Origin of the sequence: Amycolatopsis sp. NBC_00345, assembly GCF_036116635.1 — a bacterium.
Lineage (GTDB): Bacteria > Actinomycetota > Actinomycetes > Mycobacteriales > Pseudonocardiaceae > Amycolatopsis.
On record NZ_CP107995.1, the window covers coordinates 10,042,576 to 10,099,126 of the forward strand.

The following is a 56,551-nucleotide window of genomic DNA, read 5'->3' on the forward strand; positions in this document are numbered from 1 at the left end:
CTTCGAGGGCGAAATGGGCCAGCGCCTGGCAAGCGGCATCGCCTTCGGGCAGCCCGGTGTCGGCGGCGATCGCCGCGGCCAAGGCGTTCTCGTGGCGCAGCCACATGCGGCGAAAGTGCTCGCGCAGCGCGGGAGTGGTGTCGATCAGGCGGAGGAAGTCGGCGAGGCGCGGGTCGGTGCGGACCTGCCTGGAGCGCTCGTCGCGCAGCAGCTGGCGCAGCGCCTGAGGGATGGATTGTCCGGTGGGGCGGTCGCGGACAGCGGTGACGAGCGCGGCCTCGTGGTCGGCGTCCTGGTCGAAGACCAGTGCCTCCTTCCCGTCGGGGAAGTGCTTGAACAGGGTGGCCACCGAGACGTCGGCGGTGTCGGCGATCTCCCGTACGCCGACCGCGTCGTAGCCCCGCTCCAGGAACAGTTCCAGAGCGGCGTCGGCCAAGGCCTGGTGGGTGGCGGCCTTCTTGCGCTCGCGGCGCCCTGTCTCGGTCATGTCTCCACCCTAACCTCTGCGTTGAACAGACTCAAACATAGAACCGTTTTACTTTTTGAACAGTTCTACGTATGGTGTGAGGAGCCGGGCCGCCTGGCTCCGCACCCGTCGGCGACGAACACGCCGCCGCAGCACTCGTGGAAAGGACTCACCTCATGACGAACCCACCCCGTATCGCCATCGTCGGCGGCGGCCCCGCCGGCTTGATGTGCGCCCGCGTCCTGCAGGGACACGGCTTCCAGCCAGCGGTATACGACGCGGACACCGCCGTGGACTCCCGAGACCCGGGAGGAACGCTCGACCTGCACGCCGACGCCGGCCAGATCGCGTTGGAGGACGCCGGGCTGATGGACGCCTTCCGGGCTTTGGCCCGGGTGGAGGGCCAGGCCAAGAGCCGCCGCGACCAGCACGGCGCCGTCCTGGCCGAGTTCACCCCCGCCGAGGGTGACGAGGCCGCTCCCGAGATCGACCGCGGCCAGCTGCGGACCATGCTCCACGAGCACCTGAAGCCCGGCACCGTCCACTGGGGACACAAACTGGTGCGCGTGACCCCGCTCGGAGGCGGGGTGCACCGACTGGAGTTCGCCAACGGCGCCAGCGCGGAAGCCGACCTCGTCATCGGCGCCGATGGCGCGTGGTCGCCGGTTCGCCGACTGCTCACCGACGCGGTGCCGCAGTACCTCGGCGTCCACTTCCTCGACGCCCGATTCGACGACGTGGACACCCGGCACCCCGAGGTCGCCGCGATCGTGGGGGATGGTCACATGTTCTCCGCCGACGGCGACGGCCGCGCGGTGATCGTCCAGCGCAACAGCAACGGTGTGGTCCGCGGCTACGTAGCCTTCCGCGCCGAGCTCGACTGGCATGTCGCGGCCGGTGTGGACCTCACCGACCGCGAGGCCGTCCGGTCACATCTGCTGCGGGAGTTCAGCGGATGGTCCGCGGTCATGCGCCCGCTGATCACCGACAATGACGGCGACTACGTGCAGCGTAGCTTCTGGGCGCTGCCCGCTCCGCTGACCTGGGACCACGTCCCCGGTGTCACCCTGATCGGCGACGCCGCCCACCTGATGGCGCCCTTCGGTGGCCATGGCACGAATCTCGCGTTGCTCGATGGCGCGGAACTCGCGCACGCCATCAAGAAGGAGAGCAGTCTCGACGACGCGGTCGCGCGCTACGAGACAGAGATGTTCCCGCGCTCCGGTGAACTCGCCGTAAGCTCGAACACCGCGCTCACTCGGTTCTTCGCCACGACGTCCCCGGACGCGCCACACCTTCCCCCGGACCACGAGCGGGAACACCAGAACTACCAGACCAGGGCGGCGGAATACCGACGCCGGCAAGCCGAAGACGAGCAGTAGAAGACAAGCACCGCAAGCCGTAGCCAGGCCCCGGCGAAGGACCGGGCCTTCGGCGAACGACCGGTAAGCGGCAGATGAGGATGTTTCGGGACAAGGCCGGTGCTACGCGGTGGGTGGCGCGGAGTCCGTTATCCATCGCCGGCCCGCGGTCAGCATGATCACGATGGTGACCAGGGATGCCAGAACGACGTAGGACGAGAACGCGAGCGAGGAGCCAAAGGCCTCGTTGAGTGCGACCGCGACGAGCGGCGCCGTGCCGCCGAGTCCCGACGCTGCGAGGTTGTAGGACAGGCCGCCGGCACTGACGCGGAAGCGCGTGGGGAAGATCTGGCTGACCGCGAGCAGTGAGGGCACTGCCAGCACGCCCTTGGCCGCGCCCAGCAGGATCGTGCCGAGGTAGGCGCCGATCGGATTTGTGCCGGCGAGCAGGAAACCGGGCACGATCGCCACGGCCGCGAAGACGGCGGCGACGATGGTGGCGCGAGACAACCCCAGCCGGTCCACGAACGGCGCGAAGGCCAGAACGAACACCACCGCTACGGCGGCGGCTGTCGTGTTGGCGCCGTAGGCCTGGGCTTGTGAGAGTGCGTGGTTCTGTTCGAGGAAGGTCGCCAGGTAGGACGTCATGATGGCCGAGATGATCGACCACGTGCCGAGGAAGGCGACGAACAAGAGGATCTTGCGCCACGAGGTGCGGATCGCCTCGAGGACAGGTGAGGAGCGCAGCGTGGCCTTCTTCCGTTGTTGCTGTTTCAGCTGACGGAATTCCTCGCCGTCTTGAGTGTTCCGACGTACGTAGAGCCCGATCAGGCCCATCGGCAGCGACAGCCAGAACAGGATCCGCCAACCCCAGGCAGCCCAAGCGCCCGCCGGCATCACGGCCGACAGCCCGGTGGCCAGCAGCGTTCCGGACAGGAGACCGGCGAGAGTCAGTGCGCTCAGCATGCCGACCGCCTTGGCCTTCCCCCCGCGGGGAGCGTGCTCGTAGACGAAGGCGACGGCCGTGGCGTGTTCCCCACCAGTGCCGAGGGACTGGATCAGCCGGCAGAGCAGAAGAAGCAGTGGCGCGGCTGCGCCGATCGACGCGTAGGTCGGGATGAATCCGATCAACGCGGTCGCCGTGCAGGTGAGGACGATCGTGAACGTCAGGGACTTCGTCCGGCCGAGGCTGTCGGCGATGTGTCCGAAGACCACAGTCCCGAAAGGGCGGGTCAGATACGCGATCGCGAAGATCGCGTAGGTGCCGACGAGCGCCAAGGCACTGTCGCCCGCCGGAAAGAACTGTCGGGCGATCATAGTGGCGACCACGCCGTAGACGCCCCAGTCGTACCATTCCGCGAAATTGCCCACCGAGGCCGCGAAAATCATTCGCCGGCGTTCCCGGCCGCTGCGCACGGCCGGCGGATTCTCACCCGAGGGCTGCGTCCGTTCCGTGCGCGCGGCGGTGTCCATCGGCTGCTCCCTGATCGTCGTTGAGGGGAAGGGGGGCGGCGAGCCCGAGCTCGTCCGCGAGAGACTGAAGGTCGTGCGCGGTTCCCGGGGGGAGGGGGACACCGAATTCGGTCGCCTTGGCGAACCGCGCCCGTTCGGGATCGCCCGGTGCGAGAACCCGGTCGACATCGCGTGCGGGCTCGCTGCGGCGCACGTGTTCCGCGATGTCGGTGGCACGGCGCCGTACCGCGGTGGAGTCGCCGAACACTGCCGCGTCGAGGACCAGAAAGGCGTTGCCGACTGTGACGTCGGCATCGAAGTCGGGAGTGCCTGCCGAGGTGAACCCGGCGTGCCGGATATCGCGGGTCAGATGCGCGCCGGTCAGCCCGGAAGCCAGCATTTCGACCACCAGCGACAACGCCGCGCCTTTGTGCCCGCCGCTGGGCAGCACCCCACCGGCCAGCGCTGCCGTGGGGTCCTGGGTGGGCAGACCGTCGCGATCTACAGCCCACCCCACGGGCAGCTTCCGCCCTTCGGTCGCGAAGACCTTGATCCGCCCGCGCGAGCTGACCGACTGCGCCATGTCCATGACCAGCTCGGGCTCCTCGACCCCGGGGGCGGCGAAGGACATCGGGCTGTTGCCGATCCTCGGCCCGCGCCCGCCGAAGGGCACCACCGATGGTGACGTGCTGCTCATCGCGAAGGCCACGAAGCCGTGCTGGGCGGCGCGCCGGGTGAAGAACGCCGCCGCCCCGAAGTGCGCCACACGCGTCACACCGCCGAAGGCGACCCCTGTCTCCCGAGCTTTGGCCATGAGCCGGTCGATCATGCGGACACCGACGGGAACCCCGAACCCCCGGTCCGCGTCGACGAGCACCGCCGACTGCGTCTCCGAGAGAATTTCCTCCTGCGGCACGGGATTGACCTGCCCGGCTCTGAGCTGGGCGACGTAGGCCGACAGGCGCGTCAGCCCGTGCGTGGCCACCCCCGTCGCGTCGGCCTCGACGAGTGAACGGGCCAAGAGCCGTGCGTCATCCGGTCGCATCCTCGTGGTCTGGAGGACGTCGCGGGCAAAGTCGCTCAGCACGCCGAGGTCGTAACGAGGCACTTCCGAAGTGCCGACCGTCGCGTTCATGAGCGCCTCTTGCAGAACAGCCGCTGCCCGGCGTCGAGCAGTTGCACGTCGGAGTCGGCGAAGTCCGCGTAGTGCACGATGATCGCCTCTTGCGTTTGCGGGATCACCGACGAGTGCGGTGTGTGCGCGATGACCGCGTGGACGAGGTCCTCGTCCATCCCGGCTTCGAGCATCCAATGTGCTCCCAGGAAGCCGTGCTGGAATCGCTTCCCCGTCGTGGACCACCGCCCGCCCCCCTCGGGGGCCGGCTCGAATTCGTAGATCTTGCAGACGTCGTGCAGGAGCGCGATCGCCAGTACCGCGTCACGGTCCACCGATACGCCGTGCAACTCCGTGACCGTGTCGGCCATCTGCGCCGACATCCTGGCCACCGCCCGGGAGTGCACGGTCAGGGTCCGGTGGCTCGGCAGGTCGACCGATTTCGGCACGTCGGACAGCCGCTCCCAGGCGCTGGAGCGCCAGGCCCGCGTCCAGATTCCCAGGACGCTGTCGCGAAGGTCCTCCCTGGCGATCTCGTCGACTTCGGGAAGCAGCTCGCGGACGAGGTCCGCGGTGATGTGAGCTTGAGACATGAGCACCAATCTGTCGCCACTTTGCGAGTTCGAGGCGACAATATGCCGACCTAAGCGCTGTTGGCAAGCAATCTGGCGACAGATTGTGGTTTGGTGGCGCGCTGCCAGGTCGCCGAAGAACGGGATACAGTGCGGTCATGCACGCGCAGGAACCGGCTGGGCCGGGCACCCCGGCGGGGATCACCGAGGCGCTGGCGCGCTCGCACAGCCTCGCCGGGCACGGTGAGCTGGTCCGGGACATGGCGACCGCGCTGGCCAGGGAAATCATCGAGGGCCGGCTGCCCAGCGGGTACCAGCTGACCTCGGCCGAACTTGGCAGGCGATTCGGCACGAGCCGAACCCCCGTGCGGGAAGCGCTCGGGGTGCTGCAACGCGAGGGCCTCGTGGAGATCGAGCCCCGGCGTCGCCCCCGAGTGGCGACACTTTCCCTGACCGAGGTCCGCGATCTCTACGAGATCCGCGCGGGCCTCTACGCCCTGATCGCCGGTGCGGTGGCCGAACGGGCGGCCGAGGACGAGATCTTGCTGCTGGACCAGCCGCTGGCCCGGCTGCGGGAAGCCCGGGATACCGGCGAGGTTCAGGCGTACTTCTACGCCACCGTGGACTTCCGCCGGGTCGAGGCCGCCATCTGCCCCAATCGCCGGGTCGGTCTCCTCATGGACTCCCTCGGACTGCGGATCTACCGCTTGCGCAGCTTCGGCCTGTCGCTCCCGGGCCGGTTGGAAGTCTCGTGCCGAGACTACAGCTACCTCGTCGACGCCTACCGGGCACGAGACCGCGACCTCGCCGAAGCAGTGACCCGCTCGTTGATGTCGAAGGCACTCGCCGCGATCGAGAAACACTGGAGCCGCCTCACCGAACCATTGCCCGCCACAGGCCTCCGTCCAGTATCGGTTTCCCCGGCTTGAGCATGGCTCCCATCCGGTCATCGGCAGTAGCGGATGTTCACGTGACCGGGATTGGGCCGAATATCTTCGGGTCTTGTCTTAAGGCGCGTGGGACAGGGAGATCGGTTCCTACGAGGTGGGGCGTGCAAGAAGGTGGTCGCTGAGTTCGATCGTTGCCAGGTACCACCAGAAATCCAGTCCAGGAAGACTGGGTCGTAGTCGCGTTGCTGCTTCAGGTCTTGGTGCCGTAGGGCGAAGTTGTTGGCGATGTCGAAGAGTGCGCCTTCGTCTTTCTTGACGAGATTGTCCTTCAGGAGTTGGCGGCGCTCCTCGATGATCCCGGCCAGTACGAGGATGGCGGACCGCTTGTCGTGCTCGGTCGATCCGCGCGCACGGTACAAGGCGATGCCGTGACGAACCCGGTCGGATGTGCGACCGGGCGGCTGGTTCGCAAGACGCGTGACAAGATCGGCCCGGGCGTCGTCGGTAACGGCGACGAGCCGTCCGATGTCCTCGCCGTCGTCGGCCAGCCTCAAGCCCAGGTCGCTACGGGCGAGAAGCTGGTTAACCCGCCACCTGTAGAGCGCTCTGCCCGGTTCAAACGCGAACTGCGAGTAGTGCCAGCCACAGCCGCCGTAGCTGTGAAACGAGATAGACGAGTTCTTCACGACCTGGCAGTCGAAGCCGGACCGACGCCGATAAGCCGTTTGAATCAGCTGTCATGTTGCTCCCTGCCGCAGGTGAGCTGCCCGACGACCTTCAGAGCTACACCTCAGCGTCAACTCGCTTGCTCATTGACGGCGCGTCGCGGACTCCCACTCGAACGACCCAACGGGCGTGGAAGAATGGTCAATCCCAGTTTTCGTGGCACTAGTGCCATTTCAGTGCCAATATCTTTGGGAAAGTGTCATCGATTTTGGGACCCTACAGGAATGGTGATCCAGAGTTTCCGCAGCACTTGAGCAAATGCTCACGCAGTGCTCAAGTGTATGCGGAAATGCTCAAATCGACGCGGAAACTACAGGGGTTACGCGGTCGGCCGTCCTGCGCCCGCGTAGTCGTCGCCCGGCTTGCGGTACGGGTGGACCTGCACGGCCTGGCCCGTCTGCGGCGCGTCGATCATCTGCTGGTTGCCGATGTAGAGGCCGACGTGGTGGATCTTCGTGGCGGGCTCGCCGTAGAAGATCAGGTCGCCCAGCTGCGGTTCGTTCACGTGCGGGACGCTGCGGAACTGCGTGTCGGCCGTGCGCATGAGCTTGACGCCCGCGCTGCTGTACGCGGCCGTGGTCAGGCCGGAACAGTCGAAGCCCGGGTCGGCGTCGCCGGTGCCGTTGCCGCCCCAGACGTAGGGCAGGCCGATCTGGTCGATGGCGAAGTCGACCGCGCTCAGCACCGCGGGGTTGGGGGCCTGGCTGCCCTGCCCGACGGTGCCGTAGACGTTTGTCGTCGCCAGCGTGCGGTGCAGGAAGAGCGGCGCCGTCTGCAGGGAGCTGACGGCGTTCCACCAGTCCTTCGACAGGTCGCGCCCGTCGGCGCAGAGGGCTCGCCCGGTGGTGAGGGCGGCGTCGTCGACGTTCTGCAGGTCGGGCTTGCCGCCGGACGTGCTGCGCTGCCACTTCGCCCAGATCGCCGGCGACAGCTGCATCGGGCCGGACGCGTTCGCCGTCGAGACGACGCGGTTGTAGAAGTCGCGGACCTCGACGGTGCCCAGGGGGTTCGCGAGGGTGCCGTCGGGGCTGAGGTGGTCACCTTGCGCGCGGCCGTGGTCACTGGTCACCTTGCCGACGGCGGCGAGGGTGATCCACGAAAGGTGGCAACCGGGCTGTTCCTTGCTCAGCGTGACGGTCGCTTCCGCGTAGCCGGTCATCGCCCGCAACGGAATGTCGAGCCACTGGCTGGTCCGCGAAGCCCACGCGTCGAACTCGCTCGCCTTCGGCACATTCGGCTGCGTGGGCACGCTGCTGCTCGACGGCGGCGCGGTCGCCAACGGCGGAGGCGACGTCGGCGCCGTAGGGGCGACGGCCGCGGTATTGGCCGTCTGCTGGCTGCCGGGCGCGAACTGCACCGCAACGACCAGCGCCGCGACGGCCACGACAACCGCCGCGAGGACGACCACGGTGCGCCGATGCCTCGGGCGTCGCACGCCAGTGACTTCGCCGTCGCCACCAACCGGCGAAGGCTCCTGTGCAGCCGGCTGACCAGCGGACGCCTCGCCCCACGACGGCGATCCCCCCAGCGCCGCGGGCGGCCCCGGCTGCGAGGGCGGCGCCGAACCGAACAAGGGCGCCGCGCCGGGGTGAATGTCAGGTTCCTGACTTGACGCTGGCAATGCGGGCGTGGCGACAGATTGTGCGTCAGGTTCCTGACTCGACGCTGGCGGCGATGTGAGTGCGGCAGCAGCCTGTATGTCAGGTTCCTGACTTGGTGTGGTCGGCGATGAGGGGATGACCGCGGGCTCTGTGTCAGGTTCCTGACTTGGCCGCGCGACCCCGGCGCCCGGCTGGGTGCCAGCCCCTGGCTCTGCCGCCTTCGCCGAGTGGACGGCTTCCGAAGCGGCTCCCGTTGGCTCGGCTTTCGCCGAGATGGCGTCGCCTGAACGAGCCTCCGCCGAGCCGGTTCCCGCCGATTCAGCCTCCGCCGAGCCGGTGTCCGTTGATCCGGTGTCCGCCGGACCAGCGTCCGTCGGGCCAGCGTTCGCTGATCCAGTGCCCGCCGATCCAGTGACCGCCGAACCAAAGTCCGTCGAATCAGCGCCCGCTGGACCAGCCTCCGTCGATCCAGCGTCCGTCGACCCAGCCTCGTCCTCCGGCGACGAGCCCGGCGCCGCTCCCGTAGCCATCAACGGGCCCCGGCGAGTCTCGACAGGACGAACTCGCGCAGGCCGTCCAGGTCAGTGTCCGTGGCGACCTCGATCCGGCGCCCCGGTGCCGACTCGGGGTCGGCGAGGGCGGGGCGGCGGTCGACCAGGGTCATGCCGCGGGCGGGGCCCGCGCTGATGTCGACGTTCACCGAGTACGTCTCCGTCCGGAGGATGCCCGGGCTGATGGCTTCGGCGACGGCGACGGCGTCGTGCATCACGATCCCGTCGTAGCCCAGCACGCGGCGGTAGTAGGCGAGGTAGTCGGGCGTGAAGGCCTCCAGCGCCTGACCGAGCGGCCCCGAAGCCGCGAGCTTCGCCAGCCACGCGCTGTCGACGGCGCACCGGTGCGTGAGGTCGAGCGGGACCACGACGCACGGCACGTCGTCCTCGGCGAGGACGCGCCGCGCCGCCTCCGGGTCGGCCCAGATGTTGAACTCGGCCGCGGCCGTGACGTTGCCGCGGTCCATCCCGCCGCCCATCAGCACGATGCGCGCGATCTTGTCGCGGACCCCCGGATGCGCGGCCAGCAGCGCGGCGATGTTCGTGAGCGGCCCGATCGGCGCGATCGTCACCGGCTCGTCCGCCGCCTCCAGCAGCGAGACCATCAGGCTGACAGCGTCCTGCGACTCCAGCGGTCGCGTCGCCTCGGGCAGCGAGCCGGCGCGCCCGGACAGTCCGTCGGCGCCGTGGACGTTGCCGTTGCGCTCGTTGCGGTAGACGAACGGCCGCGACGCGCCGGCCGCGACCGGGACGTCCGGGCGGTCGCACAGCTGCAGGAGACGGCGGGCGTTGACGGTGGTCATGGCCAGCGGGACGTTGCCGAAGACGGTCGTCACCCCCAGCAGGTCGACGTCGGCGGAGACCGCCGCCAGCGCGATCGCGAAAGCGTCGTCGACACCCGGGTCGGTGTCGATGATCAGCTTGGTCCCCATCCGTGCTCCCCTTGCCTGTGGCGGGCGTCCACACACAGGTTACGGTCAATGGCATGACGTCGATGTGGGGTGCGCCCGCGCTGTCCCGCGTGCGCGCCTGGCGGCGGGCCCGGCGCGACCCGCACCAGGCGAAGTTCGTGACGGCCGACTCGCTGCGCTGGATCGTGCGCAACCGCGCGTACACGCCGTGGTACCTGGTGCGGTACTACCGGCTCCTGAAGTTCCGCCTGGCCAACCCGCACATCATCCTGCGCGGCATGGTGTTCCTGGGCAAGGACGTCGAGATCCACTGCCGCCCCGGCTACGGCCGGCTGGAGATCGGCCGCTGGGTGCACATCGGCGACGGGAACGCGATCCGCTGTCACGAGGGGTCCCTTCGCATCGGCGACAAGTCGGTGTTCGGCAGGCAGAACGTGATCAACTGCTACCTGGACATCGAGCTCGGCGCGGCCACGCTCGTCGCCGACTGGGTGTACATCTGCGACTTCGACCACGTCACCGCCGACATCCACGTGCCGATCAAGGACCAGGGCATCGTCAAGTCGCCGGTGCGCATCGGGCCGGACACCTGGCTCGGCACGAAGGTGAGCGTGCTCAAGGGCACGCGCATCGGCCGCGGCTGTGTGATGGGCGCGCACGCCGTGGTCCGCGGCGACATCCCGGAGTACTCGATCGCGGTCGGCTCGCCGGCCCGCGTGGTGCGTAACCGCCAGGACGACTACGCCGCCGACGCCGCCCGCCGCGAGGCCGTCGCCGACATGGCCCGCAAGGCGAACAAGGCCTTGCAGAAGACCCTCGGCGAGAACTGACGGGCGTTGTCGCCGCCCACCGGCGAGAGCTTGGTGGGCACTATTGCCGCTCAGCGGCGAGAGCTGGTGGACGGTGTTGCCACCGGACGTTGTCGCCGCCCAGTGGCTAGTAGCTGGCGGGCACCGTTGCCGCTCAGCGGCCAGAGCTGGCGGGCACCGTTGCCGCTCAGCGGCCAGAGCTGACGGACGTCGTTGCCGTCCAGCGGCGAAAGCCGCTGAACAGCATTGCCGCTCAGCGGCGAAAACCAGCATGCCCCGTCGCCGCTCAGTGGCGAATCCATGTCTGCACTGGTCAGACCACCCGTGCCGCCGACCGGGGATGGGCGCCGGCGGCACGGGGACAGGTCACTCCTCGAACGTGATCTCCGGCGGCGGCCGGCGGAACCCGTGGGTCAGGAACGTCAGGTAGACGATCCCGATCGCCAGCCACACCAGGCCGAACACCAGCGCGATGCCGTCGAGGTTGATCAGTAGCCACAGGTCGACGATGGCGCCGATCGCGGGGGCGACCAGCCACGTCAGCACGTTGCGCCGCGTCGTGTTCCGGTCGCGGATCCACGTGGCGATCACGCTGACATTGACCATCGTGAAGGCCGTGAACGCGCCGAAGTTGATGAAGGACGTCGACGTGGTCACGTCCAGTGCCAGCGCGATCAGCCCCACCAGCCCGGTCAGCCCGATGGCGAACGCGGGGGTGTGCAGCTTCGGCTGGAGCCGGCCGAAGATCCGCGGCAGCACCCCGTCGCGGCCCATCGCGAACATCAGCCGCGACGCGCTGGCCTGCGCGGCGATGCCGGACGCGAACTGCGCGACGACGAGGCCGGCCAGGAAGAAACTGGCGAAGAGGTTGCCGCCGATGTGCGTCGCGATCTCGAACGCCGCGGACGACTCGTCGTTGAACGTGCTGCCCGGGTGCACCAGCTGGGTGAAGTAGGCGAGCACGACGAAGATGCCGCCGCCGATCAGCGCGGTCAGCAGGATCGCGCGCGGGATGGTGCGCCGCGGCTCGATGGTCTCCTCGGTGAGCGTCGTGACGGCGTCGAAGCCGAGGAACGAGTACGTCGCCAGCGCGGCGCCGCCCGAAATCGTCGCGAACGTGCTGCCCGGGTGGAAGAACGGGTCGCCGCTGGCGAGCGAATGCCCGTCGGAGACCACCTGCGAGATCGAGAGCACCACGAAGAACGCGATCACCAGGATCTGGAACGCCATCAGGACGAAGTTGGCCTTCTCGGCGATCTTGATGCCGAGCACGTTCAGCACGGTGGTGAGCACGATGAACGCGATCAGCCACAGCCAGCTGGGCACGGCCGGGAACTGCGCGGACAGGTACGCGCCGCCGATCAGCCAGATCACCATCGGCAGGAAGAAGTAGTCGAGCAGCACCGCCCAGCCCACGAGGAAGCCGAGCCGGGAATCGATGGCCTTGCGCACGTACGTGTAAGCGGACCCGGCGACCGGATGGGTGGCGGCCATCTTGCCGTAGCTCGCCGCGGTGAAGAGCATCGCGACCAGCGCCAGGATGTACGCCGAGGGGACCGTGCCCCCGGTCGTCGTCGCGACGACGCCGAACGTGCCGAGCACGATCAGCGGCGCCATGTACGCGAGTCCGAAGAGGACGACGCCGGGCAGTCCCAGCCGTCGTTCCAAAGTGGCCCTGGGGGCCGTGCTCGCCGTGCTCATCGGGCTCCTTCTTGTCGCGGACGCCACCGGTCCGGCTCGATCCGGCCTTGGTAGAGCGGCAGTTCCAGCGGCGCGTCGGCCGCCGTGAACTGGTCCCACATCCGGTTGACGCCCGCCGTGCCCTCTCGCCGGACGCGGGCGACCTCGTCCAGGTCGATCGTGCGCGCGAGCACGCCGGACTCGTCGCCCGGCAGCTCGTCGAGCACGATGCCCTCGGGGTCGACCAGGATGCTGTCTCCTACCCCGACGGGACCGGCGGTATTCACACTCGCGACGAAGACCTGGTTGGTGATCGCGTTCGCGCGCGCGAGCACGAGTTCCTGCACGCGGTCGCGCGTCGTGGTCTGCACGGGGTTGAGCACGAGCTCCGCGCCGAGCCACGCGAGGTGGCGGGCGACCTCGGGGAACCAGGCGTCGTAACAGATGGAGAAGCCCAGACGGCCGACGCCGGCGAGGTCGGCGACCACGAAGCGGTCACCCGGGTCGTACGGCTCGTACGGCCGCCACGGGAAGATCTTGCGGTAGCTGCCGGCCAGCTCGCCGCCGGGGGAGAAGACGAGTGCGGTGTTGAAGAGCTCACCGTTGCCGCCGCGTTCGCAGACGCTGCCCGGGGCGAGCCAGACGCCGAGGTCGCCGGCCAGCTGCGCCAGCTCACGGGTGCGTGGTCCGTCCAACGGCTGCGCGGCGGCGTTCAGCTGCTCCGTGCGTTCTTCGGCCGTGCCCTCGACGCCGCAGAGGTGCAGTTCCGGAAACGCGACCAGACGGGTTTCGGGGTGATCGGCCAGCAGGGCGCGAACCTCGCCTGCGTACGCCTGCACGGTGTCGGTGTACGGGCGCGGCGGCAGCTGGGCGAGCGCGATCGGCAGCGGGCGGGACATGGGCGAAAAGTAGTCCATCTCGCACACTCAAACAAGAGTGTTCATTTTGAGCAGTTTTGTGCGCTATCGTCGACTCATGGCTGCCGACCTGCGCGCGCCCGCGTTGACGGGCATCCGGCGCCTGTCCGCGCTCGACACCGTCCGGGCCCGCATCGCGCTCGCGATCGAGCTCGGCCTGCTCGGACCGGGGGAGCGGTTGCCCCCGAACGGCGAGATCGCGCGGGCGCTGGGCGTCGGCGCCATCACCGTGCGGCGGGCGCTGGTGTCGCTGTGCGAGGACGGGGTGCTCGAACGCCGTCGCGGCCGTAACGGCGGCACCCTCGTCGCCGTTGACGCGCCCTCGGGCCGGGTCGGCGAGATCAAGGCGTACGAGGAGTCGACGGCCGAGGTGCGGGAGCTGATCGACCACCGCCTGGTGCTGGAGTCGGGTCTGGCCCAGCTGGTGGCCATGCGTCGCCCGGACGAGTCGATCGACCGGCTCCGCGACCTCGTCCACCGCATGGACGCCGCGACGGGCTGGGCCGAGTTCCACGACCTCGACGCCGAGTTCCACCTGGCCGTGGCCGCCGCGGGTGCGCCGGCGCCGGCGGTGAAGCAGTACGGACAGGTGCTGCGCGAGCTGTACCGCTTCTACCTGCCCTATCCGATGCAGGCGTTGCGGATGTCCAACCGGGAGCACGAACTGCTCCTCCAGGCCCTCGCCGACGGTGAGCCGGAGACCGCCGCGCTCGTGACGCGCGCGCACGTGGGCGAACTCCACCGGACGATGTTCGTCGGGCTGGGTCGCTGAAACCGGTGGTGTGTCAGGTTCCTGTCACACGAGTTCGCCGGAGCCCGATCCTGCGGCTTCGCTCGTGGTGTCAGGCCCGTGAGCCGTGAGCCGGCGGCTTGACTCGTGGGCGTCCGGTTCGGGTTTCGGGTTGGTGAGTCCGAGGCTCACGGCGCGGTCAGACTGTCGTCGTCGGTCTCCAGATTCCGGACGATGGCCCGGAGCGCGCCCCTTGTCAGGATCCTGACAAGAGTTGCCCGCGATGCTGCTTTGCCCCCCGCGATATTTCCCCGCGACACCGGCGGGTTCGGCTCTTCGGCGGTGACCATCAGCCGATCGGCTGATCTCCCCGCACACCGGTGATCACGAAGCTGGGCCTTATGTTGAAGTGCCGTATGCCGAAGTTCCGCTATCTCGCTCCGTTCGTCGCGGCTGCGGCGATGGTCCCCCTCGCGCCGGCGGTGGCCGCGGCCGAAGGGCTGGACTGGAAGCCGTGCGCCTCCGTGGCGAAGGATTGGGACGCGAGTGACCAGCGCACGGAGTGCGCGATGGTTCCCGTCCCGCTCGACTACGCCGATCCCGGTGGCCGGACGATCGACATCGCCGTCAGCCGGATCCGCGCGACCGGCGAGCGCACCGGCGCGATCCTGATCAACCCCGGCGGGCCCGGCCAGTCCGGCATGGCCATGCCGCGCGACCTCGCCGGGAGCAAGGCCGCCGGGCTGCTCGTCCACCACGACCTCATCGGCTTCGACCCGCGCGGCGTCGACTACAGCGCGAGCCTCCCGTGCCCCGGCGACGAGACCCAGCCCGGCCCGTCGTTGCCCGAAAAGGACCAGGCCCGGTTCATCGCCGAGCGGGACGCCAAGGCCAACGCGCGGTGCATCGCGCAGGACCCGGCGCTCGTCCACTCGTTCACGACGCCGGACATCGCCCGAGACATGGACCGGATCCGCGAGGCGCTGGGCGAGCAGAAGATCGGCTACTACGGCATTTCCTGGGGCACCGCGCTGGGCGCGCAGTACCGGACCCTCTTCGACGGGCACGTCGACAAGATGCTGCTCGACTCCGTCATGCCGCCGGACCTCAACGTCACCGCCATGGACGACGGCCAGGCGACCGCGGGCGAGAACACCTTCCACGAGTTCTCCGCCTGGATCGCGCGCTACGACGCCGTCTACCACTTCGGCCCCGACGAGGCCACGGTGGCGAAGGCCCTGCTCGACCTGCGTGCGGAGCTCACCGCGCACCCGCGCACGGCCGCCGACGGTTCGCCGATCAACGGCGACACCGTCAACGCCATGTACGCCGACCCTCGTCGCCAGTGGGCGGACCTCGCCGCGCAGCTCGTGACCATCCGGGACGGCGGCACCCCGGCGGCGCCGTCGTCCGCGGCGAAAACGGGCGCGCTCGGCTGGGACACCACGCCGACCGGCTTCGACCACTTCCAGCAGACGGCCCTGCTCTGCAACGAGTCCCCGAGCCCGCGCGACTTCGACACCGTCTGGCAGCACCGCCTCGACCGCATGCGGCGCAACCCGGTCGCCGGCGGGCACGGGCTGTACGAGCAGCTGTGCGTGGGCTGGCCGGAGGCCGCGCGGCCGTGGCAGCTGGGCCCCGGCACCAGCCCGTTGCAGCTCGTCGGCCACACCTACGAGCCGGTGACGCCGATCGGCTGGGCCGTCGCCATGCAGCGGCGAATCGGCGGCGCGCTGATGACGATCGAAGACGACGCGCACGGCTCGCTGTCGTCACTGCCCTGCGCCGAAGCCGCCGTGACGTTTTTCGACACCGGCCGCACGACCACGCAGTCGTGCCCCGGCGCGCCGATCCCGGCCCCGCGGACGTGACGGGAAATCGGCTCGACGCCGTCGCTACGTTCGCGAGATGAGCGAAGCACTGCGACGGCACGTCGACGCCTTCAACGCCCGTGACCTGGACGCGCTCCTCGCCGGCTTCACCGAGGACGCCGTCTGGGTCACGGGCACCACGGTCGTCCGCGGGATCGACGAGCTGACCGACCTCTTCGCCGACGCGATGACCCAGCTCCTCCCGACCTTGACGATCCAGGACGTCCTCACCGACGGCGACCGCGTGGCCGCCCAGCTGACCGAAACGCTCACCCACGACGGCCAGGAGCGCACCTTCGCCATCGCGGGCTTTTACCGGCTCCGCGACGGCCGCATCACCTCGGCGAAGATCTACCGCGAGGGCAGCGCGGAACTCGCCTGACCGTGGCTGCGGTGGTGGACCTTTTGGTACAGAAGGGTTTCACGCCGTCGCGAGGGGGACTTTCGCGCGCGACTCGCCGACCACTCGCGCCCAAAGGAGGCGTCAGAGCAGACAGCGGAACCTCAGAGCAGGTAGTGGAACAGCGGACTCCCCGACGTGACCCGCTCCACCTGCAGCGGGCTGGCGTCCAGCCGCGCCAGCAGCCCGGACAAGTCCGTCGGCCGGGCGATCTCGATGCCGATCAGGGCGGGCCCCGTCTCGCGGCTGTTGCGCTTGACGTACTCGAAGCGGGTGATGTCGTCCTCCGGGCCGAGGATCTCGTCGAGGAAACGGCGCAGCGCGCCCGGCTCCTGCGGGAAGCCGACGAGGAAGTAGTGCTTCAGTCCCTCGTGCACCAGGGACCGCTCGAGGATCTCGCTGTAGCGGCTGACGTCGTTGTTGCCGCCGGAGACGATGCAGACCACCGTCTGCCCGGGCTCCACCTGCACGGCGCTCCCCAACGCGGCCGTCGAGAGTGCGCCCGCGGGCTCCGCGATCACGCCGTCCGACTGGTACATCGCGAGCATTTCCGTGCAGACCGCGCCCTCGGGGACCGACGTCAGCTCGGCGCCGCTGTCGCGCACGAGGGGGTACGTCACCGTGCCCGCGAGGCGGACCGCCGCGCCGTCGACGAACGGGTCCACCGTCGGGATCCGCACCGGCTCGCCCGCCTCGATAGCGGCCGCCATGCACATCGCGCCCGCCGGCTCGACGCCGACGATCCGGATCTCCGGGTGCCGCTCGCGCACCCACGTCGCGACGCCGGCGAGCAGGCCGCCGCCGCCGACCGGCACCACCAGCACGTCCGGCACGAACCCGAGCTGCTCGACGACCTCCAGTGCCACCGTGCCCTGGCCGGCGACGGTGCGGATGTCGTCGAACGCCGGCACCAGAGTGGCGCCGGTGCGTTGCGCGTCGTCGTTCGCCGCGGCGAAGGCGTCTTCGTACGTTTCGCCGACGACGATCACCTCGATGTGCGCGCCGCCGAGCGTCGCGATTCGCTCGCGCTTCTGCCGCGGAGTGGTGCCCGGCACGTACACGCGGCCGTTCGCCCCTAAACGGCGACACGCGTACGCGAGGCCCTGCGCGTGGTTGCCCGCGCTCGCGCAGACGACGCCGCGGGCGCGCGTGGCGTCGTCGAGCTGGACGATGAAGTTGTAGGCGCCGCGGATCTTGTACGAGCGGACGGTCTGCTGGTCCTCGCGCTTGAGCCAGACCCGCGCGTCAACCCGCGACGACAGCCGGGCGTTGGGCTCCAGCGGCGTCCGGGTGATCACGCCCGCCAGCCGGCCGGCGGCCTGCTCGACCAGTTCCGCGTTCACCGTGTCGATGTCGTGCACCCGGCTGAATCTACTTCGCGCCCTGCGGCCACGTCCGGGGCACCGCCGCGTCTCAGACTTTGGGCACCGCCGGGTACGGGACGAACGTGCTCGTGTTCTCGTCGACGGTCAGCGGCTTGCCGATCGCCGGGAACGCGCGCTGCGTGCAGGCCGGGCGTTCGCAGACTTTGCAGCCCATGCCGATCGGCGTCGCGGCGGCGGGTTCGTCCAGGTCGAGGCCGGTGGAGTAGACGAGCCGGCCGGCGTGGCGCAGTTCGCAGCCGAGGCCGACGGTGAACGTCTTGCCCGGGCTGCCGTAGCCGCCGATGTTGCGGGAGACGGTTCGCGCGACCCAGAAGTACCGCTTCCCGTCGGGGAGGGCGGCGATCTGTGTCAGGATCTTGCCAGGCGAGGTGAACGCCTCGTAGATGTTCCACAGCGGGCACGCGCCGCCCACACGCGAGAAGTGGAAGCCGGCCGCCGACTGCCGCTTGGACATGTTCCCGGCCCGGTCCACGCGCACGAACGAGAACGGCACGCCACGCTGCTTCGGCCGTTGCAGCGTCGACAGCCGGTGGCACGCCGTCTCGAAGCCGACGCCGTAGTGGTCGCAGAGGCGTTCGATGTCGTAGCGGAACTTCTCGGCCGTCGCCAGAAAAGAGCCATACGGCAGGATCAGCGCGCCGGCGAAGTAGTTCGCCAGGCCGACGCGGGCGAGCGTCCGCGCCGCCGGGCCGGAGAACGCCCACGAGTCGGCCAGGTCCGTGATCAGGTCGTCGTACTCGAGCAGGGCGATCTGCGACGCCATCCGGAACGCCTGCTGCCCGACGCGCAGGCTCGGCGCGAGCCGCAGCACCCGTGTCGCCGGCTCGTAACGATGCTGCTGACCTGCGGATTCGTCGATCCCCTCGGCGGTGACGTCCACGCCGTAGCGCTGCCAGAGGCGATCCTTCAGCGAGCCGAGGACGGCGCCGCGGCGCAGCGGGATCTCGGCGGCCATGCGCTCGGCGCGCTCGTCCAGCTCGGCGACGTAGTTCTCGCGCTCGTAGAAGAAGTCCCGCACCTCCTCGTGCGGCAACGCCGCGGCGGCGCTGCCGTGCAGGCCCAGGCCGTTTTCCGTGGTCAGCGCCGCAGTGCTCTCCACGGCGTTGCGGTAGCTGCGGTGCAGCTTGACCAGCGCCTGGGCGATGGACGGCAGGTTCGTGGCGAGGTCGTTCAGCTCGCCGATGGTGACGTCCACGCCGAGGACCTCGTCGAGCAGGGCCTCTTTGACGTCGGCGACCAGGCGCGAGGTGTCGTTGTTGGCGAAGAACTCTGTGTCGACGCCGAACGCCTGGGTGATCCGCATCAGCACGGGCACGGTCAGCGGGCGTGAGTTGTGCTCGATCTGGTTGAGGTAGCTCGGTGAGATCTCCAGCACACGGGCGAGGTCGGCCTGGCTCATCGAGCGGCTCTCGCGCAAGTGCCGTAGCCGCGCCCCGGCGAAAGTTTTGTCCATGGGTGCTCCGTCCGGCCGGAAGGTTTCCGGACCTGAACGATTACGTGAACGATCAAGCCCGTGGATTTTCGCCCAGTTGCGAATCAGAGATTCGCAACCTTTGCAAGATGCTACGGAAGCTTCACACAAATTGGCAACTTGGAGCTATAGCCCGCGCTTTCCTGCTCGTGTGAGGGTCGTGACCAGGCAAGGCGAGCAATCGCAAACTTCGCAACACGGGAGAGTCCGATGACCGAGCAGGCCAAGCAGCTCGAGCAGGCGGCGGCCGGACTGGCCGAGCAGTGGAAGACCGACCCCCGCTGGGCGGGCGTCCAGCGGACCTACTCCGCCGCCGACGTGGTGAAGCTGCGCGGCAGCGTCGTCGAGGAGCACACGCTCGCTCGCCGCGGCGCGGAGAAACTGTGGAATCTCCTGCACACCGAGGACTACGTCCACTCGCTCGGCGCCCTCACCGGCAACCAGGCCGTGCAGCAGGTGCGCGCCGGCCTCAAGGCCATCTACCTGTCCGGCTGGCAGGTCGCGGCCGACGCCAACCTGTCCGGCCAGACCTACCCGGACCAGAGCCTCTACCCGGCCAACTCGGTGCCCGCGGTCGTCCGCCGGATCAACAACGCGCTGGGCCGCGCCGACCAGATCACCTGGGCCGAGGGCAGCACCGACATCGACTGGTTCGCGCCGATCGTCGCCGACGCCGAGGCCGGCTTCGGCGGTCCGCTCAACGCGTTCGAGCTGATGAAGGGCATGATCGCGGCCGGCGCCGCGGGCGTGCACTGGGAGGACCAGCTCGCGTCCGAGAAGAAGTGCGGCCACCTCGGCGGCAAGGTGCTGATCCCGACCAAGCAGCACGAGCGCACGCTGAACGCCGCCCGCCTCGCCGCGGACGTGTTCGACGTGCCGTCGCTGATCGTCGCCCGCACCGACGCGCAGGCCGCGACGCTGCTGACCAGCGACGTCGACGAGCGCGACCGCCAGTTCCTCACCGGCGGCCGCACCGCGGAGGGCTTCTACGAGGTCACCAACGGCATCGACCCGTGCATCGAGCGTGGCCTGGCCTACGCGCAGTACGCCGACCTGCTCTGGATGGAGACCTCCAAGCCGGACCTCGAGGTGGCGCGCAAGTACGCCGAGGCCATCAAGGCGAAGTTCCCGGACCAGATGCTGGCCTACAACTGCTCGCCGTCGTTCAACTGGAAGAAGCACCTGGACGACGCGACCATCGCGAAGTTCCAGCGCGAACTCGGCCACATGGGCTACAAGTTCCAGTTCATCACGCTGGCCGGCTTCCACGCGCTGAACTACTCGATGTTCGACCTGGCCCACGGCTACGCCCGCGACGGCATGACCGCCTACGTCGACCTGCAGGAGCGCGAATTCGCCTCCGAGGAGCGCGGTTACACCGCCACGAAGCACCAGCGTGAGGTCGGCACCGGCTGGTTCGACCTGGTCGCCACGGCGCTGAACCCGGAGAGCTCGACCACGGCGCTCAAGGGCTCCACCGAGGAAGCGCAGTTCTGAGCCCTGCCCCCACTGCGGGCCGGCGGCCTCCCCGCCGCCGGCCCGCCCCACCCTTGCAGCTCGCGGAGGTACGAGATGGCCGACAAGCTGAACTACCGCATCGAGGTCACCGGGCCCGCCGGTGACCGGTTCGCCGAGATCCTGACCCCGGCCGCGCTGGACTTCGTGGCCAAGCTCGACAACACCTTCGCCGGCCGTCGCCGCGAGCTGCTCGACGAGCGCCGCCGCCGTCGCGAGCGTCTGCAGACGGGCGAGGAGCAGCTGGACTTCCTGCCGGAGACCCGCCGCGTCCGCGACGACGAGAGCTGGCAGATCGCGCCGCCGGCCCCCGGGCTCGAGGACCGCCGCGTCGAGATCACCGGCCCGACCGACCGCAAGATGACGGTGAACGCGCTGAACTCCGGTGCGAAGGTGTGGCTCGCCGACTTCGAGGACGCGACGTCGCCCACCTGGCACAACGTCGTCGACGGCCAGCTGAACCTGTTCGACGCCATCCGCCGCAACATCGACTTCACCACCGGCGCCGGCAAGCGCTACACGATCGGCGAAGAGCCGGCCACGATCGTCGCCCGCCCGCGCGGCTGGCACCTGGTGGAGAAGCACATCCGCATCGACGGCCGCCCCGTTTCGGCGAGCCTCGTCGACTTCGGGCTGTACTTCTTCCACAACGCGCGCCAGCTGCTCGCCCGCGGCAGCGGCCCGTACTTCTACCTGCCGAAGCTGGAGAGCCACGTCGAGGCGCGGCTGTGGAACGACGTTTTCCTGCTGGCGCAGCAGGAGCTGGGCATCCCGCGCGGCACGATCCGCGCCACCGTGCTGATCGAGACGATCACCGCGGCGTTCGAGATGGACGAGATCCTCTACGAGCTGCGCGAGCACGTGGCCGGGCTGAACGCCGGCCGCTGGGACTACATCTTCAGCGTCATCAAGAACTTCTCCTCGCACGGCGCCGACTTCGTGCTGCCGGACCGCGCACAGGTGACGATGACGGTCCCCTTCATGCGCGCCTACACCGAGCTGCTCGTGCGCACCTGCCACCGTCGTGGCGCTCACGCGATCGGCGGAATGGCGGCGTTCATTCCGAGTAAGGATCCTGACACCAACGAGATCGCGCTGCAGAAGGTCCGCCAGGACAAGGAGCGCGAGGCCGGCGACGGCTTCGACGGCTCGTGGGTCGCGCACCCCGGCCTGGTCCCGGTCTGCCGCGAGGTGTTCGACGGCGCGCTCGGCGGCTGGCCCAACCAGCTCGGCAAGCTGCGCGAGGACGTTTCCGTGTCCGCCGAAGACCTGCTGGACGTCGCCAGCGCCGGCGGCGAGGTGACCGAGGCGGGTGTGCGCGCGAACATCAACGTCGCGCTGCGCTATGTCGACTCGTGGCTGCGCGGCACCGGCGCCGCGGCGATCCACAACCTCATGGAGGACGCCGCGACGGCCGAGATCGCGCGTTGCCAGGTGTGGCAGTGGATCCGCAACGGCACGAAGCTCGAGGACGGCACCGCGCTGACCCGGGAGCTGGCCGCCGAGTTCCTGGAGGACGAGCTGACGAAGGTCCGCGCGGACCTCGGACCGGACAGCCGCCTCGCCGACGCCCACGCGATCTTCACCGAGACCGCACTCGGCGAGAAGCTGCCGAGCTTCCTCACGACGGGCGCCTACGCCCGTTACCTCACCGACGCCCGGTGAGTCGTCTCCGGCCGTCCCCGACCTGACCGGGGGCGGCCGGGTTTCCGCACCGAATGGGATGGTGTGGTGACGGGTCCGGTGGCGGAGGCTCCCCGCCACCGGACCCGAGTATTCGTTACCAGTGCGGTAGTCGTGTCCCGTAACGGCTCGCGGTGGTCGCCGGCCGAATCGGGACGTGTCGCCGCTGACCGACGACAACGTTCTCGTTCTCAGACCGGCTGGTCGAGGTACGCCCGGACCGCCGCCATCTCTTGGGCGAACTCGGCGCGCAGGTTCTCGAGGTCAGCCGCCCCGGACGGCGGACTGGTCATCTCGCTGACCGAGACGCGCTGCAGGTGCCGTGCCCGATCGAAACGGCGGTTCATAAAGGCGGGCAGCGCCTCCGCGAGCGGGCGCTCGGTGAGTTCTTCGGCGAGCACCACCGCGTCCTCAAGCGCCTGGGACCCACCTTGCGAGAGGTGCTGGACGACCGCGTGCGCCGCGTCGCCGATCACCACGCCCGGCCCGAATGCCAGGGCCGCGGCAGGTGCACCTCGAACAGCGAGCTGTAGACGATCTCCGCCGCCGGCAGATTGTTGTGCACCTCGGCGACCGCGCCGGTGTGCTCCGCCAGCCGTTGAGTTTCATGATGTGCGTCAGTTCTTTACGGGTGCTTCAAGGTAGACGAGGCCGTGTGGCCCGTTTCGCCGGATGGCTCGCGAGTGTTCGTGGGAAGCCAGAAATCGCCGCGCCTCTACGTCGTGGACACGGTCGAGGCCCGTATCGAGACCACACTCGACGTGGCTGAGGCGCCAGGAGGCATCGCGTAGTTCCACGGAGTTTTCTCCGGTATTGACGATAAGGAGGAGGGATTCGTTTTTGTCAGTTTCCATAGGTGCCACAATCGGCTCCTCGGGAATTCTTGACTAGTTTTTTCTCAGCCGGGAATACCACTACGGTATGCACTGCTGTTTGCGCTCACCACCGGTATCCCGACGCCTGACACCGGAATCCCACCAAGGTCTGGCGCGCGGTGTGCCGGAGGAAGGTGGTCGGCAGGCTGCTGTACGGCTCGCGCGGCACTTCGAGGACGCAGGTCTGGGTTGCCCCACGGGCGCGGCGGCGGTGGGGGAGCCGGGCGCCGTCCAGCCGAGGCGATCCGTCTTTGCCACCCAGGTGCTGTTCGGTTCTAGTGACGAGCACGTCGGCGATCCGTCCGTGCCACCAGGTGTCGTCCGGCCTTGGTGGCGAGCGAGTCGGCGACGGGTAGCGCCCTTGTCCCTACCGGCGATCCGGGTTCAGCGACCGGATCCGGTCGTAGGCGTCCGCCGCTGGGCCGACAAGATTTGCCGCTGAGCGGCCAGCACTGTTCTTGCCTGGGGCGCGCCGGATCCCCGTCCCGGCTGGCGGACTGATTCCAACCCCGGACGAACCTCGTCTGACCGGCGATCCGAGCGTCGCCACCGCATGTCATCCGATGACGATCCCAGCGCGCCTCCGCTGGTTTTTCAATGGCGATCAGCCCGTTCGCCCCAGCCGGCTCCGGTCGATTGGCCAGGCCGAGGCGAATCCGTTCAGCTCTGGCTGTTCACCAGCGTCTCCGCGGCGGCGCGGGCGGTGTGCGCTTCGCCGGCGTCACCCGTGATCGCGGCGAGGACCGTGGCGCCCTCCATGAGGGAGAAGAGCTGGTCGGCGAGCATCGGCGACGGGACGAGGCCGCGCAGGTAGGCCCGCACCTCGTCCTTGTGCTTCCGGATGGCCGTCGCGACGCCGGGGGCGGGTTCGCCGAATTCGCCGAACGAGTTGACAAACGCGCAGCCCCGGAAGCCCGGCTCGCTGAACCACTCGTGCAGCCAGTCGAAGACGGTCAACGGATCGTCGTCGCGGGCGTGGACGAAGTCGCGCAAGGACCGTCGCCAGCGTTCGTCGCGCTTGAGCAGGTAGGCAGTGACCAGGTCGTCCTTCGAGGGGAACACCTGGTAGAGCCGCTTGAGCGAGACGCCGGACCGCGTGCGCACGGCGTCCATGCCCACGGTTTGCACGCCGTGGGCGTAGAAGAGGTCTTCGGCTGCCGCGAGCAGCCTTTCGGTGGCTTCCGCCGTGTCCACGTCACGTTCCTCTGGTGCTGAGAATGAGCGTTCTCTATAGTACCCGATCAAGAGGGGAACGCACGTTCTCCGCTGATCCGGGAGGAGCCCCGATGGCACCGCGTCCGCCGTTTCCGCCGTTCGACGAGAACACTGCCCAACAGAAGGTCCAGGCCGCCGAGAACGCCTGGAACACGCGTGACCCCGAGAAGGTCTCGCTCGCTTACACCGAGGACTCCGTGTGGCGAAACCGCGATCAGCACGTCGTCGGCCGCGCGCAGATCGTCGAGTTCCTCAGCGCGAAATGGGCGCGCGAGCTGGACTACGCGCTGCGCAAGGAGCTGTGGGGCTTCCGCGACAACCGCATCGCCGTGCGTTTCCAGTACGAGTCGCGCGACGCGTCGGGGCAGTGGTTCCGCAGCTACGGCAACGAGCTGTGGGAGTTCAGTGACGAGGGCCTGATGCGCCGCCGCGAGGCGAGCATCAACGACCGGCCGATCGCGGAGAGCGAACGGCGGATTTTCGGCCCCCGCCCGGAATCCGAGCATGGTCTGGAGTTCCCCGTCTTCTGAGCCGGTTCCGTGCGCTCGGCTGTGGGCGAAACCGGGTGCTTTCCCACCATGGGAGCGTCAGGCTCGGACGCATGAGCCTGGGATTCAGCGGGGAAGTGACCGAGTTCTACCACCGTTACCGCCGTGGCTACCCGCCTGAGGTGCTGGACGCGCTCGCCGCCGAGTTCAGCCTGGCCGGGGACGACGTGGTCCTCGACCTCGGCTGCGGCACCGGGCAGTTGACCCTTCCCCTGGCCGCGCGGGTCGGGACGGTGGTGGGCATGGACCCGTCGCAGGACATGCTGGCGCGCGCCCGGCAGACCGCACTCGAGTCCGGCGTCTCGAACGCCGTGTGGCTCCTGGGCGGCGACACGGACGTGCCCGCGCTGGGCGGTCTCGTCGGCGATGGTCTGGCCGCGGTCACCATCGGGCAGGCCCTGCACTGGATGGACCACCCGACGCTTTTCGCCGCTCTGCGGCCACTGTTTCGGCCGGGTGGTGGCGTCGCGGTGGTCACCAACGGGCTACCTCTGTGGCTGCAGGACAGCGACTGGAGCCGCGCTTTGCGCGCGACGCTCGCCGACTGGCTGGGCCATCCGCTCACTTTCCCGTGTGGCACGGACGAGGCCAGCCACGAGCGCTACCGGTTGTCGCTCGCCGAGGCCGGCTACGTCGTCGGCGCCCGGACTGTGGACTATCGCGGCACGCTGACCTCGGACGAAATCATCGGCAACGTGTACTCCGCACTGAGTGAGGACACGTTGCCGCCCACCGGCGAACGCGCGGCTTTCGAATCCCGGCTGCGCGCGGCGATCGAGCCGCACTCGCCGTACGTCGAACCGGTCCGGGTCACTTTGCTGACTGGCCGGGTCTCCTGACGCGCCCTGCGTCGCCCCTTGGCGGCGAGTTGGTTGTGGCCTGTCCGGAGTTGGCTGCGATGGTCCCGTTCGTTCCGCTCTGGATAGGGGACTGACAAGGCTGCGGCGCGGTGCGGGCTCCCGGGTCCGGGACGAGCTGCGGCGCGGAACTCCCGGTCCAGCGCGAGCCGACGTGCGGCACTGTTGGCCCGGTGTGAACCGCCGCTTTGCGGCTAGCCACCGCTTTGCGGTGAGTTGCCGCCGTGCGGGAACCACTGCCCCTGCGGCGAGCCGCTGCTGTGGGGCGAGTTGCCGCTGTGGGGCGAGTGCTGCAGTGGGGCAAGTTGCTGCAGTGCGGCGAGCCACCGCTGTGCGGTGAGTTGCCGCTGCCCGGCGAACCGCCGCTGCGTGGGGAGCAACTGTTGTGTGTCGAACCACCGCCCCTGAGGCGAGTTGCCGCTGCTCGGCGAACCGCCGACATCAGCCCGTCACCGAGCGCGTTCAGGTAGCCCTACCTGTTGTTCCCCTTATTGTTTCGCCCCGGCCCCGGACGGATGCTCGGAAACCACGCCCCGTCCCCGAGGAGCCGTCATGACCAGCAGGTTCAGGTCCGTCGTCGCCGCTTTGTTCGTTGTTGTCGCGGTGGGGTTGGTTGCCGCGCCGGCGTCTGCGGCGGGCGTGGGGCCCGGGCAGGCGCGACCGGACTGCATCCGGCCCTGTCACTTCTGACGCGGGGACACCTACAGTTCGAAGGCGTTGCCCGTGGCGATCTTCGGGCGGCCCAGCTCGACCGGTTCGGCCGGCCGCGCGCGGCGGTAGACCTCCGCCGTCGCCTCGGCGATGTGGCCCCAGTCGAAGTCCGCCGCGAGGCGTGACTGGGCCACTCGCGCCCGCCGGGTCGCGGCCGCGGCGTCGCCGAGGACCGTGGTGACCGCGGTGGTCAGGCCCGTCACGTCACCGGGCTCGAAGGCCAGACCCGTCTCGCCGTCGACGACCACCTCGCCGAGGCCGCCCGCCGTGGATGCCACCAGCGGCGCCTTCGCGGCGGCGGCTTCCAGCGCGACGATCCCGAACGGCTCGTACCGGCTCGGCAGCACCACGGCGTCGGCCGCGGCGAGCAGGGCGCGCAGTTCGCGGTCGGGCAGGTGCCCGGCGAAGTCCACCGCGCGCCGGATCCGCAGCCGGCGGGCCTGTTCCACCAGCTCTTCGTAGTGTCGCCCCTTACCGGCGACGACCAGGCGCGTGCCCGGAAAACGGCGACGGATCCGGGGCAGCGCGGCGAGCAGGTCCTGCACACCCTTTTCCCACTCGAGCCGGCCGAAGAACAACAGGAACGGCTCCCCGTCCGGGCTGTGCCGCTCGCGCACCCGCGCGACCTCGGCCGAGGACACGCGCCAGCTGCGTTCCTCGATGCCGTTGTGGATGACCGTGACGTCGGCGGCGTCGATCTCGAAGAGGTGCGCGACCTCCTTGCGCATCGCCTGCGAGCAGGTGATCACGGCGTCCGCGCGGTTCGCCAGCCACCACTCGACGGAGTGCACCTGCTGGTTCAGCGGGTGCGAGAGCCAGCCGGAGTGCCGCCCGGCCTCGGTCGCGTGGACGGTGCCGACCAGCGGCACGCGCGCGGCCTCCGCGATGGCGATGGCGGGGTGCGTCACCAGCCAGTCGTGCGCGTGGACGACGTCGGGCTGCCAGGTCCGCAGCAGGTCCTGCGCCGCGCGGACCATGGCGTGGCCCATGGCGAGCGTCCAGGCGACGAGGTCGCGCTCGAACGTCAGGTGCATCGGGTCCTCGGCCACGCGGATCACCCGCACGCCCTCGGTCACGCGGTCGCTGCGCGGGTGCGTCGAGGCATCGGTCCCGGCCGTGTGGCGGCAAAGAACCACCACGTCATGGCCCTGTTTCGCGAGGTGTCGAGCCAACGCGTGCACGTGCCGGGCGAGCCCTCCGATGACCACGGGCGGGTACTCCCAGGACAGCATCAGCACGCGCATGGGCAGAGGTTACTCGCCAGTCGGTTCCGGTGGGCTGCCTGGCTGCCGCCGTCGTCGATCTCTGCCACCATCGGTGGTGATGACTTCCGGTCAGCCCGAGTGGCAGCGCAAGGACCCGCCCCTGACGACGCCGTGGACCGGCCTCGTCGACCCCGCCGCGGTGCTCCCCGAGTACCCGCGGCCACAGCTGAGGAGGTCGCGATGGCTGAACCTCAACGGCCTCTGGGACTACGCCGGGTGGCCGTTTTCGCCGGATGAGCCGCGGCCTGTCGGCTACGGCGAGCGCATCCTGGTCCCCTTCGCGCCGGAGTCGGCACTCTCCGGCATCGCGCGGCGCGACGAAGTCCTTTGGTACCGACGGTTGTTCGAGATCCCGGACGACTGGCGGGGCGAACGCGTTCTGCTGCACTTCGGCGCGGTCGACCAGACGGCGAAGGTGTGGGTGAACAACCAGCTGGTGGCCACCCACGAGGGCGGGTACACGGCATTCTCGGCGGACATCACGGACGCTCTGCGCGCGTCGGGGCCGCAGGAGCTGACGGTCCGCGCGGAGGACCGCACCGACATCGCGCCCTTCCCGGTCGGCAAACAGCGCAACGAGCCGGGCGGGATCTGCTACACGCCGGCGTCCGGGATCTGGCAGACGGTGTGGGCCGAGCCGGTGCCCGCCGTGCGCGTTTCGGGGCTCGAGATCACCCCGGACCTGACCGGGTTCACGGTGTTTCCGCAGGTCACTGTCGGTTCTCGAGTTGAGCTGGTCGTGTCGTCGCCGCATGGCGACGAGGCCGCGCGGGTCAGCGGCGTCGCCGGCCAGCGGCTGCGGGCGGAGGTGCCGGACCCGCGCCTGTGGACGCCGGACGACCCATACCTGTACGACCTGACGGTCCGGGTCCTGGACCATCGTGGTGATGTCCTCGACGAGGTGGCGAGCTACGGCGGGTTACGCACGGTGAGCGTCGTGCCGGACGAAGCCGGACGGCCGCGGATAGCGCTCAACGGCCGCGTCACCTTCCTCCACGGTCCGCTCGACCAGGGTTACTGGCCGGACGGCGTCTACACGGCGCCTACGGACGAGGCGCTGCGGTTCGACCTTGAGAAGACCAAGGAGCTGGGGTTCAACTTCGTCCGCAAGCACGTGAAGGTCGAGCCGGCGCGCTGGTATTACTGGGCGGACGTGCTGGGCCTGGTCGTCTGGCAGGACATGCCGTCGCTGATGGTGTCGTTCGACGGGCCGCCCGGGCCCGCGCCCGACCCGGTGCCGGAGGGGCAGGAGCGGTTCGAGGCGGAGCTGCGGGAACTCGTCGCGCAACTGCGGAACGTGACGTCGATCGTCGCGTGGGTTCCGTTCAACGAGGGCTGGGGCGAGTTCGACACCACGCGCGTCGCCTCGCTGGTGAAGAGCCTGGACCCGACGCGGCTGGTGGTCGCGAACAGCGGGGTGAACTGCTGCTTCTCCCGTCCGGACGTGGGCGCCGGCGACGTCTACGACGACCACACCTACGTCGGCCCCGGCGAGCCGCGCGAACGGGACCATCGTGCCCTGGTGGACGGCGAGTACGGCGGCATCGGCCTGGTCCTGGACGGTCACTGCTGGCCCGGCCCGCCGCAGGCCTACGAGATGGCGCCGTCCTCGGCGCGGCTGACCGAGCGCTACGTCGAGGTCAGCGAACGGCTGGAGCAACTGGTCGGCGAACTCGGTCTGTCCGGCGCCATTTATACGCAGACGACGGACGTCGAGAACGAGGTCAACGGGCTGCTGACCTACGACCGCCAGGTCATGAAACTCGACGCGACTGTCGCGGCGGCCCACAACCGCGCGGTCATCAGGCGTGGTTCGGCTGAGGCCGGGGTGGCTGAGGGGAAGTCGCCGGAAATCGGCGATTCGGCGGCTGAGTGAGAACGGCTGGGTGAGAGGGGGGCGGGCGTCGTCGTCCGGCGGCGAAGGTCGTCGGCGTTGCGGCAAGCCGCTGATGGCCGGGAGGAGTTGCCCGGAAACGGCGACGGCCAAGAGCTGCCCCGAACCGGCGGCCACAGCGCGTCGCCGAGAAACGGCGACGGTGCAGATGCAGCCTGGGAACGGCGAAAGGGCGGAAACGCACCAACCCGCGTCCCCGCCCTCGGCGGCAAAATCGGCGCCTGAACCGGCGCCTGAACCCGGCGCCTGAACCGGAGGCCAGACCGGCACCGAAAACGGCGCCGACCCCAGCCAGCCTCAGACGGGCAGCGCGGCCTCGATGGCCTTGACCACGGCCTCGTCCTCAGGCTCGGTCCGGGGCCGGAAACGGCCCACGACCTCGCCGGCGGGGCTGATCAGGAACTTCTCGAAGTTCCACTGCACGTCGCCCGCGTCGCCCTCGGCGTCGGGGGTTTCCGTGAGCGAGGTGTAGAGCGGGTGGCGGCCCTCGCCGTTGACGTCGAGCTTCTCGAACAGCGGGAAGGAGACGCCGTAGGTGGTGGAGCAGAACGTCTGGATCTCCTCGGCCGTGCCCGGCTCCTGGTCCGCGAACTGGTTGCACGGGAAGCCGACCACGGAGAAGCCCCGGTCGCCGTACTGTTCCTGCAGCCGCTCCAGCCCGGTGTACTGCGGGGTCAGGCCGCACTTCGACGCGACGTTGACCACCAGCAGCGTCTTGCCGCCGAGCGCGCCGAGGGTGGTGTCCTCGCCCGAGAGCGTCTTCAGCGGAATCTCGTTGATACCCATTTCTTTGGTGCCCTTTCACTCATGCGGCGATGTCGCTCGCGCGGCAATGCGGCTAGGTCAGCAGTGCCCGCGCGTCCAGATGTCCGAACGGCCCGTCGTCGCGCCGGTATTCCGCCGCCAGTTCGGCGGCGCGTGTCCGGTTGCCCGCGCGGAGCAGCCCGGCGAGCGTGTCGAAGCGTTCGGTGTGCACGTGGGCGCGGCGGCGCGCGTAGTCGGCGGCGGAGTCTTTCGTGACCATAAAGGCCCAGTCGCTCGACAACGCCAGCATCGCCTCCGCGACGGCCTGGTCGGCCACCGTGTCGCGAGCGGACCGGTCGAGCCCCGCGACCAGGTCCAGCAGCCGGGTCTGCAGCGCGGTGTTGTCCCGCACCATGTCCGCGACCTGCTCGCCGTCCCAGACTCGCCAGTCCTTGCCGGAACCCCACGACGAAGCGGGCAGGTCGATCGGCGCGCCCAGGTGGCCCGCGTCCAGCGCGCCCTTCAACGTCGTCACGCGCACGCCCGCCTCGGGCAGCGCGCGCAGCACGCCCTCCAGCCAGGCTGGACCCTCGTGCCACCAGTGCCCGAACAGCTCCGTGTCGTACGCCGCGACCACCAGCGACTCCCGGCCGTGCTCGGCGCGCAGGGAGCGCAGCCGCGTGACGACCGTGTCCACGAAGTCCTTGACGTGCAGGCCGAGCATGTCCGCGGCCAGCGCCGGGTCGTACGGCGCCTTGTCCTGCGGCTCCACCTGCTTGCCCGTGACGCGCGACGCCTTCAGACCCACCTCGTGCGCCCACGTGTGGAAGTCGCGGTACGCCGCGTGGCCCGGGTAGCCGGCCTTCGGCGACCAGACGCGGTAGGTCACCTCGAGGTCGCGGCCGAAGCAGACGACGTCGGAGCCGCCGACCGTGCGGGCCGCCGAGGTGTCGCCGCGCAAGGACGGGCCGTCGACCAGGAAACGGCGAACGCCGGCGGCGGCGTAGTCCTGCTCCATTCCCGGCGCGTAGCCGCATTCGGGCGCCCAGATGCCCTCCGGCCGGTGCCCGATGCGCAACGCCGTGTCGGCGAGGCCGCCGCGCAGCGCGAAGCTGCGTACGCGCTCGTCGAGCAGCGGCTGGAACGGGTGGGCCAGCGGCCCGCCCAGCAGCTCGATCGTGTCACTGTCCACAAGCGACCGCAGAATCGGTGAGAACCCGTGCCGCCAGTGGGACTCCAGGTCCTCGGTCGCGCGAACGGCGGTGCGGTACTCCGCGGCGGCCAGCTCGCGCAGCAGCGGGTCGCCGCCCCACAGCGTCGACGCGTGCTGCGCGCGCAGCTGCCAGTGGCCGAGCCAGTCGTGGCAGGCGCTGATCGCGTACGGGTCGTCGAGCTGGGCCGCGAGCACCGGCGTCATGCCGAGGGTCAGCACGTCGCGTCGCCCCTCATCGGCGAATCGGCGCAGCAGGTCGATCATCGGCAGGTAGGAGTGCGCCCACGCCTGGTAGAGCCATTCTTCGCCGACGGGCCAGCTGCCGTGGTGCGGCAACCAGGGCAGGTGGCTGTGCAGGACCAGGCAGAACGTGCCCTCGTGCTCGGTCGAGGTCACGCGCGCACCGCCACGGCGACCAGGTCGAGACTGGCGTCGAGGTCGTCGGCGTGGACGCTGAAGTCCTCCGCCCGGACCGCGGCGACATCCGCGAGCAACGCCTCGGGCCAGACGGCCTGACCGGGCAGTTCGCCCATCACGACGTCCAGTTGCGCGTCGATGATCGAGCCGCCGTGACGCCGTTCCACCGTGTGCAGGCCCGCGCCGTGGTGCAGCCCGAGCAGTTCGACGTCAAAGCCCGCGGCGCGCAGCAGACTGTCCAATTCGGACGGTGCCAGCTCCCGCGTGTGGTACGGGTTCAGCGGCGTGTCGCTGTCCGGCGTGAAGGTGAGCCGGTTCGGTGTGGTGACCAGCAGCTTTCCGCCCGGCCGCAGCACACGGTGGCATTCGGCGAGGAACCCGGCCTGGTCCCACAGATGCTCGATCACCTGGAAGTTCGCCACCACGTCGACCGAGCCGGCGCGCAGCGGCAGGTACGCCAGGTTCGCGCGCGCCACCGTGACGTCCGGGTAGCGGCGGGCGACGTGCTCCGTGGTCGGGACGTCGTAGTCCAGCGCCAGCACCCGACGCGCCCGCGTCGCGATCAGGCCCGCCCCGTAACCCTCGCCGCAGCCCGCCTCCAGCACCGTCGCGCCGGCGCAGTGGGGGAGCAGCGCGGCATAGGCGGCTTCATGGCGGCGGAACCAGTAATTCTCCTCGGGGATGCCGGGGACGGTTCGTTCGCCGGTGAGGTGGAGTGCCTCGGCCCGGGTGGCTGGGGTGGTCACCTGCGCGACCCTAGCGCGTGTCACGTTCCGCACGGCCGTCTCGTTCCTCGGCCATGCAACGAACCCTCACTCGCGTACTGCTGCTCCTGCTCGGCGTCTTCGAGGGAGTGCCGGGGCTCTGGCCACTGATCACGCCGACCGGCTTCTACCAGGACTTTCCCGGCTTCCGGCAAGGCTGGGTCTCGATGGACGGCCCGTTCAACGAGCACCTGATCCGCGACTTCGGCGGGCTCAACCTCGCCCTCGCCGCGACGCTGATCGGCGCCGCCGTGATCGGCACCACAGCCGTCGCCAGGCTGGCCTCGGTGGCGACGCTGCTGTTCGCTCTGCCGCACTTCGTCTACCACCTCGGCCACCTGTCGCACTTCGGGCAGCTCGACCAGATACTGATCATCGCGACCCTGGCGGCGAGCCTGGTGCTCCCGGCCGTGGCGCTGCTCCTGCCGGGCCGGCGGGTCAGTTCACCGGCGACACCGTGATGCTCATCGCGCCGGGGCCGACGTGGGCCCCGATCACCGTGCTGGCGTCGCCGACGACCACGTCGGACACGTCCGGGATCTCTTCCTTCAAGCGCCGGACGACCTCGCGTTCGTCGGAGCCGAACCGCGTGATCGCGAGGTCCACCTTCCGGTCGCCGGCGGCCTTCACCGCGAGTTCGACGAGCCGGTTCATGGCCCTCTTCGTCCCCGGGACCCGGGCGAGCGGGCTGATTTCGCCGTTGCGGACAGTGAGCAGCGGCTTGATCGAGAACGCGTTGCCCAGCAGTGACTGGGCGGCGCCGACCCGTCCGGTACGGCGCAGGTACTCGAGGGTGTCGACGTAGATCAGTTCGGTGGAGCCGCGGACGCGTCGTTCGGCGGCTTCGAGCACGCGCTCCAGCTGGCCGCCGGCGCCGGCGACGCGCGCGGCGGACACCGACGCGAAGCCCAGGCTCATGCTGGCCGTGCCGCTGTCGATGATGTGGACGGGGATTCGGACCTGCTGCGCGGCCTCGCGGGCCGCTTGGACGGTGTCGGAGAGGCGGCCGGAGATGTGCATGCTCACGATCGCCGACGCGCCGCTGGAGGCGGCGTCCTGGTAGGTCCAGAAGAAGGCGCCCGGATCGGGTGGTGACGTGGTGACCGGCCGGCCGGCCTTCATGGCGTCGATGAGCTGGCCGCGATCGAACCGGTGCTCGTCGTCCGTGACGTCTCCGGCGTGCAGCTGGACCTGCACGACTCCGATGCCCCAGCGGGCGGCGAGCTGATCGGGCAGGCACGAGGTCGAGTCGGTGACTACGGCGATGTGCGCGGACATGGTGGGGGAGGTTAGTGCCTATCGGCCTACTGCCTGTAGCCCACCGTTGCTCCGATCGGGCGAGCGGTGTGCTGGGAGAGTTAATCGACCGACTACCGGGACTATGGTCCCAATAGATTGCTCATCCAGGTGAATGCCGTCACCTCAGCGGGTCCTGTCGCTCGAATGGCCCTAATCTACCGGCCAGTAGAGCACTGTCCCGCGGCCGAAAGCCGGCCCCTACCGGGAGGTCGAAGAAGACCTATGACGAAGATCGTTGTCCTGGTCAAGCAGGTACCGGACACCTACTCGGAGCGGAAGCTCTCCGGTGCCGACAACACCCTTGACCGTGAATCAGCCGACGCCGTGCTCGACGAGATCAACGAGAAGGCCGTCGAAGAGGCCCTGAAGATCAAGGAGGCGGGCGAGGGCGAGGTCACGGTGATCTCCGTCGGCCCCGACCGCGCCACCGACGCGATCCGCAAGGCGCTGTCCATGGGCGCCGACAAGGCCGTCCACGTCTCCGACGAGGCGCTGCACGGCTCCGACGCCATCGCCACCGCCAAGGTGCTGGCCGCCGCGATCGGCAAGGTCGAAGGCTACGACCTGATCATCGCCGGCAACGAGGCCTCCGACGGCCGCGGCGGCGCCGTGCCGGCGATCCTCGCCGAGCTGCTCGGCCTGCCGCAGCTGACCTACGTGCGCCAGCTGAGCGTCGAGGGCACCACGGTGAAGGCCGACCGCGAGACCGAGGACGGCATCACCCACCTCGAGGCGAGCCTGCCCGCGCTGGTGAGCGTCAGCGAGAAGATCAACGAGCCGCGTTACCCGTCCTTCAAGGGCATCATGGCCGCGAAGAAGAAGCCGGTCGAGACGCTGACCATCGCCGACCTGGGCATCGACGCGGGCGAGGTCGGCCTCGCCAACGCGTGGTCCTCGGTCGTCGAGTCCTCCCCGAAGCCGCCGCGCACCGCGGGCGAAAAGGCCGAGGACGAGGGCGACGGCGGCACGAAGGTCGCCGAGTACCTGGTCGCGCAGAAGCTCATCTGAGACACGGTTTCGAGGAGGATTCGAAAATGGCTGAAGTACTCGTCCTCGTCGACCACGTCGACGGTGATGTCAAGAAGGTCACGCTCGAGCTGCTGACCGCGGCCCGCGCGCTGGGCGAGCCGTCCGCCGTGGTGGTGGGCCCGACCGGCACCGCCGCCAAGGCCAAGGACGCGCTCGCCGGCCACGGCGCCGCCAAGGTGTACGTCGCCGAGGGTGACGCCGCTACCGGCTTCCTGGTGACCCCGAAGGTGGACGTGCTGGCGAAGCTCGCCGAGCAGGTCTCGCCGGCGGCCGTGCTCGTAGCGGCCAGCGCCGAGGGCAAGGAGGTGGCCGCTCGCGTCGCCGTCCGGCTCGGCTCCGGCCTGCTGTACGACGCCGTGGGCGTGAACGCCGACGGCTCCGTGGACCAGTCCATCTTCGGTGGCGCGTTCTCGGTGAAGTCCAAGTCCGCCAAGGGCTCCCCGGTGATCTCGGTGCGTCCGGGCGCCGTCGAGGCCGAGGCGGCCGAGGGCGCGGCGGCGGAGGAGACCGTCGAGCTCCCGGAGCAGGACCCGGCGAAGTCCGCCAAGGTGACCGGCGTCGAGCCGCTCGTCGGCGGCGACCGGCCGGAGCTCACCGAGGCGTCGATCGTCGTCTCCGGTGGCCGTGGTGTCGGCTCGGCGGAGAAGTTCGACGTCGTCGAGAAGCTGGCCGACTCGCTCGGCGCGGCCGTGGGCGCCTCCCGCGCGGCGGTCGACTCCGGCTACTACCCGGCGCAGTTCCAGGTGGGCCAGACCGGCAAGACCGTGTCGCCGCAGCTGTACATCGCGCTCGGCATCTCCGGCGCGATCCAGCACCGCGCCGGCATGCAGACGTCGAAGACGATCATCGCCGTCAACAAGGACGCCGAGGCCCCGATCTTCGAGATCGCCGACTTCGGCATCGTGGGCGACCTGTTCAACGTCGCGCCGCAGCTGACCGAGGCCGTCGAGAAGCGCAAGGGCTGACGTTTTCCCGCTCCGAAGGCCGCCAGGGCCCGCCCTGGCGGCCTTCGGCGTTTCCGGGCCGGGGGAGAAAACCCTCAATTAACTCAACGTGCACTGATCGGTCATCGATTCGCACTCTCCGCGGTTTCCGGGCGGCGGGTAAACCTTGACCATGACGTCGTCACAGCTCCTCGTCAGCACTGATCAGGCCGGTGCCGAGCTTCCGGCAGACGCACCGCGCTACTCCCTCCTTGTCGCCCACGGGAACCAAGAAGTGGTCGCCGCGCAGAAGCTGCGGTACGAGGTCTTCGCCGAGGAAATGGGCGCGCACCTCAATTCCCCGGAACCCGGTCTGGACGTCGACCACTTCGACGAGTTCTGCGACCACCTCGTGGTGCGCGACGACCGGACCGGCGAGATCGTCGGCTGCTACCGGATGCTGCCGCCGGAGCGCGCCGCGCAGGCCGGAAGCCTGTACTCCGACAGCGAATTCGACCTGACGGCGCTCACGGGCCTGCGCCCGTCGCTCGTCGAGACCGGCCGCTCGTGCGTGCACCCGGACCACCGCAGCGGCGCCGTCGTCAGCCTGGTGTGGGCCGGGATCGCGCGCTACATGCTGCTTTCGGGCCACCGCTACCTCGCCGGCTGCGCCTCCGTCCCGCTGACGGGCAGCGGCAGCTACGCCGCGGGCGTCTGGGACCTGGTGCGCGCCAAGCACTATTCGGACGAGACCACTCGCGTGTCGCCGCTGCACCCGTGGCAGGTCGACGGCGTCGAGCGCCCGGACCGCGCGGTGCTGCCGCCGCTGATCAAGGGCTACCTGCGGCTGGGCGCGAAGGTCTGCGGCCCGCCCGCGCTCGACGCGGACTTCGGCGTCGCGGACTTCTTCGTGCTGCTCGACCTGCACCAGGTGGACGAGCGGTACCTCAAGTTCTTCCTCGGGGTCCAGTCGTGAGCCACGCCTGGATGCCGACGTCGCCGTGCGGCGACGGCTGCCTCACCGAGGACGGGCCGACGGTCGCCTTCCCGCGCCGGGTGCTGCGGTTCGGCTGCGCGATTTCGGTAGTGGTGGCGGCCTTGCTGACGGCGCCGCTGCTGCTCGTGCTGCGCGGCCGGGGCCGGGAACTGCTGGTGCGCACCATCTTCCGCGCCGTGCTGCGGTCCTTCGGGGTGAAGCTGGCCGTGCACGGCGGCACGGACTTCCTCGCCGCGCCCGCCGGCCGCGGCGCGCTGGTGGTGAACAACCACATCTCGTGGCTGGACATCGTCGCGATCAACGCGCTGCGCCCGATGCGCGCCCTCGCGAAGGTCGAGATCGGCGGCTGGCCGGTCCTGGGCACGCTGGTCCGCCGCGGCGGCAGCATCTTCCTGGACCGCACTCGCCTGCGGACGCTGCCCGGCACGATGACGGAACTCGCGGACGCACTGCGCTCCGGCTCGCTCGTCAACGTCACCCCGGAGGGCACCACGTGGTGCGGCCTGGCCTCCGGCCGCTTCACGACGGCCACCTTCCAGGCCGCCATCGACGGCGGCGTGCCCGTCCGCCCGGTCGCGCTGCGCTATCGCCTGTCGGACGGCCGCGAGACCAGCCGCCCGGCATTCGTCGGCCCGGAGTCGCTCATCGCGTCGCTGCGCCGCGTGGCCGCGCTCCGCGGGCTGGTCCTGGAGGTCCACGTCTGCCCGGAGATCGCCCCGGGCCGCGCCGAAGACCGGCGATCGCTGGCCGAACTGGCGGAGGCCTCGGTGCACTCGGCGCTCGGAACGGTCCGAATCCCGCCGCAACGCCGTCGCCTGGTGGCGACGACCGGTCCGGCCACCCTGCGCGTGGTGGGTTCGGTGGTTGCTCCTGCGGCTACGTCGGTTACCCACTCGACCGTCCGGGTGGCGGTTGCTCCGGCGGTTGGTCCGGACACCACTCCTACTGTCTGACCGGCGGGCCTGTGTGTCCAGGCGGTCTGTCTCGCCTCACCCAGCGGCATGCGTGACCGGCGGCCTGACTCAGCGGCCCGCGTGACCTAGCGGCCTCTGCGTGACCTAGCGGCCCGCGTGACTGGCGGTTTGTCTGACCGGCGGTCCACCCGGCACTCCATCCGGTGGTCGGTTCAGTCGCTCCCGTGCGCACCCCGTCGGGCGGCCCTCCCACATCCCACAATCCGTCCGCCTGCCCGGCCGTTCACCGAGGCCCCGTTCTGCCTGCGGTCCCGCCGCCCGGCCGAATCCTCGTTCGGCCGGGCGAGCCGTCCCCGGCGTCGGCGTGGTCAGGAAACGGCGAGAGTGATCTTCCCGCCCGGGTGCCCGTCCTGGCTCTCGCGCAGGGCCGCGGCCGCGTCGGCCAGGGGGTAGCTCTTCCCGTGGGCGATCTGCAGCCCACGCTGGACGTGCTCCAGGAGCGTGTCCAGCACCTCCGTGCGCGGTCCGTTGTCGTCACGGCCGCTGGAGAACGTCAGGCCGAGCTGGAACGCGGCAGGGTCCGCGATGGTGACCAGTCGCTCCTTCGAACCGAGCAGTTCGACGGAATCCGGCAGCACGCCGTGGCCGGAAGCGTCGAAGACGGCGTCGACGGGACGGTCCGTCGCCTCGCGGACGCGTTCGGGCCAGCCGTCGCCGTACAGGACCGGGATCGCGCCGAGCGCCTTGACCTCGTCGAGGTTGCGCTGGCCGGCGGTGCCGAGGACGGTCGCGCCGAGGGCGACGGCCGCCTGCGTCGCGAACCGTCCGACGGCGCCGCTCGCGCCATGGATCAAGAGCACCTCGCCGGACTTGACGCCGAGCAGGCCGAGCACGCGCAACGCCGTTTCGCCGGCCACCGGCAACGCGACGGCGTCCGCCCAGGACAGGCTCGACGGCTTACGCGTGACCTCCTCGGCCAGCGCGTAATCGGCGTACGCGCCAGTGGCCGACCAACCGAAGACCTCGTCGCCGACGGCGAAGGCCGCGCCGTCACCGGCCGCGTCGACGACCCCGGCCACCTCCATGCCCGGGATCTGTTCGCCGTCCGGTTTCTTGTCCTCGCTCATGCCGCCGCTGAGGATCTTCCAATCGATGGGGTTCACGCCGGCCGCGCGGACGGCGACGCGGACCTGGCCGGGGCCGGGTTCGGGCGCCGGTACCTCGCTCAGCCGCAGGACTTCCGGCCCGCCGTACTCGGCGAAGGTGATGGCTCGCATGGGGGTTCGTACTCTCCTTCGGTTCAGGACGCTTCGGTCGAACGTCCTGCCTAGAGTCAACTGCTCCCGGCCGCCAGCCGAACCGCTCGGACGAGCAGTGTTCACTAGCCGGACGAGTAGCCGGGCGCACCGCGCACGCCCTTACTGTGGACGTATGGACGAATCCTGGTCCGATCCAGCTCATGTGCTCGACGTTGTCACGCGCATCATCTCGGCGCCCCGGCCCGAGCTGCTGCCCCGGTTCTCGCGTGAGCTCGCGGCCGTGCTGCCGCACCGTGCGGCGGCCATGCAGACCGGCGACTGCCCGCACAGCCCGTTCAAGGTCACCGGCGATACGACCGTGACGGATGCCGTGACCAGCACCGAGCTGGAACACCTCGCCGACCTGGGCGTTGTGGGTGAGGCGGCGGTCGTCGAGGGGGTGCTGGCGGGCGTCGAGCGGACGTTGGTCCTGCTGACCTCGCGGCCGGCGGTCGGCAACGGGGCGATGTTTGTCGTGGTTCCGGAGGGTGACCTCCCGTCGGCGCGTGAGCTCGACCTCGCCGCCCGTCTGTGGCACCTGTCCTGCACGGACGCCGGCCAGCGGGCCGCTGACCCGGGCCCCGACGTGCTTGCCACGAGCCTCGCCGCGGCGACCGCACGCGCCCAGACCGTGACGGACCTCGGCCAAACGCACGCGGCGACGCTCGTCGCGCTGCTTTCGGTCCTCCGCTCCGGCCGGCTCGGCGACAGCGCCGCCCGTCAGACCGCGACGGACCTGGCTGCTCGCGCCCTCGTTGACCTCCGTGCGGTGACGGAACGTGATCAAGTGTTGTCGGCGGAGTCCGCTCGCGCTGCGTTCACGGTGCTCTCGGAGCAGCTCGCGCCCATCGTCGGCCACGCTGATGTCGCGGTGGACCTGGTCGGCCCGGTCGAGGACCGCCGGCTGCCGCAGGACATCGCGCACACCGCCCGGACGGTGACGCGTGGCCTGGTCATCGCCGCGCTCGACCGCCCGGGCACGGCCCGTGTCCGTGCCTCCTGGCGCTTCGACGGCCCAGCCCTCCGCATCACCGTCCGCGACGACGGCCCGGACGCCCCCGACGTCGTCGTCGCCCCGGGCCTCACCGAGCGCATCACCCCACTCGGCGGCCACTGGGAGGTCGACACCGTCCCCGGCTGGGGCACGACGATCACCGCCGCTCTGCCGCTGACCACCGCCGATCCGCCCGAGCTGCGTCCGCTGGACCGGCTGAACGCGCGTGAGCTGGAGGTGCTCGCGGGCATCTCGGAGGGGCTGCGCAACCGCCAGATCGCCGGTCGGCTGCAGCTGAGCGAGCACACGGTGAAGTTCCACGTGCGCAACCTGCTGGAAAAACTGGAGGTCACCTCCCGCGGCCAGGCCGCCGCCCTCGCCCACGACCTGCGACTGGAGCCGGTCGCGGTGCACCGGACGGCGTGAGTGCACCGGACGGCGTGAGGCCTGCTGCTGGTCGCTGCGCCGCGGAACCTCTGCGTGCGTGGCCCCGGGCGGCTGCTTCGTAACCCCGCTCCACGCGCTGGCTACAGGGCTTGTGACTGGCTTTCGGCTTCCGGCGCGTCAGACCTGCGCGGGTCCTGCTCTTCGCTCGACTTGCCGGTCAAATGGCAGGATTCTCTACGCGCCGGACCACGTCGCGCTGGGCGCTGATTTGTTCCGCCGCACCACTGGGGAGGTCACTCCAGCTGCTGTGCCGCGAAGCCGCTGTCCTGTGTAACCCGCTGTCTCCCAAGATCACCCGCACCACGCTCACCCTTAGGTCGCGTCACGCCACCTGAGCCGTCCCCCTGGCCGACGCCCGTCCAGGTCAAAACCAAGCGCACGGATATTTGCCGAGCGACAGAAGCCACCCCTCCACCGCCCATTTCCGCGATACAGCCCTTGCCCACGGAACAAACCGGATCACCTCAGCCCGCTAGCCCACCCGGCGCATTGACCTTCACCGCACTGGAGGTTGCACGCTGACGATCATGACCCGGACGACCACCGCCCCGCCCCGAAGAAGCGTCCTGTGGAGCCGCGAGCATCGGCTCACCACGATCGGTCTGTTGCTGGTGGTCACGCTGGTCGCGTTCGAGAACATGGGCGTGGCCACCGCGATGCCGACTCTCGTCGCGGACCTGCACGGCCTCGCGCTCTACTCGTGGCCGTTCACCACGTTCCTGATCGCCAGCGTGGTGGCGACGGTCCTGTCCGGCCGCATGGGTGACCGCCGTGGCCCGGTTCCCGCGCTGATGGCCGGACCGGTGCTCTTCGCCGCCGGCCTGCTCGTCGCCGGCACGGCCAACGGGATGCCCATGCTGCTGGCCGGCCGCGCGCTGCAGGGCCTCGGCTCCGGTTTCCTGCTGGTCGCGGTGTCGCTGCTGATCGCCGCGACGTTCACTGACCGTGAACGCCCGGTCATCTACGCCGCCAACGCCGCGGCCTGGGTCTTGCCCGCCGTGGTCGGCCCGTTCGTCGCGGGCCTGATCACCGTCAGCATCGGCTGGCGGTGGGTGTTCCTCGGTCTGAGCCCGCTGGTCGCGATCGGGGTGGCCCTGCTCGTCGTCGTGGCCCGCCGCCTGCCCGCACACGTGCCGACGGCTACGGCCCGACGCGCCGGTGTGGTCCCCGCCGTGGTCGCCGCGCTGGGTGTCGCGGCCCTGAGCTGGGCCGCCCAGCATCCGTCACCGGTTGCCATCGCCTACGGCGCCGTGGGCCTCGTCGCCCTGGCTGCCGCCTTGAGGAAGCTCCTCCCCGCCGGCACGCTGACCGCTCGTCCTGGCCTGCCGACCGTCATTGCCTCCCGGGCTCTGCTTTCCGGCGCCTACGCAGGCATGGAGGCCTACCTGCCGCTCACTATGAGCGCCGTCCACGGCTACGGTCCCGCGCTGGCCGGCCTGCCCCTGACGATCACCGCGCTGGGCTGGTCGGCGGGGTCGGCGCTGCAGGGCCGATTCCTCGACTGGTCCCGCGAAGCGTCCCTGCGCACCGGCTTCGCGTTGGTCGCGGCGAGCCTGGTCGGTTTCGTGCTGGTGTCGCAGCCCTGGTTCCCGGCCTGGCTCGCGTTCGTGATCTGCGCGGTCGGCGGCGCGGGCATGGGCATCGCGATGCCGGCGATCTCCGTCCTATTGCTCAGGTACTCGCCCGAGGGCGAACGTGGCTTCAACACCTCCGCCATGCAGCTCGCGGACTGGGTCGGCTCGGCCCTTTTGATCGGCCTCGGCGGCGTGCTCCTCGCCGTGGTCGCGTCCGCCGTCCACCCTTCAGCGGCGATGGCGATCCTCGGCGCTGCTCTCGTCCTGCTCACCTCGCTGGGAGTTCGCCTGACCAGCCGTTGGCCGCGGAAGGTGTGACAGGCCACTTCGGCGGCCAGGGTGGGCTTCGTCACCGGCTGGAGCGGACTACCCTGAAGGGGCGATGACCTATCTCGACCATGCGGCGACCACTCCGATGTTGCCCGAAGCCGTGGCGGCGATGACTGAGGCACTGTCCACCGTGGGCAATGCCTCCGCGTTGCATTCCTCAGGACGGCGAGCGCGCCGGGTGGTCGAAGAGTCCCGCGAGGTTATAGCGGCCGCCCTCAGCGCCCGTCCCTCCGAGGTGATCTTCACCGGCGGCGGCACGGAGAGTGACAACCTTGCGGTCAAGGGCATCTTCTGGGCCCGCCACGGCGAGCAGCCCGAGCGCCGCCGCATCCTGTGCGGTGCCGTAGAGCACCACGCCGTCCTGGATACCGTCGAGTGGCTCGAGGCCGAGTGTGGCGCCGAGATCACCTGGCTCGAGGTCGACACCCAGGGCCGGGTCTCGCCGGACACCCTCCGCGCCGCCATTGGCTCGGCGCCCGAGACAGTCGCCCTCGCAACGGTGATGTGGGCCAACAACGAGGTCGGCACCATCAACCCCATCACCGAGTTGGCCGCTGTATGCGCCGAGTTCGGCATCCCGCTGCACACCGACGCAGTCCAGGCGGTCGGCGCCGTCCCTGTCGACTTCGCGGAGAGCGGCGCGGCCGCGCTGACCCTCACCGGCCACAAGCTCGGCGGCCCGTACGGCGTCGGCGCACTCCTTCTCGGCCGCGACACCGCGTGCGTACCGGTACTCCACGGAGGCGGCCAGGAGCGGAGCGTTCGCTCTGGCACCCTCGACGTCCCGGCGATCGCCAGTTTCGCGGTGGCAGTCCGAGCGAGCGTCGAAGCCCGCGGGGAGTACGCGGCCCGTGTCGAGAAGCTTCGCGACGAGCTGATCGAAGCTGTCCTCCGTGAGGTGCCGGACGCCATCCTCAACGGCGGTTCCGGTGACCGGTTGCCCGGACATGCCCACTTCACCTTCCCCGGCTCCGCCGGCGACAGCCTCCTGATGCTGCTGGACGCCAAGGGAATCGAATGCTCCACCGGCTCCGCGTGCACCGCCGGCGTCGCCCAGCCCAGCCACGTGCTGCTCGCCATGGGCGCCGACGCGGCCGCCGCGCGGGGCTCCCTCCGATTTTCGCTTGGCCACACGTCGACACTGGATGATGTGACGGCACTCGCGCGCGAGATCGGCGGAGTCGTCGCGCGGGCCCGGCAGGCGGGACTCGCCGGCATGCGCAAGCAGACCCAGAAGCAAGAGGTGTAAGCAATGCGGGTACTGGCCGCTATGAGCGGAGGAGTGGATTCGGCGGTCGCAGCCGCGCGTGCGGTCGACGCCGGGCACGACGTCGTCGGTGTGCACCTGGCACTGTCCGCCAAACCCGGCACGCTGAGGACGGGTTCTCGCGGGTGCTGCACCATCGAGGATTCGCACGATGCCCGCCGCGCTGCCGACATCATGGGCATTCCCTTCTACATCTGGGACTTCGCCGAGCGCTTCACCGAAGAGGTCGTCGAGACCTTCGTCGGCGAGTACGCCGCCGGCCGTACCCCGAACCCTTGCGTCACATGCAACGAAAAGATCAAGTTCGAGGCGCTGCTGGAAAAGGCGATGGCGCTCGGCTTCGATGCTGTAGCGACTGGCCACTACGCCCGCCTTGCCGTTGTGGACGGCGAACCGAAGCTTCGGCGCAGCGCGGACGAGGGCAAGGATCAGTCGTACGTGCTGGCCTCATTGACCCCGGAGCAACTTAGCCACGCCATGTTCCCCCTCGGCGACTCGTGGAAGTCCGAGGTGCGAGCGGAGGCTGAGCAGCGTGGGCTTTCTGTGGCGAACAAGCCGGACAGCCACGATATCTGCTTCATCCCCGACGGCGACACGAAGAAGTTCCTCGAGAACCGGCTCGGACAGCGGCCCGGGGAACTGGTTGACGCAGAGACCGGCGCCGTGCTGGGGCAGCACACGGGTGTGCACGGTTTCACGGTCGGACAGCGTAAGGGGCTGGGCATCGAAGCTCCGGCGTCAGATGGGCGTCCGCGGTATGTCCTTTCGCTCGAGCCGGTTTCGGGCACGGTGAAGGTCGGCTCGTCCGCTGAGCTCGGGATCGATGCGATCGAAGCTGACCGGGCGATTTGGCCCAGTGGCCAGGCGCTCGACGGTCCGACCGAGTGCGTCGTCCAGGTGCGAGCGCACGGAGGCATCGCCGAGGCGGTCGCGGAGACCGAGGGTGAGCGGGTCAGCATCCAGCTGCGCGAGCCGTTGCGCGGCGTCGCCCCGGGGCAGGTTGTCGTCCTCTACCGGCCCGACAGTGAGTCCGGCGACCTCGTACTGGGCAGCGCGAAGATTTCCAGCACGCGCTGATTAGCCAGCCCGGCGATTAGGCGCCCAGCCTTGTCTCCCCGAGCTGTTCGGAGCTGGGCCGCGGCTCGTGCAGCGGCCGCGGGATGCTTTCGACTGTCTGCCCGGTCGGCGTGGTGACCACGAGTTTCCCGTCAGCGCGCACCTTGTACTCCCAATCGACGCGGTTCTTGAGACGCCGGTGCCGAAGGCAGTAGCTCAACGTGCTGTCGGCGTCGGACCCAGGCTTGGCCGATTCCGCCGCGGTGTTTTCAGTCGCGCATCCCTGCGCCGGCCGTGAGCAGCCGGGGTGACGGCACTCGCGGTCTCGGATTCGTGCGAATTCGCTGACGTTGACGCTTGGCCGATAGCGGAACTTGCCGACCTCGATGACCTGTCCGTTGAGCGGGTCGGTGATGAGCCGTCGCAACGTGGTGTCCGGTCCGGTCGCGATGTGGCGGGCGATCTCGGCCGGGACGTTCCCGTGGCCGGCCAGCTCGGCAGGGCTGTCGTTGAGACCGAGGTAGGTCTGCAGATCGACGTAGAGATAGACCTCCGTCCGTTCGCTGGTGCCACCCTTTCCGGTGAGCAACAGGTCGAGCGCGACGTCCGTGCGGAGCTGGTCGAGGGTGCGCTTCTCGTTGCCCGTCTGGAGTGAGCGCGCGATCTTGTCGATACGTAGGTAGGCGGCGTTGGCCTTCTCAGCTGGTGCGTTGTCGACGGACAGATGCGCAACACCGTCATCCTGTTGGTGCAGCGCGACCCTGCGTTCGCTTCGCCTCCGTAGGGCACGGTTCGCCGCGCCTTCCGGATCGGCCTTCATAGCGGCGTACGTGGTGGCCTTGCGAATCTGAGTGGGGTTCTTGTCCGAAAGCCTTCCTTCGAGGACGATGTCGACGAGCCGCGCGTTGTGGTCCGACAACCACAGCGTGCCGTCGGTGACCTTCATGGCGCGGTAGAGATCCAGGGATCCGTTGTCCATCAAGCGAAACGTCCGTGGGAGGCGGTTGGTCAGGGCTTCCGCCGCGGAGATCATCGCGCCGGCCCGGTTGTCGGTGATGCACAGGGCCAACGCTATTTCGGCGGCGAGTTCGCGGTGGTCCGCTCTTCGTCTCCGCAAGCCGGCCAGGCAATGGAGCTGCAGTGCCTGCAGGCGCGCTATCTCCGAGCTCGCGCTTCGGGCGACCTGCATGAGCTGTTCCGGATGTAGGTGCTCGAACATGTCGAGGTTCGTCTGCATCGCGCGTAGCAGGAAGGCCAGATCGGTTGTTTCGGTGGTCTTTTCGGTGCCGGTCTTCGGCAGTTCCGGGTGGTTCATGTCGGCGACCATACGCACGACTCGGCGCGTTGGCACGAAAAGAATGGCACGAAAGGTCCCCTCGTGACATTCCCTTGTCGTCGCCCCGCGGTTCTGGCACGGTGGAGATTCGGGGCGAGATTGTTGTCCTAAGTGGATGAATGAGGAGGTTGGAGGTTCAGCTTGAAGCCAGTGTGGCTCGCGACGAAGCCGAGTCGCTCGTAGAACTTGTGCGCGCCGGTGCGCGATGTGTCCGAGGTGAGTTGGACGAGCGCGCAGCCGCGGCGCGTTGCCTCGTCGATCGCCCATCGCATCAGGTCGCCGCCGAGGCCGGCGCTTCGATGATCGCGGCGGACGCGTACAGCTTCGACCTGGCCGCGTAGCGCGCCGCTTCGGGCGAGGCCGGGGATGATCGTCAGTTGCAGAGTCCCGACTGGTTCGTCGTCCGAGGCCGCGACAACCAGGAGTTGATTGGGATCCGCGTCGATGGCTTGGAAAGCCCGCAAGTACGGATAGAGGTCGGCGGTCGAATCCCGGGTGGCGCCGATCTGGTCGTCGACGAGCATCCGGACGATCGCCTCGATGTCGTCGCGGCGGGCCTTCCTGATTTCGATGTCGGACATGGAGGCCAGTATTCCAGCGATCGGGTGAACCGTTGGTAGGCGAGGTCGAAGCCGAAGCGCGCAGCGGTTCGTGAGTCCGGGGTGTGAGGCCGGATTCCAGGTGCGGCCGCTGGCAGCTGCGTCGGCGTACTTGGTCGATCACCCAGGCGAACAGGGTTGTGGTCACTCCGCGGCGAATCGCGCACTCGTTCCGGGTGACCGCGCGCCGCGCCTTGTCGGGTCGTGAAGCACCGGTCGGCTGGCCGGTGCGGAGCTTTCTCGTTGCAGCCTTCGGCGACGATGAGAGAGACCTTGGCCCGTCTTCGAGTGCCGCGGATGTTTCTCGAAGAACGTCCGGACGATCGCTGTTGAGCGTCTCGGTGTTGTCTGGGCAGATTTGCTCTGATCGTCAGTACGGCGTCGATCGTCCAACGCTGTTCGTCGCTGAATGGCGACTGCGCTCATGGCAGCTGTGGATGTGCTCGGCAGGGCTCGCGCGACTACGTGGTCTTGTAGTGGCGAACCCCGTCGACCTGCTGGGCAACGAGCTTGTTCTGCGAGACGAGGAGGTCGAGGTGAGCGCTGGTTTCCAGGACGGCCAGCATCTGGTTGAAGGCATCCATTTCGGACAGTTTCCGGCCTCGCCGCGTCCAGCCCAGCCGGTTCGCGGTGTCGTACGCGGTGGTGGCCCCGGCTTCCACCTGGGCGGCCATCGTCTCGAGACGTTGCCGGTGGTGTTCGAGGAGCTCGTCGATCCGGGTGTGCACGCTGTCGGAGACCGGGCCGTGGGCGGGCAGCATGCGTTGGTCGGGGAGTGCGCGGACGAGCTTCAGCGAGTCGAGGTAGTCGTTCAGCGGCAACTCGGCGGGGACCGGCTGGAAGCCGATCGACGGGGTGATGTGGGGGAGCACGTGGTCGCCGGAGAAGAGCAGGCCGGCGGCACCGTCGACGAAGACCACGTGGCCGCTGGTGTGGCCGGGGGTCTGGACCACGTCGAGCTCACGGTTCGGCAGCACGGCGCGGCGGCCAGGGGTGAGCCACTCGTCGGGGTCTTCCCACAGGTGCGCCTCTGTGTGGCGTAGCGAGCCGCCGAACAGCTGCCCGAGGGCGGTCATGACGGCGTCGGCTCCGCTGCGGCGAAGCAGATCGATCTGGGCCTGCATCGGGAACTGGTCCGGGTTGGCCGAAGCCTTCAGGGATGGTTCTTCCAGCTGGCCCAAGGAGATCTTGTTGCCGAACTCCCGCCGTAGGGCCACTGCCTGCGTGTAGTGGTCACGGTGGACGTGGGTGATCAGGAATTCGCGCACGTCGCCGAGTTCGGCGCCGATGCCCTTGAGCGCGTCGGCGAGCAGCTGGCGGGCTTCGGTGAGGGCCCAGCCGGAATCGATGAGGACGAGGTTCGTGCCGTCGGTGATGGCGTAGACGTTGACCGCGCGGAGGGCGTCGTTCGGCAACGGCAGCGGGATGCGGTAGACGCCGGCGGCCACTTCGTAGACGCCAGGCTCTGCCCAGTTCCGGCTGCTGTCTTCGGGCAACGGCTCCACGGCGACCTCCGTCCGGACAGGACTCCACTGTCCCGGCCTTTTCCTCACATTGGGCCGTTATCGCCCCGGTGTCCACCTGACCGGGATGAGAGACCGGTCACTCGGTCAGGTGATGGCCCGGGCGAGTGCGGTGTCGATCGTGAGGGTGGTCGCGACCACCATGCTGGCCAGCGGTTCCGGCAGCTGGCGCGGGATTTCGACGACGTAGGTGTGCGCGGGCAGGCTGTTCGCCGGTTCGGGAGGTGGTTGCCGGACGCGGGCGACCTCGGTGTTCGCCTGGTTCTTGATCGCGATGTCGCCCGTGCGCCAGTCCGCGGCGATGACCGTGCCGATGGTGCTTCCGCCGACGACGAACGTGAAGCGGGACTCCCCGGCGGCGGGTTCGCGGAGGATCTCGCCGATCGGCGTCTCGTCGGCGCGGGTCACCAGGAAGCGGGGGCGCGGGTCCTTCGCCGGCCTCGCCACTTTCAGGACGGTGCTGTGGTTGGCGTCGCGGACCTCGAACTTGTGGGTGACGTACTGGTCGTACTTCGGCAGCAGGCGCGCGGCCTTGTGCAGGAAGCCCTGGCTGACGTCGGCGACGCCGCCGACGCGGGTGCCGTGCTGGTCGAAGACGCCGTACTCCTCGGCCGTCTCGAAGGTCTCGGGCCGGCGGCTGACCACCAGTACCGGCTCGGTGAAGAGGGTGCCGCCGTAGGAGCGGCCGGGCGAGCGCCGCTCGGGGATCCGTGGCTCGCCGTCCCACCGGTGGGGCCGATCGGGATTCACCTCGTCGGGGAACCTGCCCGGCGGTGGCGGCGCGGAACTCGTCATGGCAGTCCAGGGTATCTCGGTCCTCGCGAATTCGGTGCTGGCAAAGGGATATGCGGCGAATGTCCGGCTACTGCCCGTGCTCGCGAGCGGCCCGGTGGGGCCCACCGCGGCCGGCTCGGCGAGAATCCCCGTCGTGACTGAACGAGCTTGGCCTGCGGGCGCTGCCACCGCGATCGGCTCGATGCCGGGGATGGACCCGGTCGAAGCGGCCGCGGTGGTGTTCGGCGAGCTGCCCGACTTCCCGCACGTGCCCGAGCTCCCGGCGCGCGGCGTCGGCGCGGACATCCTCGGCCGCACCGCCGCCCTGCTCGTCGACCTCGCCGTCGAGGTTGTGCCCAGCGGCTATCGCGTCGCCGCGCATCCCGGGCACGAGCACCGCCGCGGACGCGACCTGCTGCAGTGGGACCTCGACGCGATCCAGGAGGCCAAAGAGAAAGCCGGCGTCACGCCGCCCGTGATCAAGACGCAGATCGCCGGCCCGTGGACCCTCGCGGCGGGCATCGAACTGCCCCGCGGGCATCGCGTCCTCACCGACCGCGGCGCGTTGCGGGACTTCACGTCGTCGCTGCTTGACGGCCTGGCCCAGCACGTCCGCGAGCTGACGGCGCGGACCGGGGCGCCCGTCGTCGTGCAGCTCGACGAGCCATCGCTGCCCGCCGTGCTCGCCGGTGGCCTTTCGACGCCGTCCGGCTACGGCAACGTTTCGGCCGTGCCCGAGCCGGCGGCGCGGGACCTGCTGTCGACGGTGATCGACGGCATCCACCGCATTACCGACCAGCCCGTGGTCGTGCACTGCTGCGCGCCCAGGCCGCCGATCTCGCTGCTCCGTGCGGCCGGCGCGGACGCGATCGCGTTCGACTTCACGCTGCTCAGCGGCTCGTCCGCCGCCTTCCTGGACGAGATCGGCGAGGCGTGGGACAGCGGCACCGCCCTGTTCCTCGGCCTCGTGCCGGCGACGGACCCGGGCGCGCCGCTGACCCTGCGCGAGGTCGCCGCGCCCGCGTTCAAACTCGTCGACCGCCTCGGCTTCAGCCGGGACATCCTGGCCGAGCGCGCCGTCCCGACGCCCACGTGCGGGATGGCGGGCGCGACGCCGGAGTGGATGCGCACCGCGCTCGCGCTGGTCCGCGACGTCGGGAAGGCGTTCCTGGAGCCGCCCGAGACCTGGTGAGCGTCAGCCGGGAGTGATCACGCAGGAGTCGAAGCGCGCGCTGAAGCCCGGTCCTTGCGGCGACGCCGCCATCACGCCGGCGAACACGGGCGCGTCCGGCGGGAAGTATGCCAGCCGGGCCATCCGCGTCGCCTGGGCGCCGTCGAGGCCGTACTTCACCGTCACCGTGTCCCCGGTCCGCTCGGCGGCGATCGTCACCGACGTGGGTGACGTCGGCAGCGAGACGACCGACCAGTCCGACACCTCCCGCGTCACCACGACGCTCAGCAGCTGCTCGCCGTCGACGTACTCGATGCCCGTCTTGAGCCACGTCGCCTCGTCGACGCGCAGCAGCAGGCCCGCCTGGTCGTAAAGGTGCGTGTACTCGCCGGAGAACGTCGCAGTGGCCGTGAAATCGCCGGAAACCGCGCGGCCGAGCGCGTGACCCGTGTCGCGGACGAAGCCGTAGTGCGTGGTGCGCCAGAAGTCCGTGTCCGGAGCCGTGCGGACGACCAGGTCGTCCGAAGCGGTGAAGTCCGCGGGCGGGTTCAGCCACTGCCAGCCGGTGGTGCCGAATGCGTCCATGACGCCGAGTCTGCCAACCCGCGGACGGAGGAGACGCCGAACTTGTAGCGTGTCGGGGACCGACCGAAACGGGGATTTGCCGATCATGCGCCTGTTCCGCCGCCGTCAAAGCAGCGGCTCCGACCTGCCCGACCCGCGCACGCCGTGGCCTGACCGGCCCGTGCCCGCCGACGCCGAAGCTGCGGCGGTGAAGTTCTGGCAGGCTTGGTTCGAGATGCTCCCGCTGCTCAGCGCGGCATTGGGCGACCGCGAACCGCAGCGCTTCGAGCACGACCTGTGCCTGCTGGTCGAGGCGTTGCACCCGCGGCTGCACTTCGCGCTGGAGCGTGGCCGCCGAGCGATCTACGCGCTCGTCATCAGCGGCCAGGAGGATCCGGAGCTGCGCCCGTACACCGACGCGTGGAAGGCCGCAGCCCCGCCGGACGACGCCATCTGGGAGTACCACGACTCCGTCCCGCCGGTGCCGGACCCGACCGAGGTGACGGTGAACCTTGGCGAGCACCGGATCAGCCTGGCCGACGTGCGTGTGGTGGCGCAGGTGGACGACCAGGTCGTCGACGTCGCCATCTACCACCCGATGCTGGCCGAGCTGGACGACGCGGCCCGCACCACGATGACCTTCCTCCCGCTGGACGCCACGCTGGGTGAGCGGCTGGCCGCCGAACGCCTGCGCCGCGTCGAGACCGCGTCGGCCGAGCCCGAGGGCACGATCAGCCTCTTGGAGCTCCGCGAGCTGGTCCGGGGCCTGGACGAGCGACCGGGCGAAAGTGTCGGTGCCTCCGACTAGGGTTACCACCCGTGAGCAGTGACCTTCCCCAGAACCAGCTGGCCGCCCCCGCCGAGGCGGCCGAGGACGTCACCGATGTCCCCGCCGACGTGCGTGAGCGCCACGCCGCCCTCGCCGAGGAGATCCGCGGGCACCAGTTCCAATACTACGTGCGGGACGCGCCGCTGATCTCCGACGGCCAGTTCGACGCGCTCCTGGGCGAGCTGCAGGGCATCGAGGACGAGCACCCGGCGCTGGTCACGCCGGACTCTCCGACACAGAACGTCGGCGGCACGTTCTCCACCGAGTTCACCGCGCACGATCACCTCGAGCGCATGCTGAGCCTGGACAACGTCTTCGACACCGACGAGTTCATCACCTGGGTCGAGCGCGTGGAGAAGGAGATCGGCGCCACCGAGTACCTGGCGGAGCTGAAGATCGACGGCCTGGCGATCAACCTGCTGTACGAGAACGGCAAGCTCACCCGTGGCCTCACCCGCGGCGACGGCCGCACGGGGGAGGACGTCACGCTGAACATCCGCACCCTCGAGCAGGTCCCGGACACGCTGGCCGGCTCCGACGAGTTCCCGGTGCCGGCGCTGGTCGAGGTGCGCGGCGAGGTCTATTTCCGCGTCGAGGATTTCCTGGAGCTCAACGCGAAGATGGTCGAGGCGGGCAAACCGCCTTACGCGAACCCGCGCAACACGGCCGCCGGCTCGCTGAGGCAGAAGGACCCCAAGGTCACGAAGTCCCGGCGGCTGCGGCTGATCTGCCACGGTCTCGGCAAGCGCGAGGGCTTCGAGCCGGTCACGCAGTCGCACGCGTACGACGCGCTGGCGGCGTGGGGTCTACCGGTTTCGCCGCACACGCGCGTGCTGCACACGGCCAAGGAGCTCACCGACCACATCGCGTACTGGGGCGAGCACCGGCACGACGCGGAGCACGAGATCGACGGCGTCGTGATCAAAGTCGACCAGGTCTCGTTGCAGCGCCGGCTGGGCACCACGTCGCGCGCGCCGCGGTGGGCGATCGCGTACAAGTACGCGCCGGAAGAGGCCATCACTACGCTGCTGGACATTCAGGTGGGCGTCGGCCGCACCGGGCGCGTGACGCCGTTCGCCGTCACGGAGCCGGTGAAGGTCGCGGGCTCCACAGTCGCTCGGGCCACGCTGCACAACCAGGAAGAGGTCAAGCGCAAGGGCGTCCTGATCGGCGACCGCATCGTGATCCGCAAGGCGGGCGACGTGATCCCCGAGGTGCTCGGCCCGGTCGTCGACGCGCGCACGGGCGACGAACGCGAGTTCGTCATGCCCACGGACTGCCCGGAGTGCGGCACCGAGCTCGCCTACCAGAAGGAGGGTGACAAGGACATCCGCTGTCCGAATACCCGCTTCTGCCCCGCACAGCTGCGGGAACGGCTGTTCCACCTGGCTGGGCGCGGCGCGTTCGACATCGAGGTGCTCGGCTACGAGGCGGCCGTCGCGCTGCTGGACGCGCGCGTGGTCGCGGACGAGGGCGACGTCTTCGACCTGAGCGAGGAATCGCTCGCCGAGGTGGAGCTGTTCCGCACCAAGGCGGGCGAGCTGTCGGCGAACGCGCACAAGCTGCTGTCGAACCTCGACGCGGCGAAGGATCGTCCTCTGTGGAAGGTGATCGTCGCGCTGTCGATCCGCCACGTCGGGCCCACTGCGGCGCAGGCGCTGGCGCGCGAATTCGGCTCGATCCAGCGCGTCGAGGACGCGTCGGAGGAGGAGCTCGCGGACGTCGACGGCGTCGGCCCGACCATCGCCCACGCCGTGCAGGAGTGGTTCGAGGTGGGCTGGCACCGGGAGATCGTCGAGAAGTGGCGAAACGCCGGCGTGCGGATGGAGGAGGCGCGCGACGACTCGATCCCGCGTCACCTCGAAGGGCTTTCCATCGTGGTGACCGGCTCGCTCGACGGGTTCTCCCGCGACGAGGCCAAGGAGGTCATCATGGCCCGAGGCGGTAAGGCGGCGGGCTCGGTGTCGAAGAAGACGGCGTTTGTCGTGGCGGGTGAATCGCCGGGGTCGAAGTACGAGAAGGCCGTGCAGCTGAAGGTGCCGGTACTCGACGAGGGCGGGTTCCGGGTGCTACTGGAGCGCGGGCCGGAGGCGGCGGTCGAGATGGCGTTGCCGACTGGTGACGACGAGGAGGCCGAGGCTGATTCCGGGGCTGAGCCGGGTTCCGATTCCGGTGCGGATTCGGGCCTTGAGCCGGACACGGATTCGAAGCCGGACGCGGGCTCGGAGCCCGGTTCGGCTGGAGCGGCCGCTGGAGATGCAGTCTGAGGGACGGGGCAGGGACGATGGCTGATTACGAGATCCGGCCGCCGCGCGGTGACGAGTTCGCCGCGCTGGGGGAGGTGACGGTCGAGGCCTACCAGCTCGGCGGCCTACTCGTGGAGGATGTCGGCTACGAGGACGAACTGCGCGACGTCTCCCGTCGCGCGGAGCACACCGAGTTGCTGGCCGCCGTGGACGTTTCCGGGCAACTGCTCGGCTCCGTCGCGATGGTGCACCCGGGCACGAAGTACGCGGAGATCTCGCGGCCGGGTGAGCTGGAGTTCCGGATGCTGGCGGTCGCGACCGCGGCGCAGGGGCGCGGAATCGGCGAGGCCCTGACGCGTGCCGTGCTGGGGCGCGCGAGTGAGCTGGGTGCCGGCCGGGTCGTGCTGTGCAGCCTCGACCGCATGCGGACCGCCCACCGTCTGTACGAGCGCATCGGTTTCCACCGGCTCCCGGAACGAGACTGGCAGCCGTTCCCGGATACCACGCTGATCGCATACGGCTACGACCTGTAGCGCGTTGCCGCCCCTGAGCGGCTTGGCTGCCGCTTGTCGGCAACGGCACCATCTCCTGCGCGGGGTGTCCGCTTTGCCATCTAGTGGCTACGCGTTGCCGCGATTCTGTTGCCGGCGCAGTAGCCGCCAGTTGCCGGATTGCGAGTTTCCGGCTGCTGTCGCCCCTCGTTGGCGATGCGCGAACCGTTGCCGTCCAGGAGCGACGCGCACGCAGGTACCTGAATCCCGCGTTCGTCAGCTGATGGTCATGCCACGACCTGGGTTCGCCCTCCAGCGGCGGCGACTGGCTGGCGCTTGTCGCCCAATAGTGATCGCTGGGTGCTGTTCGCCGTCCAGCGGCGAGGGCCGGGCACGCTCCTCGCCTTCCCATGACGAGGGCTGGGCACCGGTCGTCATTTGGCGGCGACGGCCGATTGGCGCCGCCGTCTTAGTGGTGGCTGCTGGCTACTGGTCGCCCTCAGCGGCGACGGCGGGGTGGCGTTGCGCTCCAGCGGCGAGCACCAGTTGGCGCGACTTTCCGGTGGTGATGACCAGCTGGCGCTCGCCGTCTGGTGACGATGGCCGATGAGCGTTCGCCTTCTGGCGGCGAAGGTCGGGTTGTCATTCGCCATTCAACGGCGATGACCAGCTGGCGCTTGTCGTCCAGTGGCGACGACCAGCAGCGGCGACGACCGGCCAGGCCCTCCACCGCCGGGTGGGCGCCCCGAATGGTGGCCGTCAGCCGTCCAAGACAACGGCGACGATGCCGGCGAAGTGGGCCAGGCGGGCGACCTCCGCGGCGCGGAAGTTCGGGCCGCCCGGGCGGGCGACGAGCAGGGCCTTGCCCGGCTTGCCGAGCGGCGTGGCCGCCAGTTCGGTGCCGAGCTCCTTCCACGTCTCCGGGATCCAGTCCTCCTCGCCGTCCAGCACGGTGGCGCGTTCCAGCGGCAGCCACGGCAGGTCGGTGAACGGGTTCTCCGGCGCGGCGCTCGACGAGGCGAGGCGGCGGGTGCCCGACTCGGCGTGCTCGACGACCACGGCCCAGCCCGCGCGGATGATCTTCGGCACGCCCTCGGCCAGCAGGTCGAGGCCGGATTTGGGCTGCGCGGCGATCTCCTCGACCAGCTCAAGCTCGCGATGCGTGTCGAGGACCCCCGCGTACGGGCGCACGGCGTCCACCTCGACGCCTTCGATGCTCTCGGCCGCCGTGATGAGCGCGTCCGGCAGACGGCCGGACGGGAGCTCCACCACGAGGTCGTCGATGGCGACCCCGCCGCCGCGTTCCACCACGTCGACGCTGAGGATGTCGGCGCCGACCGTGCCGAGCGCGGTCGCAACGGCGCCGAGGGTGCCGGGTGAGTCCGGAAGCTGGACCCGGAGCAGGAACGACACCACGCGCCCCTCTCGCCTCAAGCGTTCCAGCCTTGCCGTGGAACGCGCGTGCCGGCCGCCGATTGTGACAGACCGGGCAGTGGATGGGGACCGCTGTCCGGCGAGCGGGACACCAGCGGGGCACCCTCGCCCCGGGCCCGCCCGGCGATAACCCGGTCGAGCTCGCCGACGCCGTCACCATAGACTTGCAGCTTCCGACCGCACCCGCACAGCACAACCCGGGAGTCACCCGCGTGCCCAACATTTCCCGAGACGAGGTCGCGCACCTCGCCAAGCTGGCCAGGCTGGCCGTGACCGACGACGAGCTGGACGTCTTCGCGGGCCAGCTCGACCAGATCCTGGACTCGGTGGCGAAGGTGAGCGAGGTCGCCGCGGAGGATGTCCCGCCGACCTCGCACGCCGTGCCGCTGACCAACGTCTTCCGTGACGACGTGGTCCAGCCCAGCCTCACGCAGCAGCAGGCACTGGCCGGTGCGCCGGCCGCCGAGGAGGGCCGGTTCCGGGTGCCGCGGATTCTGGGAGAAGAGCAGTGAGTGAACTCGTCAAGCTGACCGCCGCCGAGCTGGCGGCGAAGATCCACGCGCGTGAGGTGTCCGCCGTCGAGGTCGCCCAGGCGCACCTGGACCGGATCGCCGAGGTGGACGAGCACGTCCACGCGTTCCTGCACGTCGACACCGAGGGCGCGCTGGGCGCGGCCAAGAACGTCGACGAGCAGCTGGCCGCCGGCGACCAGCCCGCATCGCCGCTGGCCGGCGTGCCGCTGGCGCTGAAGGACGTCCTGACCACGAAGGGCATCCCCACCACGGTGGGCTCGCGCACGCTCGAGGGCTGGCTCCCGCCGTACGACGCGACGGTCACGCGCAGGCTGC

51 protein-coding genes (2 of these 51 running past the window's edge) are annotated in these 56,551 nt (G+C 69.7%); 26 read left to right on the forward strand and 25 right to left on the reverse strand.

Features of this window, described 5'->3' with window-relative positions; genetic code table 11:
- Window positions 1-487, reverse strand: partial view of a TetR/AcrR family transcriptional regulator gene (locus OG943_RS45935; RefSeq protein ID WP_328607149.1) — the 5' portion only. 128 nt of this gene lie to the left of the window's left edge; the window shows 487 of its 615 coding nt (coding positions 1-487); the start codon lies at window positions 485-487; its stop codon lies off the left edge, out of view.
- Between the two features lie 155 nt (window positions 488-642).
- On the opposite strand from OG943_RS45935, the gene OG943_RS45940 reads away from it, so the two are divergent.
- Complete coding sequence (locus OG943_RS45940) at window positions 643-1,848, forward strand: FAD-dependent oxidoreductase (protein ID WP_328607150.1); 1,206 nt, start codon at window positions 643-645, stop codon at window positions 1,846-1,848.
- Window positions 1,849-1,950: 102 nt separating this feature from the next.
- On the opposite strand, the gene OG943_RS45945 is transcribed toward OG943_RS45940, so the two are convergent.
- The 3 genes from OG943_RS45945 to OG943_RS45955 are packed head-to-tail and all read right to left on the reverse strand — an operon-like array spanning window position 1,951 to window position 4,986.
- Window positions 1,951-3,300: an MFS transporter gene (locus OG943_RS45945; protein WP_328607151.1), complete on the reverse strand. Its 1,350-nt coding sequence runs from the start codon at window positions 3,298-3,300 to the stop codon at window positions 1,951-1,953.
- Window positions 3,257-4,414, reverse strand: coding sequence for an Ldh family oxidoreductase (locus tag OG943_RS45950; RefSeq protein WP_328607152.1), 1,158 nt, complete (start codon window positions 4,412-4,414; stop codon window positions 3,257-3,259). The genes OG943_RS45945 and OG943_RS45950 overlap by 44 nt, the downstream gene beginning before the upstream one ends.
- The gene (locus OG943_RS45955; RefSeq protein ID WP_328607153.1) at window positions 4,411-4,986 is read right to left on the reverse strand and encodes an HD domain-containing protein; all 576 of its coding nucleotides are present in this window, start codon (window positions 4,984-4,986) and stop codon (window positions 4,411-4,413) included. Before OG943_RS45955 ends, OG943_RS45950 begins: the two co-directional genes overlap by 4 nt.
- A gap of 137 nt (window positions 4,987-5,123) precedes the next feature.
- On the opposite strand from OG943_RS45955, the gene OG943_RS45960 reads away from it, so the two are divergent.
- Window positions 5,124-5,894, forward strand: a complete 771-nt coding sequence (locus tag OG943_RS45960) for a GntR family transcriptional regulator (protein ID WP_328607154.1) — start codon at window positions 5,124-5,126, stop codon at window positions 5,892-5,894.
- A 17-nt stretch (window positions 5,895-5,911) separates the two neighbouring features.
- On the opposite strand, the gene OG943_RS45965 is transcribed toward OG943_RS45960, so the two are convergent.
- From OG943_RS45965 to OG943_RS45975, 3 genes are all read right to left on the reverse strand, one after another.
- Complete coding sequence (locus OG943_RS45965; protein WP_328607155.1) at window positions 5,912-6,541, reverse strand: hypothetical protein; 630 nt, start codon at window positions 6,539-6,541, stop codon at window positions 5,912-5,914.
- Window positions 6,542-6,900: 359 nt separating this feature from the next.
- Complete coding sequence (locus OG943_RS45970; protein ID WP_328612348.1) at window positions 6,901-7,989, reverse strand: C40 family peptidase; 1,089 nt, start codon at window positions 7,987-7,989, stop codon at window positions 6,901-6,903.
- A 722-nt stretch (window positions 7,990-8,711) separates the two neighbouring features.
- A complete protein-coding gene (locus OG943_RS45975) occupies window positions 8,712-9,665 on the reverse strand; it encodes a nucleoside hydrolase (RefSeq protein WP_328607156.1) in 954 nt (317 codons plus the stop codon).
- A gap of 53 nt (window positions 9,666-9,718) precedes the next feature.
- Between OG943_RS45975 and OG943_RS45980 the strand changes: the two genes are divergently transcribed.
- A complete protein-coding gene (locus tag OG943_RS45980; RefSeq protein WP_328607157.1) occupies window positions 9,719-10,474 on the forward strand; it encodes an acyltransferase in 756 nt (251 codons plus the stop codon).
- A 345-nt stretch (window positions 10,475-10,819) separates the two neighbouring features.
- On the opposite strand, the gene OG943_RS45985 is transcribed toward OG943_RS45980, so the two are convergent.
- Both OG943_RS45985 and OG943_RS45990 read right to left on the reverse strand, forming a co-directional pair.
- Window positions 10,820-12,154, reverse strand: a complete 1,335-nt coding sequence (locus OG943_RS45985; protein WP_328607158.1) for an APC family permease — start codon at window positions 12,152-12,154, stop codon at window positions 10,820-10,822.
- Complete coding sequence (locus tag OG943_RS45990) at window positions 12,151-13,032, reverse strand: carbon-nitrogen hydrolase family protein (RefSeq protein ID WP_328607159.1); 882 nt, start codon at window positions 13,030-13,032, stop codon at window positions 12,151-12,153. Before OG943_RS45990 ends, OG943_RS45985 begins: the two co-directional genes overlap by 4 nt.
- Before the next feature lie 76 nt (window positions 13,033-13,108).
- Between OG943_RS45990 and OG943_RS45995 the strand changes: the two genes are divergently transcribed.
- From OG943_RS45995 to OG943_RS46005, 3 genes are all read left to right on the forward strand, one after another.
- Complete coding sequence (locus OG943_RS45995) at window positions 13,109-13,822, forward strand: FadR/GntR family transcriptional regulator (protein WP_328607160.1); 714 nt, start codon at window positions 13,109-13,111, stop codon at window positions 13,820-13,822.
- 374 nt (window positions 13,823-14,196) lie between these two features.
- Entirely contained in the window at window positions 14,197-15,651 is a 1,455-nt protein-coding gene (locus OG943_RS46000; protein WP_328607161.1) for an alpha/beta fold hydrolase, read from the forward strand.
- A 37-nt stretch (window positions 15,652-15,688) separates the two neighbouring features.
- Window positions 15,689-16,033, forward strand: coding sequence for a nuclear transport factor 2 family protein (locus tag OG943_RS46005; protein WP_328607162.1), 345 nt, complete (start codon window positions 15,689-15,691; stop codon window positions 16,031-16,033).
- Between the two features lie 122 nt (window positions 16,034-16,155).
- Here the strand turns inward: OG943_RS46005 and ilvA are convergent, their stop codons facing one another.
- Window positions 16,156-17,412, reverse strand: coding sequence for a threonine ammonia-lyase IlvA (gene ilvA / locus OG943_RS46010; protein ID WP_328607163.1), 1,257 nt, complete (start codon window positions 17,410-17,412; stop codon window positions 16,156-16,158).
- A gap of 52 nt (window positions 17,413-17,464) precedes the next feature.
- A complete protein-coding gene (locus OG943_RS46015) occupies window positions 17,465-18,889 on the reverse strand; it encodes a short-chain fatty acyl-CoA regulator family protein (RefSeq protein WP_328607164.1) in 1,425 nt (474 codons plus the stop codon).
- Window positions 18,890-19,117: 228 nt separating this feature from the next.
- Between OG943_RS46015 and aceA the strand changes: the two genes are divergently transcribed.
- Both aceA and aceB read left to right on the forward strand, forming a co-directional pair.
- Entirely contained in the window at window positions 19,118-20,404 is a 1,287-nt protein-coding gene (gene aceA / locus OG943_RS46020; protein WP_328607165.1) for an isocitrate lyase, read from the forward strand.
- Window positions 20,405-20,479: 75 nt separating this feature from the next.
- Window positions 20,480-22,087 carry a malate synthase A gene (aceB, locus tag OG943_RS46025; RefSeq protein ID WP_328607166.1) on the forward strand — a complete coding sequence of 536 codons (1,608 nt, stop codon included), beginning with the start codon at window positions 20,480-20,482 and terminating at the stop codon, window positions 22,085-22,087.
- Between the two features lie 209 nt (window positions 22,088-22,296).
- On the opposite strand, the gene OG943_RS46030 is transcribed toward aceB, so the two are convergent.
- Both OG943_RS46030 and OG943_RS46035 read right to left on the reverse strand, forming a co-directional pair.
- Entirely contained in the window at window positions 22,297-22,584 is a 288-nt protein-coding gene (locus OG943_RS46030) for a hypothetical protein (protein WP_328607167.1), read from the reverse strand.
- 1,056 nt (window positions 22,585-23,640) lie between these two features.
- Window positions 23,641-24,174: a TetR/AcrR family transcriptional regulator gene (locus tag OG943_RS46035; RefSeq protein ID WP_328607168.1), complete on the reverse strand. Its 534-nt coding sequence runs from the start codon at window positions 24,172-24,174 to the stop codon at window positions 23,641-23,643.
- A 92-nt stretch (window positions 24,175-24,266) separates the two neighbouring features.
- Between OG943_RS46035 and OG943_RS46040 the strand changes: the two genes are divergently transcribed.
- Window positions 24,267-24,725, forward strand: a complete 459-nt coding sequence (locus OG943_RS46040; protein ID WP_328607169.1) for a nuclear transport factor 2 family protein — start codon at window positions 24,267-24,269, stop codon at window positions 24,723-24,725.
- A 71-nt stretch (window positions 24,726-24,796) separates the two neighbouring features.
- Window positions 24,797-25,582 (forward strand): class I SAM-dependent methyltransferase, encoded by a 786-nt coding sequence (locus OG943_RS46045; protein WP_328607170.1) that lies wholly within the window; start codon window positions 24,797-24,799, stop codon window positions 25,580-25,582.
- A gap of 719 nt (window positions 25,583-26,301) precedes the next feature.
- On the opposite strand, the gene OG943_RS46050 is transcribed toward OG943_RS46045, so the two are convergent.
- The gene (locus OG943_RS46050; RefSeq protein ID WP_328607171.1) at window positions 26,302-27,555 is read right to left on the reverse strand and encodes a glycosyltransferase family 4 protein; all 1,254 of its coding nucleotides are present in this window, start codon (window positions 27,553-27,555) and stop codon (window positions 26,302-26,304) included.
- Window positions 27,556-27,634: 79 nt separating this feature from the next.
- On the opposite strand from OG943_RS46050, the gene OG943_RS46055 reads away from it, so the two are divergent.
- The gene (locus tag OG943_RS46055; RefSeq protein WP_328607172.1) at window positions 27,635-29,452 is read left to right on the forward strand and encodes a glycoside hydrolase family 2 protein; all 1,818 of its coding nucleotides are present in this window, start codon (window positions 27,635-27,637) and stop codon (window positions 29,450-29,452) included.
- A gap of 315 nt (window positions 29,453-29,767) precedes the next feature.
- On the opposite strand, the gene OG943_RS46060 is transcribed toward OG943_RS46055, so the two are convergent.
- From OG943_RS46060 to OG943_RS46070, 3 genes are read right to left on the reverse strand one after another with little or no spacing between them, the layout of a single operon-like run.
- Window positions 29,768-30,256 (reverse strand): glutathione peroxidase, encoded by a 489-nt coding sequence (locus tag OG943_RS46060; protein ID WP_328607173.1) that lies wholly within the window; start codon window positions 30,254-30,256, stop codon window positions 29,768-29,770.
- 52 nt (window positions 30,257-30,308) lie between these two features.
- Complete coding sequence (locus OG943_RS46065) at window positions 30,309-31,823, reverse strand: glycoside hydrolase family 57 protein (protein WP_328607174.1); 1,515 nt, start codon at window positions 31,821-31,823, stop codon at window positions 30,309-30,311.
- Entirely contained in the window at window positions 31,820-32,590 is a 771-nt protein-coding gene (locus tag OG943_RS46070) for a class I SAM-dependent methyltransferase (protein WP_328607175.1), read from the reverse strand. The genes OG943_RS46065 and OG943_RS46070 overlap by 4 nt, the downstream gene beginning before the upstream one ends.
- A 53-nt stretch (window positions 32,591-32,643) precedes the next feature.
- Between OG943_RS46070 and OG943_RS46075 the strand changes: the two genes are divergently transcribed.
- A complete protein-coding gene (locus OG943_RS46075) occupies window positions 32,644-33,069 on the forward strand; it encodes a hypothetical protein (RefSeq protein ID WP_328607176.1) in 426 nt (141 codons plus the stop codon).
- Here the strand turns inward: OG943_RS46075 and OG943_RS46080 are convergent.
- Window positions 33,047-33,886, reverse strand: a complete 840-nt coding sequence (locus OG943_RS46080) for a DegV family protein (RefSeq protein WP_328607177.1) — start codon at window positions 33,884-33,886, stop codon at window positions 33,047-33,049. The two genes, OG943_RS46075 and OG943_RS46080, sit on opposite strands and share 23 nt — an antisense overlap.
- Window positions 33,887-34,129: 243 nt before the next feature.
- Here OG943_RS46080 and OG943_RS46085 point away from each other — a divergent pair, with 243 nt between their 5' ends.
- The 4 genes from OG943_RS46085 (at window position 34,130) to OG943_RS46100 (ending at window position 37,809) form a co-directional block, all read left to right on the forward strand.
- Window positions 34,130-34,915, forward strand: coding sequence for an electron transfer flavoprotein subunit beta/FixA family protein (locus OG943_RS46085; protein WP_328607178.1), 786 nt, complete (start codon window positions 34,130-34,132; stop codon window positions 34,913-34,915).
- A gap of 26 nt (window positions 34,916-34,941) precedes the next feature.
- On the forward strand, window positions 34,942-35,901 hold the full coding sequence (locus OG943_RS46090) for an electron transfer flavoprotein subunit alpha/FixB family protein (RefSeq protein WP_328607179.1): 960 nt from the start codon (window positions 34,942-34,944) through the stop codon (window positions 35,899-35,901).
- Window positions 35,902-36,052: 151 nt separating this feature from the next.
- The gene (locus OG943_RS46095) at window positions 36,053-36,835 is read left to right on the forward strand and encodes a GNAT family N-acetyltransferase (protein ID WP_328607180.1); all 783 of its coding nucleotides are present in this window, start codon (window positions 36,053-36,055) and stop codon (window positions 36,833-36,835) included.
- The gene (locus OG943_RS46100) at window positions 36,832-37,809 is read left to right on the forward strand and encodes a lysophospholipid acyltransferase family protein (protein WP_328607181.1); all 978 of its coding nucleotides are present in this window, start codon (window positions 36,832-36,834) and stop codon (window positions 37,807-37,809) included. Before OG943_RS46095 ends, OG943_RS46100 begins: the two co-directional genes overlap by 4 nt.
- A 329-nt stretch (window positions 37,810-38,138) precedes the next feature.
- On the opposite strand, the gene OG943_RS46105 is transcribed toward OG943_RS46100, so the two are convergent.
- The gene (locus OG943_RS46105; protein ID WP_328607182.1) at window positions 38,139-39,047 is read right to left on the reverse strand and encodes an NADP-dependent oxidoreductase; all 909 of its coding nucleotides are present in this window, start codon (window positions 39,045-39,047) and stop codon (window positions 38,139-38,141) included.
- 154 nt (window positions 39,048-39,201) lie between these two features.
- On the opposite strand from OG943_RS46105, the gene OG943_RS46110 reads away from it, so the two are divergent.
- The 4 genes from OG943_RS46110 to mnmA all read left to right on the forward strand — a co-directional run bounded on the left by OG943_RS46110 (window position 39,202) and on the right by mnmA (window position 44,757).
- On the forward strand, window positions 39,202-40,488 hold the full coding sequence (locus OG943_RS46110; protein WP_328607183.1) for a helix-turn-helix transcriptional regulator: 1,287 nt from the start codon (window positions 39,202-39,204) through the stop codon (window positions 40,486-40,488).
- A gap of 548 nt (window positions 40,489-41,036) precedes the next feature.
- On the forward strand, window positions 41,037-42,401 hold the full coding sequence (locus tag OG943_RS46115) for an MFS transporter (protein WP_328607184.1): 1,365 nt from the start codon (window positions 41,037-41,039) through the stop codon (window positions 42,399-42,401).
- 64 nt (window positions 42,402-42,465) lie between these two features.
- Window positions 42,466-43,662 (forward strand): cysteine desulfurase family protein, encoded by a 1,197-nt coding sequence (locus OG943_RS46120; RefSeq protein ID WP_328607185.1) that lies wholly within the window; start codon window positions 42,466-42,468, stop codon window positions 43,660-43,662.
- A gap of 3 nt (window positions 43,663-43,665) precedes the next feature.
- Window positions 43,666-44,757, forward strand: coding sequence for a tRNA 2-thiouridine(34) synthase MnmA (gene mnmA / locus OG943_RS46125; protein ID WP_328607186.1), 1,092 nt, complete (start codon window positions 43,666-43,668; stop codon window positions 44,755-44,757).
- A gap of 16 nt (window positions 44,758-44,773) precedes the next feature.
- On the opposite strand, the gene OG943_RS46130 is transcribed toward mnmA, so the two are convergent.
- The 4 genes from OG943_RS46130 to OG943_RS46145 all read right to left on the reverse strand — a co-directional run bounded on the left by OG943_RS46130 (window position 44,774) and on the right by OG943_RS46145 (window position 48,989).
- Window positions 44,774-46,051 carry a DUF222 domain-containing protein gene (locus OG943_RS46130; RefSeq protein ID WP_328607187.1) on the reverse strand — a complete coding sequence of 426 codons (1,278 nt, stop codon included), beginning with the start codon at window positions 46,049-46,051 and terminating at the stop codon, window positions 44,774-44,776.
- A 128-nt stretch (window positions 46,052-46,179) separates the two neighbouring features.
- Window positions 46,180-46,653, reverse strand: coding sequence for a GNAT family N-acetyltransferase (locus OG943_RS46135; protein WP_328607188.1), 474 nt, complete (start codon window positions 46,651-46,653; stop codon window positions 46,180-46,182).
- Window positions 46,654-47,132: 479 nt separating this feature from the next.
- Window positions 47,133-48,176 (reverse strand): MBL fold metallo-hydrolase, encoded by a 1,044-nt coding sequence (locus tag OG943_RS46140; protein WP_328607189.1) that lies wholly within the window; start codon window positions 48,174-48,176, stop codon window positions 47,133-47,135.
- Window positions 48,177-48,281: 105 nt separating this feature from the next.
- Window positions 48,282-48,989 (reverse strand): scramblase, encoded by a 708-nt coding sequence (locus OG943_RS46145; protein WP_328607190.1) that lies wholly within the window; start codon window positions 48,987-48,989, stop codon window positions 48,282-48,284.
- 133 nt (window positions 48,990-49,122) lie between these two features.
- On the opposite strand from OG943_RS46145, the gene OG943_RS46150 reads away from it, so the two are divergent.
- Entirely contained in the window at window positions 49,123-50,160 is a 1,038-nt protein-coding gene (locus tag OG943_RS46150; protein ID WP_328607191.1) for a methionine synthase, read from the forward strand.
- Window positions 50,161-50,163: 3 nt separating this feature from the next.
- Here the strand turns inward: OG943_RS46150 and OG943_RS46155 are convergent, their stop codons facing one another.
- Window positions 50,164-50,724: a DUF1349 domain-containing protein gene (locus tag OG943_RS46155; protein ID WP_328607192.1), complete on the reverse strand. Its 561-nt coding sequence runs from the start codon at window positions 50,722-50,724 to the stop codon at window positions 50,164-50,166.
- A gap of 85 nt (window positions 50,725-50,809) precedes the next feature.
- Here OG943_RS46155 and OG943_RS46160 point away from each other — a divergent pair, with 85 nt between their 5' ends.
- Genes OG943_RS46160 through OG943_RS46170 form a run of 3 tightly spaced genes read left to right on the forward strand, consistent with a single transcriptional unit; the run spans window position 50,810 to window position 54,311 of the window.
- Window positions 50,810-51,511, forward strand: a complete 702-nt coding sequence (locus OG943_RS46160) for a hypothetical protein (protein ID WP_328607193.1) — start codon at window positions 50,810-50,812, stop codon at window positions 51,509-51,511.
- Window positions 51,512-51,522: 11 nt separating this feature from the next.
- Window positions 51,523-53,799 carry an NAD-dependent DNA ligase LigA gene (ligA, locus tag OG943_RS46165; protein WP_328607194.1) on the forward strand — a complete coding sequence of 759 codons (2,277 nt, stop codon included), beginning with the start codon at window positions 51,523-51,525 and terminating at the stop codon, window positions 53,797-53,799.
- Between the two features lie 17 nt (window positions 53,800-53,816).
- Window positions 53,817-54,311, forward strand: a complete 495-nt coding sequence (locus OG943_RS46170) for a GNAT family N-acetyltransferase (protein WP_328607195.1) — start codon at window positions 53,817-53,819, stop codon at window positions 54,309-54,311.
- Between the two features lie 717 nt (window positions 54,312-55,028).
- On the opposite strand, the gene OG943_RS46175 is transcribed toward OG943_RS46170, so the two are convergent.
- A complete protein-coding gene (locus OG943_RS46175) occupies window positions 55,029-55,682 on the reverse strand; it encodes an amino acid-binding protein (protein WP_328612349.1) in 654 nt (217 codons plus the stop codon).
- A 233-nt stretch (window positions 55,683-55,915) separates the two neighbouring features.
- On the opposite strand from OG943_RS46175, the gene gatC reads away from it, so the two are divergent.
- Window positions 55,916-56,215 (forward strand): Asp-tRNA(Asn)/Glu-tRNA(Gln) amidotransferase subunit GatC, encoded by a 300-nt coding sequence (gene gatC / locus OG943_RS46180; RefSeq protein ID WP_328607196.1) that lies wholly within the window; start codon window positions 55,916-55,918, stop codon window positions 56,213-56,215.
- A protein-coding gene (gene gatA / locus OG943_RS46185; protein ID WP_328607197.1) for an Asp-tRNA(Asn)/Glu-tRNA(Gln) amidotransferase subunit GatA crosses the window boundary here: on the forward strand, window positions 56,212-56,551 show its start. 1,178 nt of this gene lie beyond the right edge of the window; the window shows 340 of its 1,518 coding nt (coding positions 1-340); the start codon lies at window positions 56,212-56,214; its stop codon lies off the right edge, out of view. Before gatC ends, gatA begins: the two co-directional genes overlap by 4 nt.

Bases quoted from the DNA above. Each gene is read 5' to 3' on its own strand.
- OG943_RS45940 (WP_328607150.1), top strand. From the start codon at position 643: ATGACGAACCCACCCCGTATCGCCATCGTCGGCGGCGGCCCCGCCGGC.
- OG943_RS45945 (WP_328607151.1), bottom strand. From the start codon at position 3,300: ATGGACACCGCCGCGCGCACGGAACGGACGCAGCCCTCGGGTGAGAAT.
- OG943_RS45950 (WP_328607152.1), bottom strand. From the start codon at position 4,414: ATGAACGCGACGGTCGGCACTTCGGAAGTGCCTCGTTACGACCTCGGC.
- OG943_RS45955 (WP_328607153.1), bottom strand. From the start codon at position 4,986: ATGTCTCAAGCTCACATCACCGCGGACCTCGTCCGCGAGCTGCTTCCC.
- OG943_RS45960 (WP_328607154.1), top strand. From the start codon at position 5,124: ATGCACGCGCAGGAACCGGCTGGGCCGGGCACCCCGGCGGGGATCACC.
- OG943_RS45975 (WP_328607156.1), bottom strand. From the start codon at position 9,665: ATGGGGACCAAGCTGATCATCGACACCGACCCGGGTGTCGACGACGCT.
- OG943_RS45980 (WP_328607157.1), top strand. From the start codon at position 9,719: ATGACGTCGATGTGGGGTGCGCCCGCGCTGTCCCGCGTGCGCGCCTGG.
- OG943_RS45985 (WP_328607158.1), bottom strand. From the start codon at position 12,154: ATGAGCACGGCGAGCACGGCCCCCAGGGCCACTTTGGAACGACGGCTG.
- OG943_RS45990 (WP_328607159.1), bottom strand. From the start codon at position 13,032: ATGTCCCGCCCGCTGCCGATCGCGCTCGCCCAGCTGCCGCCGCGCCCG.
- OG943_RS45995 (WP_328607160.1), top strand. From the start codon at position 13,109: ATGGCTGCCGACCTGCGCGCGCCCGCGTTGACGGGCATCCGGCGCCTG.
- OG943_RS46000 (WP_328607161.1), top strand. From the start codon at position 14,197: ATGCCGAAGTTCCGCTATCTCGCTCCGTTCGTCGCGGCTGCGGCGATG.
- OG943_RS46005 (WP_328607162.1), top strand. From the start codon at position 15,689: ATGAGCGAAGCACTGCGACGGCACGTCGACGCCTTCAACGCCCGTGAC.
- OG943_RS46015 (WP_328607164.1), bottom strand. From the start codon at position 18,889: ATGGACAAAACTTTCGCCGGGGCGCGGCTACGGCACTTGCGCGAGAGC.
- aceA (WP_328607165.1), top strand. From the start codon at position 19,118: ATGACCGAGCAGGCCAAGCAGCTCGAGCAGGCGGCGGCCGGACTGGCC.
- aceB (WP_328607166.1), top strand. From the start codon at position 20,480: ATGGCCGACAAGCTGAACTACCGCATCGAGGTCACCGGGCCCGCCGGT.
- OG943_RS46040 (WP_328607169.1), top strand. From the start codon at position 24,267: ATGGCACCGCGTCCGCCGTTTCCGCCGTTCGACGAGAACACTGCCCAA.
- OG943_RS46045 (WP_328607170.1), top strand. From the start codon at position 24,797: ATGAGCCTGGGATTCAGCGGGGAAGTGACCGAGTTCTACCACCGTTAC.
- OG943_RS46050 (WP_328607171.1), bottom strand. From the start codon at position 27,555: ATGCGCGTGCTGATGCTGTCCTGGGAGTACCCGCCCGTGGTCATCGGA.
- OG943_RS46055 (WP_328607172.1), top strand. From the start codon at position 27,635: ATGACTTCCGGTCAGCCCGAGTGGCAGCGCAAGGACCCGCCCCTGACG.
- OG943_RS46060 (WP_328607173.1), bottom strand. From the start codon at position 30,256: ATGGGTATCAACGAGATTCCGCTGAAGACGCTCTCGGGCGAGGACACC.
- OG943_RS46075 (WP_328607176.1), top strand. From the start codon at position 32,644: ATGCAACGAACCCTCACTCGCGTACTGCTGCTCCTGCTCGGCGTCTTC.
- OG943_RS46080 (WP_328607177.1), bottom strand. From the start codon at position 33,886: ATGTCCGCGCACATCGCCGTAGTCACCGACTCGACCTCGTGCCTGCCC.
- OG943_RS46085 (WP_328607178.1), top strand. From the start codon at position 34,130: ATGACGAAGATCGTTGTCCTGGTCAAGCAGGTACCGGACACCTACTCG.
- OG943_RS46090 (WP_328607179.1), top strand. From the start codon at position 34,942: ATGGCTGAAGTACTCGTCCTCGTCGACCACGTCGACGGTGATGTCAAG.
- OG943_RS46095 (WP_328607180.1), top strand. From the start codon at position 36,053: ATGACGTCGTCACAGCTCCTCGTCAGCACTGATCAGGCCGGTGCCGAG.
- OG943_RS46105 (WP_328607182.1), bottom strand. From the start codon at position 39,047: ATGCGAGCCATCACCTTCGCCGAGTACGGCGGGCCGGAAGTCCTGCGG.
- OG943_RS46110 (WP_328607183.1), top strand. From the start codon at position 39,202: ATGGACGAATCCTGGTCCGATCCAGCTCATGTGCTCGACGTTGTCACG.
- OG943_RS46115 (WP_328607184.1), top strand. From the start codon at position 41,037: ATGACCCGGACGACCACCGCCCCGCCCCGAAGAAGCGTCCTGTGGAGC.
- OG943_RS46120 (WP_328607185.1), top strand. From the start codon at position 42,466: ATGACCTATCTCGACCATGCGGCGACCACTCCGATGTTGCCCGAAGCC.
- mnmA (WP_328607186.1), top strand. From the start codon at position 43,666: ATGCGGGTACTGGCCGCTATGAGCGGAGGAGTGGATTCGGCGGTCGCA.
- OG943_RS46130 (WP_328607187.1), bottom strand. From the start codon at position 46,051: ATGAACCACCCGGAACTGCCGAAGACCGGCACCGAAAAGACCACCGAA.
- OG943_RS46135 (WP_328607188.1), bottom strand. From the start codon at position 46,653: ATGTCCGACATCGAAATCAGGAAGGCCCGCCGCGACGACATCGAGGCG.
- OG943_RS46145 (WP_328607190.1), bottom strand. From the start codon at position 48,989: ATGACGAGTTCCGCGCCGCCACCGCCGGGCAGGTTCCCCGACGAGGTG.
- OG943_RS46155 (WP_328607192.1), bottom strand. From the start codon at position 50,724: ATGGACGCATTCGGCACCACCGGCTGGCAGTGGCTGAACCCGCCCGCG.
- OG943_RS46160 (WP_328607193.1), top strand. From the start codon at position 50,810: ATGCGCCTGTTCCGCCGCCGTCAAAGCAGCGGCTCCGACCTGCCCGAC.
- OG943_RS46170 (WP_328607195.1), top strand. From the start codon at position 53,817: ATGGCTGATTACGAGATCCGGCCGCCGCGCGGTGACGAGTTCGCCGCG.